Genomic DNA, 57671 nt, shown 5'->3' with positions numbered 1-57671 from the left:
GTACGGTGCCGGCGTATCCGTCTGCGCGCGTCCACCGCGGGCTGATGATCAGCGGCGACCGTTTTGTCTGCGGTGCGCAGGAAGCCGACGGTATCCGTGCAGCGCTGATTGCAGCAGGCCACACGCCGCTGGCGGTCGAGATGGAGGGCGCCGCCGTGGCGCAGGTCTGCCATGACTACGGCGTGGCGTTTGCGTCGGTGAGAACGATTTCCGACCGCGCCGACGACACCGCGCACGTGGACTTTCCGGCATTTGTGGCGGAAGTGGCCAGCGTCTACGCGCGCGCCATTGTTGAAAAGTTGCTGCCGACGATTTCCGCCTGAGCGATTGCTATCTATTTAATAGCTGCTCGCGCTCGTCTTTATTGGGTTACAGGCCGATTTGATGCAAAATTCAGCGCCCAAAACGATCCAGAACGCGGCAGCCGACCTTATTGCAGCCAACCACGCTTCCTGAAGTACCACATGGGCACCACCGCGCTGGCAATCATCAGTCCCAGTGCATATGGGTAGCCATATGCCCATTCCAGTTCGGGGAAGTAGCCCTTGAAGTTCATGCCGTACACGCTGGCGATCAGCGTGGGCGGCAGCAGGGCGACGCTGGCCACCGAGAAGATCTTGATGATCTTGTTCTGGTTGATGTTGATAAAGCCGACCGTGGCGTCCATCAGGAAGTTGATCTTGTCAAAGAGAAACGCGGTGTGCGAATCAAGCGAGTCGATGTCGCGCAGAATCTGCCGCGCTTCCTCGAACTGCTCGGCATTGAGCATCTTGCTGCGCATCATGAAGCTGACGGCGCGGCGTGTGTCCATCATGTTGCGGCGGATGCGGCCGTTCAGGTCTTCGTGGCGGGCAATGGCGCCCAGCACTTCACCGGCCAGGGCATCGGTCACGTCGCCCGACAACACCTGCGCGCTGACTTTTTCGAGTTCGACATAAACGCCTTCCAGGGTGTCGGCGGAATATTCGGCGTCGGCATCAAACAGCTTGAGCAGCACCTCCTTGGCATCCTCGATCAGCCCCGGGGCGCGGCGCGCGCGCATCCGCAGCAGGCGAAACACCGGCACGTCCTCGTCGTGGATGGAAAACAGCACACCCTTGCTCTTGAGGTCGTCGTTGACCAGATTCAGGATGAATGCCACCCGCACGGTGCGCGGCTCTTCGTCGTCGGCAATCAGGAAGTCGGAGCGGATGTGCAGCTCGCCGTTGTCTTCCTCGTAGAAGCGCGCGGACTCTTCAATGTCCTCGTCCATCGCGTCTTCCGGAATGGACAACCCGTAGTACTGCTTGATCCAGCGTTTTTCTTCGAGGGTGGGAGACTCCAGATCCACCCAGATGGGCTGGAATTTGGAGAGTTCTTCCAGGGATTCGATTTCTTCCTGGAAAAGCCGGCCGTTGGCCAGCGTGAAAATATTGAGCATGACTGACTGCCTATCGGTTCAGGGGCCGGCACAAGGCGAACGCTCAGGCCTTGCGCGAAAGCGCGGTAAAAGGGCGGTGGGATATGGCATCGCTTTCAACCCCCTTTTCAACGTGAGCCTTTGCAAGCCTGGCGTCAGTCTGCGGTGTTGAAAGCTAGCAACTAGGGCTGCTTTCCAAGGATTTCTCCGTAATGAATAAGCGGCGATTATGGCATTTCACACCTGGTTTATCCACCGCTTGCGCTACATAAAAAACTCGATGAGCTCGTTCTTCCGCGCGTAAGCGTCCTGTTCGCCCAGCGCCATCAGCGCCTTGACAAACCCCGGCTCGAAAAGCAGGTAGCTGGCCAGTGCTGCGCCTCCCGGACTGCCTTTGGCGCCCAGCGCACCCAGGCCGGCCAGCGCGTTGTAGGTCCCCCGCGGTAATTCGCCGGCGTGGGCTTGCGCCAGCGCGTCGAGCGACTGCGACGGAGCAATCGCCAGCACGTCAACGGGCCGGTAGGGCATGACAGCCGCGATTTCGCGCGGCATCTGCCGCACGGTTTTGCTCACGCGCTGAGCCTGCTCCACGTCGGCCTGCAGCGTGTCCTGAAACACACTGGCCATGGCATGGCCGGCAATGGCGCCCAGCGTGGGCCGGCCGCTCACGTTCGGCCCGTTGCTGCCGACGAAACCGGCGCGTTCGGGTTGCCCCACGCCGATCACCAGCACCTTGCTGGCCCCAAGGTGCAGGGCGGGTGAGAGCGGGGAGCTCTGGCGCATGGAACCATCGCCAAAGAACTCGCGGTGGCCGTCCACCCAGAGCGGCGTGGAGGGAAACAGGAAGGGGATGGCGCTGGAAGCCATCAGGTGTTCGATGGTGACGGGCTGGAAGTCTGCACGCCGCCCTGGCCGGCTCCAGAGATCGGCGTGGCGGCTGGCGGCCATCTGGCAAAACGTCCAGTGCACGCCGCTGCTGTAGCTGGAGGCCGTGATGGCCAGCGCGTGAAGGGTTTTATCCTGCAGCGCCTGCTCGATATGGCCCAGCGAAATGGCATGGTGCAAGGTGTCGACCAGCGGTGTGTTGTCCAGCAGGGATTGTTGCGCCCGCACCTGCTGCGACAAAAACAGCGCCGCCGCAATGCGGCTTGAGCGGATCCACGCGGGAACCTTGAGCTGGTAAACCTGCGATGAGCGCAATGTGGTCCAGAAATTGGCCAATCGGCCGAACGCCTGCAAGCCTTCACCCGCATGGCTTGCCAGGAAGGCCGCGTTCAACGCACCGGCTGACGTGCCCACCAGGATTTTGAACGGGAATTTCGGGTCGGCCGCACCGCCCTGCACGCTGAGCATGGTTGACAGGGCGTGAAGCACTCCCGCCTGGTAGGCCGTGCGTGCGCCGCCGCCCATGAGGACAAGGGCATTTTGCGCCTCGTCAGGGCGGGTTAACGCAGAAGAAATGATGGTCTCAAGCGACATGGCCGGGCCGGGTATGCGGCGGACGTGGTGAAAGCGGGCGGGGCATGAGCTTGATCGGCTGGTGTTATGGTTTTTTCGCCATGGGGTGCTGTTTCAGTCTTTGCCATTGCCTCATTGATGGGCCGGGCCGGCTGCGGGCAATTGTGTCAGCATGATGCCGCCGCGAAAGACTTCCTGCAAGTCCGCTGGCTTGGTCGCTACACGGCTTGACTTGGTAAAAAGCCAGAAAAATCAAAGGCCTTCAGGCGCTGCCAGGGCGGCACGCCAGCACGCAGCGCATGCAGTGAAATGGGGTCAAGGGGTTTTTCATAAGGTTTCATTATTTATTGCGGCGCAAGGTTGCAATTGCGGGGCATCGGGCGCATAGTGAATCCAAGAGAGTGTCCCCGTCCGCTGCCCCGCCCGCCAGGGCCCGGCAGTGTTTTCAACCCAGCTCCAACCTTGGAAAAAGGAGTCTCTTTATGAACTTGACGATCAGCGGCCACCATCTTGAAGTTACCCCCGCGCTACGCGGTTATGTGACAAGCAAGCTGGATCGGATTACCCGGCATTTCGACCAGGTAGTAGACGTAAAAGTCCTGTTGACAGTGGACAACATGAAAGAAAAGGAAAGACGCCAGCGGGCCGAATGCAATGTGCATGTCAAGGGCCGCGACCTGTTTGCCGAGAGCTCCCACGCTGATCTTTACGCCGCAGTTGATGAATTGACAGACAAGCTGGACCGTCAGGTTGGGCGTTACAAAACCAGAACCCAGGATCACCACCACGTTGCTGCCAAGCGCCAGGCCTGAGGGTCTTTTCGGGCTGTCCCTTTTTAGAGTGCGCGGCTTCTCCTCGAAGGGCCGCATTCACCGGTGGCGTGCAGACGGAAAAACCTGCATTGCACGTTTTCTGTCGCGGCGAATTTGCAGGGCATCTGCAGGCGCGCCAAACCAGACGCCGAAGCCGCTTGTGGCGCCAAGCGGCTTTTTAATGCCTTTTTTGCGGTCAACCCGCTGCAAAGTGCATAATTCGGCGACTAAAAGATTGTTATGAACCGTCTTTCGCAAATTTTGCCCCCCTCCCAGGTTCTGGTCAGCGTTGAAGCAACCAGCAAGAAACGCGCTTTCGAGGAAGCCGGTCTGCTGTTTGAGAACCAACATGGCCTGAACCGCGCATTGATCACGGACAGCCTGTTCGCCCGCGAACGCCTGGGCTCCACCGGGCTTGGCCATGGCGTGGCGATTCCGCACGGCCGGATCAAGGGCCTCAAGGCCCCCATGGCGGCCGTTTTTCTGTTGCAGGCGCCTATTGGCTTCGATGCGCCGGACGAACAGGCCGTGGCACTGCTGATTTTTCTGCTGGTTCCTGAGGCAGCCACTCAAAAGCACCTCGAAATTCTTTCGGAAATTGCCGAATTGCTCAGCGACAGCTCCCTGCGCGAGCAACTCAAGACCAGCACCGATGCCGCTGCGCTGCACAACCTGATTGCTTCCTGGCACTCCGTCCACGAAGTCAGTTCCTAGATGTGGTGTTGCACGGTTGCACGCTGTCCGGCCCGGCAGGGTCTTGAACAGGAAAAGTACAAGGCCGCATGAAGCCCACCGTTGTCAGCGCTGACGTTTTATTTGAAGACCACCGCGCCGCCCTGAAATGGGAATGGGTTGCCGGCCTCGGGGCCTCCGAGCGGCGTTTTGACGAAGTTGCCGTGCGGGCTGCACGCTCCGGTGCTGACCTGGTCGGCTACCTCAACTACATTCATCCCTACCGCGTGCAGATCCTGGGCGAACGCGAGGTTGCTTACCTCACGAATGCCAGCCCTGAGGACTGCGCCCGGCGCATTTCCCGCATCATCACGCTGGAGCCGCCGGTGCTGATCGTCGCCGACGGCCAGACTGCGCCGGACACGCTGCTGTCCATGTGCGAACGCGCCCAGTTGCCGATGTTCGCCACACCCGAATCGGCGGCTTTCGTGATTGACGTGCTCAGGGCCTATCTGTCCAAGCATTTTGCCGACCGTACTTCCATGCATGGCGTGTTCATGGACATCCTGGGCCTGGGGGTCATGATCACCGGTGAATCCGGCCTGGGCAAAAGCGAACTGGGGCTGGAACTGATTTCGCGCGGACACGGCCTGGTGGCCGACGATGCGGTAGACCTGTACCGGATCAACCAGACCACGATTGAAGGACGCTGCCCGGAACTGCTGCAGAACCTGCTGGAAGTACGCGGCATCGGCCTGCTCGACATCAAGGCCATTTTTGGCGAGACGGCGGTGCGCCGCAAGATGCGCCTGAAAATGATCGTGCACCTGGTGCGCCGCGAGACGCTGGAGCGCGATTACGAACGCATTCCGTACGAACCGCTGACGCAGGACGTGCTGGGCATCCCGGTGCGCAAGGTCATCATCCAGGTGGAAGCCGGCCGCAATATCGCCGTGCTGGTCGAGGCCGCCGTGCGCAATGCGATCCTGCAGCTGCGCGGCATCAATACCTACCAGGATTTCGTGGAGCGGCACCGCCGCGCCATGGAACAGGACGACTAGAAGGCGCGAATAAACCTACTGCGCAACCCGATCTTGCACCTGCGGTCCTCGCCGTACGCAAGTACGGCTCCGGTCCTCGATGCAACCTCGGGCTGCTCGCTACGGTTTCTTCACACCTTCTACGCCGCAGTTTTTATTTGCTATCGAATCAATAGCTGCTTGCGCGCGTCAATAAAGGGCTGTGGGCCTTTTTGATTTGAATTCAGGCGTGATGATGCCGTACCGGCGCGCCGTTGCGGTTGGGGCACTTGTCCTTGGTGCAGTTGGCGTAGATCGACAGTGAATGATCGGCAATGGTGAAGCCCTTGGCTTTGGCGACGGCATTCTGGCGTTTTTCGATCTCGGCGTCGTAGAACTCCTCGACCTTGCCGCAATCGAGGCAGACCAGGTGGTCGTGGTGCTGGCCTTCGTTGATCTCATAGACCGCTTTGCCCGATTCGAAATTGCTGCGGTTCAGCAGTCCGGCCTGCTCGAACTGGGTCAGTACCCGGTAGACCGTGGCCAGGCCAATGTCCGAGCGGTCTTCCAGCAGCACCCGGAACACATCTTCGGCTGTCATGTGGCGCTGTTTACCCGCCTGGAAGATCTCCAGGATTTTCAGGCGTGGCAGGGTTGCCTTGAGGCCGGTGTTTTTCAGTTCGTCGATGTTGCTCATGGGAAAACTCTCTGGGTGAAACCGCTGTGTAAAGCGGTGGTGCGACCCTTCTGGGCAGGTGCCGGCCGGGGGCCCCCAGCCGCTACAATGAACGATCATATCGCTACACCCCCTCACTATGTCAGCCATGCCTGCAAATCATCGTTACAGCGCCAAAACCGCTTTCCTGCTCCTGGCCTGCACGGTGCTGGCGTCCTGCAGCAGCCTGAGCAATATGAGCAGCAGTTCGATCAACCCGGTCAACTGGGTCACGCCCTACAAGGTGGACGTCATTCAGGGCAATTTTGTTTCCAGGGAGCAAGTTGAGCTGCTTCGCCCCGGAATGACGCGTGAACAGGTCAAGGCCATCATGGGAACGCCCCTGATGGCCAGCCTGTTTCATGGCGACCGCTGGGACTACGTCTTTACGCTGAAGCGCCAGGGCGTGGAGCCCCAGTCGTACAAATACACCGTGTTTTTCAAGGGTGACCAGCTGGAGCGCTTTGAAGGCGACGCCATGCCGAGCGAAACCGAATTCATTGCCAAACTGGGCAACCGACGCAAACTGGGCGATGTGCCCGTGCTGGAAGCCACCGAAGAGCAGCTCACCAAGGCTTCCACAAAGGTCAAAGCCATTCCGGCAGCGGCCACTTCGGCGCCCACCAGTGCACCGGCGGGCTCTCCGTCTGCCTCCTATCCGCCGCTCGAAAGCCCGAAACAGTGAGCGGGGCCGGCTCAATCCAGGCGACCCAGGCCAGACGGCACCGGGTCGCGGTAGCGGGCGCCAGCGGCCGCATGGGCCAGATGCTGATTGAGGCCGTCGGCGCCAGTGCCGACTGCCAGCTGACCGGTGCGCTCGATGTGGCTTCCAGTCCCGCCATCGGCAGCGATGCCGCCGCGTTTTCGGGACGCATGAGCGGCGTCCTGATCAATGCCGATCTTCGGCAGGGCCTGAAAGATTCCGGCGTACTGATCGATTTCACGCGTCCCGAAGGCACGCTGGCCCATCTGGCGGCTTGCCGCGAGCTGGGCGTCAAGCTGGTCATCGGTACCACCGGATTTTCCGACGCGCAGAAAGCCGAGATAGCTGCTGCGGCCAAAGACATCGCCATCGTCATGGCTCCGAACATGAGCGTAGGCGTCAACGTCACGCTCAAGCTGCTCGAGATGGCGGCTCAGGCCCTGTCTACCGGCTATGACATCGAAATCGTCGAGGCGCATCACCGCCACAAGGTAGATGCGCCGTCCGGCACCGCACTCAAGATGGGTGAAGTGATTGCCGGTGCGCTGGGCCGCGATCTCAGGGATTGCGCCGTGTATGCCCGCGAAGGCGTGACGGGCGAGCGCGACCCGTCGACCATCGGTTTTGCGGCCGTGCGCGGCGGCGACGTGGTGGGTGATCACACCGTGATGTTTTTGGGCACCGGCGAGCGTATCGAAATTTCCCACAAGTCATCCAGCAGGGCCAACTATGCCCAGGGCAGCTTGCGTGCCGCGCGCTTCCTCGATTCGCACGCCAGCGGTCTTTTTGACATGTTTGACGTGCTGGGCCTGAAAAAATGAATGCGGTGCCGGCCACGGCAGTTTCGGAGGCTTTAACCTGATGGACTTCTTCAGCCTGATGACCCAGGGCGGCATCGTCAGCCAGCTGGTGGCGGCCTTGCTGTTGGCCATGTCGGTCGCGAGTTGGGTCGTGATCCTGTGGAAGGCCTGGCTGCTTCAGCGTGCCGCCAAAGACGTGGCACGCAGCACCGCTGCTTTCTGGCAGTCGACCTCTGTAGAACAAGCCCGGGAGAAAGTTGCCGCCTTCGACCGCGAGGCGCTGGTGTTGCCTCTCATTGTTGCCACGGACATCCAGGCCGGCGGTACGCTGGCGTCGGCGGGCGACAAGTCCCAGCAACTCACCCGCGTGTTGCGCGACGCCCTTCATGACATCCTGGACAAGCTGCAGTTCGGCCAGGTGCTGCTGGCTACCGTCGGTTCTACCGCACCCTTTGTGGGGCTGCTGGGTACGGTCTGGGGCATTTATCACGCGCTTGTCGGCATCGCTTCAGCCGGCCAGATCACCATCGACAAAGTCTCCGGCCCCGTCGGCGAAGCGCTCATCATGACGGCGGCAGGCCTGGCGGTAGCGATTCCGGCCGTGCTGGCGTACAACATTTTCGGCCGTCGCGTCGGCCGTATCGAGGCCGACCTCGAAGGCTTTGCACGCGATTTGCGCGAGTTACTCGCACATAAGGGCTAGCTAATGGCTTTCGGCCGCCTCGAACGTACCCAGGGCCCGCAGCCCATGAGTGACATCAACGTCACGCCGCTGGTCGACGTGATGCTGGTGCTGGTGGTCATTTTCATCATTACAGCTCCGCTGCTGGCCAGCACCATCCGGCTCGATTTGCCGAAAACCGAGGCGGCCAAGCCGGCAGATGTGCCGAAATTCGTCACCCTGGTGGTCGACAGGGCCGGCCAGGCTTTCCTGAATGACAAGCCCCTGGGCCTGGATGAGCTGGCCCGCCGGTTGGCGGAAACTGCCGGCCAGAATCCCGACACCGAAGTGCAGTTGCGCGCCGATGAAGCCGTGCCTTACGGGAAAGTCGTGGAAGTCATGGGCGTGGCGCAAAAAGCCGGGCTCAACCGCATCGGCTTTGTGGCAGCCCCGCATGGCGGGGCCACGCGCCTTTCACGGCCTCCATTTTGTTATCCCGTTTTCGCCTTCCCGGTTCTCCATGCAAGACAAATACAACCACCTCGACGTTGAGCGCGACGCTCAAGCCCACTGGACCGCTGCCGACGCTTACCGCGTGACGGAAGACGCCAGCCGCAAGAAATACTACGCCTGCTCCATGCTGCCCTACCCCAGCGGCAAGCTGCACATGGGCCATGTGCGCAACTACACCATCAACGACATGCTCACGCGCCACCTGCGCATGAAGGGCTACAACGTGTTGATGCCCATGGGCTGGGACGCCTTCGGCTTGCCGGCCGAAAATGCCGCCATGAAAAACGGCGTGCCGCCGGCGAAGTGGACCTACGACAACATCGCCTACATGAAAAAGCAGATGCAGGCGATGGGGCTGGCCATCGACTGGAGCCGCGAAGTGGCCACCTGCGATGCGAGCTACTACAAGTGGAACCAGTGGCTCTTTTTGAAGATGCTCGAAAAAGGCATTGCCTACCGCAAGACCCAGGTCGTGAACTGGGACCCGGTCGACCAGACTGTGCTGGCCAATGAGCAGGTGATTGACGGCAAGGGCTGGCGCACCGGCGCCGTGGTGGAAAAGCGCGAGATCCCCGGCTACTACCTCAAGATCACCCAATACGCTGACGAACTGCTTGATAGCGTCAGCCACAAGCTGCCCGGCTGGCCCGAGCGCGTCAAGCTGATGCAGGAAAACTGGATCGGCAAGAGCGAAGGCGTGCGCTTTGCCTTTACGCACGACATCCAGGATGCCGCCGGCAAGCTGATCGGCGATGGAAAGATGTACGTCTTCACCACGCGTGCCGACACCATCATGGGCGTGACCTTCTGCGCCGTGGCGCCTGAGCATCCGCTGGCGCAGCACGCCGCCGCAGCCAATCCCAAAATTGCCGCTTTCATTGAAGAATGCAAGGCCGGCGGCACGACCGAAGCCGAGCTCGCCACGCAGGAGAAAAAAGGCGTGCCCACGGCCCTCTTCGTCACCCATCCGCTCACCGGCGACAAGGTCGAAGTCTGGGTCGGCAACTACGTGCTCATGAGCTACGGTGACGGCGCCGTGATGGGCGTGCCCGCGCATGACGAACGCGATTTTGAGTTCGCCAAAAAATACAAGCTGCCGATCAAGCAAGTGGTCGACGTCAAGGGCCAGACCTACAGCCTGGATGCCTGGGCCGACTGGTACGGCGACAAGCAGCAGGGGGTCACCATCAATTCGGGCAAATACGACGGCCTGGGCTGCAAGGCCGCAGTCGATGCCGTGGCCGCCGATCTGGCGGCCAAGGGACTGGGCGAGAAAAAAACCACCTGGCGCCTGCGCGATTGGGGCGTGAGCCGCCAGCGCTATTGGGGCACCCCCATCCCCATCATCCATTGCGAGGAGCACGGCGCGGTGCCGGTGCCTGAAAAAGACCTGCCCGTGGTGCTGCCGCAAGACTGCGTGCCCGACGGATCAGGCAACCCGCTGCACAAGCACGCGGGCTTTCATGCCGGTGTGGTCTGCCCTGTCTGCGGCAAACCCGGCCGCCGCGAGACCGACACCATGGACACCTTTGTCGATTCGTCCTGGTACTTCATGCGCTACTGCGACCCGAAGAACGGCGACAAGATGGTGGCCGAAGGCGCCAACTACTGGATGCCGATGGACCAGTACATCGGCGGCATCGAGCACGCCATCCTGCATTTGCTTTACGCCCGCTTCTGGACCAAGGTGATGCGTGACCTGGGCCTGGTGAAGGTCGACGAGCCTTTCACCAAGCTGCTCACGCAAGGCATGGTGCTCAACGAGGCCTTCTCGCGCGTGACCACCGGCAAGCAGTATTTCTGGGCGCATGAGCTCGATATCGTGCGCGACGAGCACGCCAGGGTGATCTCCGCCACTTCCAAGGCCGACGGCTTGCCCGTGCCTTACGAGGGCTGGACCACGATGTCCAAGTCCAAGAACAACGGCGTCGACCCGCAGGACCTGATCGAAAAGTACGGCGCGGACACCGCCCGGCTCTACACCATGTTCACTGCGCCGCCCGACACCACGCTGGAGTGGAACGATGCGGCGCTCGAGGGCTCCTACCGCTTCCTGCGCCGTGTCTGGAATTTCGGTGTCAAGCTTCATGCTATGAATTCAGGAGCTGGTGGCGCACAGTCATCGGGCGCTACAGCCTCATTTGACAAGGAAACCAAGGCGCTTCGCCTGGAGATCCACACCGTACTGAAGCAGATCGACTACGACTACCAGCGCATGCAATACAACACCGTGGTGTCGGGCAACATGAAATTGCTCAACGCGATGGAAGACTTTAAGGGCGCCTCGTCGGCCGGTGCCACTGCGGCGCTGCACGAAGGCTTTGGCATCCTGCTGCGCTGCCTGTACCCGGCCACGCCGCACCTGGCGCATGCGCTCTGGTCGCAGTTGGGCTACGCTGCGCAGCACGGCGGGCTGCTCGACGCCCCATGGCCTGAAGTGGACGCCAGCGCCCTGCAGCAGGATGAGATCGAGCTGGTGCTCCAGGTCAACGGCAAGCTGCGCGGCTCCGTCACTGTTCCCGCCGGCGCCGACAAGGCCACCATCGAGGCCGCCGCGCTGGCGTCGGAGGCTTTCACCAAACAGGCTGCGGGTGCGCCCGCCAAGAAGGTGATCGTGGTGCCAGGCCGGCTGGTCAACATCGTCATTTAGGTCATTGAGACCGCTTCAAAAAAACACACAGAAAGCAAGCCATGCAGCGTCGCGCATTCCTCACACTGTCGGCCTCAGCCGCCGCACTGACCTTGAGCGGATGCGGCTTCGCACTGCGCAAGGCGCCCACCTTTGCCTTCACTACGCTTTATTCGGGCTTGGCCGAGACTTCGCCGCTGGGGGTGGAACTCAGGCGCTCACTGCAGGCGACGCGCAAAGTGGAGGTGATCACCGAGGCCCGCAGGATCAATGAGGCGCAAGTCATCCTCGATGCACTGGGCGATCAGCGCGAAAAAGTTATCCTGAGCCGCAATGCCTCGGGCCAGGTGCGCGAGTTTCAGCTGCGCCTGCGCTTTCGCTTCAAGCTGCGTACCCTGGCGGGCAAGGAACTCATCCCCGACACTGAAATCATGCAGCAGCGCGACATCAGCTTCAATGAGTCGGCGGTATTGGCAAAGGAGGCCGAAGAAGCCCTGCTGTACCGCGATATGCAAAGCGATGTCGTCCAGCAGATCATGCGCCGCCTGGCGGCGGTGACGGAACTCTGAAGCCCCTAGCCCATCAGGCCCGCATCAGTGTGCTTTTGCCGAACAGGCTCTCGATGAGGTCCACGGCCACCTCGGCCGTGCCGTTGCGCACGTCCAGTGCCGGGTTCAGCTCCATCACATCAAGCGAGCCGAGCAAACCGGTGTCGGCAATCATCTCCATGCACAGCTGCGCCTCCCGGTAAGTAGGGCCGCCCTTGATGGCGGTGTCTACACCCGGTGCGATCGACGGGTCGAGGAAGTCCACGTCAAAGCTCACATGCAGGTGGGTGTTGGCGTCCATGCCCGAGAGCGCTTTTTCCATGGCGTGTCGCATGCCCATCTCGTCGATGTAGCGCATGTCGAACACCTCCAGGCCCTCTTGCCGCACAAAGCGCTTTTCGCCCTCGTCCACGCTGCGGATGCCGATTTGCCGAATCGCCTTGGGGCTCATGGCGGGCACCGTGCCGCCGATGCTGGTGAGCTCGGCCGGGCCGTGGCCGCACAGCACAGCCACGGGCATGCCGTGCACATTGCCGGTGGGCGTGAGGGTGTTGGTGTTGAAGTCGGTGTGGGCGTCCAGCCAGAGCACGCGCAGCGTTTTGCCGGTGTTACGGCAGTGGCGCGCCACGGCGCTGATCGAGCCAATCCCAAGGCAGTGGTCGCCGCCCAGAAGAATAGGAAGGTGGCCGGCTGCCAGGCTCTGGTACATCGCCTCATGCACCGACTTGTTCCAGGCGACCACCTCGTCCAGATGCCGGTAGCCCTCGTCGGGCGGCAGCCAGGGGTTGGTGGGGCCGGCGAGGTTGCCGGTGTCGACCACCTCCAGGCCCCGGCCGTGTAGCGCTTCGCGGATGCCCGCCACGCGCAAGGCTTCAGGGCCCATGGACGCGCCGCGGCTGCCCGCGCCGATGTCGGTGGGAGCGCCAATCAGTGCTACGGAAGTGGTCATCAACGGGCCATTTCAGGAATAGAGGAATTACGCGGCGCCTTGGCGGCCGGCGCTGCAGCCGGAGCGAGCAGGCCAAACAGGTCTTTGGGATTGTCCAGGTGCGGCACCAGGTCGATCTGGCGGCGATTGGCTTCGTCTGCCAGTTGCAGCTTGTGCAGATAGCGCAGCGCCGAATAGTCTTCCAGCGCGAAACCGACCGAATCAAAAATCGTGACTTCTGCGGGCGATGCACGCCCTTTGGCCGTGCCCTTGAGCACGTCGGCAAATTCCGCCACCTTGAAGTCTTCCGGCATTTGCTGGATCTCGCCTTCGATGCGCGACTGCGGCTCGAACTCAACCACCACGCGCGCGTCCTTGCGCAGCAGGATGTCGGCATGCAGCTCGGTCTTGCCGGGGCAGTCGCCGCCCACGGCATTCAGGTGCATGCCGGGTTGGATCATCCCGGGCGTCAGGATGACGGCGTTGCGTTTGTCGGCGGTGATGGTGGTCACGATGTCGGCTCCTTGCACGGCGTGGTCCGCAGACTGGCAAATCGTCACGCTGAGACCCTGCAGCCCCATCGCATGCAGGTTACGGGCCAGTTTATCGCTGGCTGCCGCGTCAATGTCAAACAGGCGCATCTCGCGTATGCCCAGCATGTGGTGAAAGGCGATCGCCTGGAATTCGCTTTGTGCGCCGTTGCCGATGATGGCCATGACGCGGCTGTCAGGGCGGGCCATCCACTTGGCGGCCAGCGCCGACATAGCCGCCGTGCGCAGCGCGGTGGTGATGGTGAGCTCTGACAGCAGCAGCGGGTAGCCGGTGTCCACATCGGCCAGCACGCCGAAGGCGGTTACCGTCAGCAAACCCAGCTCGGTGTTTTTCGGGTGGCCGTTGACGTACTTGAAGGAGTACTGGTGGCCGTCGCTGGTGGGCATGAGTTCGATCACGCCGTCGGGCGAGTGGATGGCGTGGCGCGCCGACTTGTCAAAGTCGTTCCAGCGCCGGTAGTCATGCTCGATCTCGCCGGCCAGGCCCTCGATAAAGGCTGCAGCGCCGCGCTGGCGGACGATTTTCTGAATGCTTTCAATGCCAATGTAGTCAACCATGTGGGGCTCCCGGTCTTATGTTGATTTCCATTGTCCGCAGCCGCTGCGCCAAAGAAAAGTCAGTAAGTTGATCAAATTAATGACTTGTTTGAGCAAATAGCCAACTTTAGTTGGCGTTTCGACAATAAAATCGCTTGATGGACGACACCGACCGCCAATTGCTTTCCCTGCTGCGCGACGACGCCCGGGCTTCGGTGGCCTCTATCGCTAAGGTTTTGCGCGTCTCGCGCGGCACGGTGCAAAACCGCCTGGCCCGGCTGGAGGCCGACGGCACCATCACCGGCTACACCGTGCGCCTGAAGCCCCAGGCCGAGGGCCACCGCATACGCGCCTTCATGACAGTGGCGGTCGAAGGCAACCGCACGGACGCGGTGCTGGCCGCCCTGCGCGGCGACCCGGCCGTGAGCGCACTGCACACCACCAACGGTCGCTGGGACATGGTGGCCGAGCTGCAGGCCGACACCCTGGAAGCCTTTGACCGTGTGCTGAGCCGCATCCGCCTGCTCGAAGGCATTGCCAACACCGAGACCAGCCTGCTACTGTCGACCACCAAGCTTTAAACTCCCCTCATGAATCTGGCCCCCGCCCAACTCCAGGAACACCTCAAGCGCGGTTTGAAAAGCCTGTACACCCTGCACGGCGACGAGCCGCTGCTGGTGCAGGAGTTTGCCGACGCGCTGCGCGGTGCGGCGCGCGAACAGGGCTATACCGAGCGCACGGTGCACACCGTGGCCGGCGCGCATTTCGACTGGAGCGAGGTGCTGGCCAGCGGCGGTTCGCTCAGCCTTTTCGCCGACAAGCAGATCGTCGAGATCCGCATCCCCAGCGGCAAGCCTGGAAAAGACGGCTCCGTCGCGTTGCAGCAAATCGCCGAACGCGCACAGGGCGACGACTCCACCCTCACCCTGGTCATGCTGCCGCGGCTGGACAGCATGACGGCCAAGGGCGCGTGGTTCGGCGCGCTCGAAAGCTTCGGCGTCACCGTCAAATTCGATCCGATAGACCGGCGCAGCCTGCCGCAGTGGATTGCCCAGCGCCTGCAACAGCAGGGCCAGCGCGTGGCCGCCGGTGAAGAAGGGCAGCGCACGCTGCAGTTCTTTGCCGATCGGGTGGAAGGCAACCTGCTGGCCGCGCACCAGGAAATCCAGAAGCTGGGACTGCTGTACCCGGCCCAATCCGGCGGCAGCGACGGCGTTCTCACTTTCGATCAGGTTGAAAACGCCGTGCTCAACGTGGCGCGCTACGACGTCTTCAAACTTTCTGAAGCCGTGCTGGGCGGCCAGTCGGTGCGCGTGGCACGCATGCTCGACGGCCTGCAGTCCGAAGGCGAGTCCGAGGTACTGGTGCACTGGGCGCTGGCCGAAGACATCCGCAGCATGAAACGCGTGAAAGATGCGATTAGCGCCGGCCGCCCCATGCCCATGGCGCTGCGCGAAAACCGCGTCTGGGGCATCAAGGAAAAGTTGTTTGAACGCGTGCTGCCACAGATCGGTGACACCACTTTGTCCAATCTGTTGCACGCCGCGCACAAGGTTGACGGCATCGTTAAAGGCCTCAAGCAGCCCGACTGGCCGGCCGACGGCTGGCAGGCGTTGCACCGGCTGGCCGGTATGGTGTGTGAGCAATGCGCCATGCAGGGGCAGGGCCGTCCCAGGCAGGCATAGTCCCCCGCGCACCGGGCCCGCGTCAGAGGCCTAAAATGGTGTGATGAACGCGCCTGACTCCCACAAAGCCCTTTCTTCGTCCAGCGACCTCGCCAGCGATGTCCCTCGACTGATGGAAGCGCTTGGGTCCAAGGCAAAAGTGGCTTCAGCCCAGATGGCACGGGCGCAAGCAGCTATCAAAAACAGAGCGCTTGTGAATCTGGCCGCCTTGCTGCGCCAGAATGTGGCTGCGCTGGAAACCGCCAACCAGCGTGATATTGAGCGCGCCACGGCTTCAGGTCTGGCCGGGCCCATGCTGGACCGACTCAAACTCAGCCCCAAAATCATCGAGACCGTAGCCGTTGGCTGCGAGCAGCTCGCCGTGATGCCCGACGTCATTGGCGACATCATTGGGATGAAAGAGCAGCCCAGCGGCATCCGCGTGGGGCAGATGCGCGTGCCCATCGGCGTGTTCGGCATGATTTACGAGAGCCGGCCCAACGTGACGATTGAAGCCGCGTCGCTGGCGATCAAGAGTGGCAATGCCTGCATCCTGCGCGGCGGCTCGGAAGCGATTGAATCGAACAAGGCACTGGCTGCGCTGGTGCAGCAGGCGCTGACCGACGCCAGCCTGCCTGCTGACGCGGTGCAACTGGTGCCCACCACCGACCGCGAAGCCGTGGGCCATTTGATCGCCATGCCGCAGTATGTGGACGTGATCATCCCGCGCGGCGGCAAAGGTTTGATCGAGCGCATCAGCCGCGACGCCAAGGTGCCGGTCATCAAGCACCTGGACGGCAACTGCCATGTGTATGTCGACGACCCTTGCGACATCGACATGGCGGTGAAAGTGGCCGACAACGCCAAAACCCAAAAATACAGCCCCTGCAATGCCAGCGAAGGTTTGCTGGTCGCGCGCGGCGTGGCGGCGCAGTTTCTGCCCAAAATCGGCGCCATCTACGCCGCCAAAGGCGTTGAAATGCGCTGCGATGCCGAATCGCAGGCCATTCTGGCTAGCGTTAAAGGCGCCAACCTCAAGGCTGCCACCGAGCAGGACTGGTACGAGGAGTACCTCGCGCCCATCATCAGCATCAAGGTGGTGGCGGGCATTGATGAAGCAATCGCCCACATCAACCAGTACTCCAGCCACCACACCGACGCCATTCTCACGCGCGACCACATCAATGCCCAGCGCTTTCTGCGCGAGGTGGATTCAGCCAGCGTCATGGTGAATGCGAGCACCCGCTTCGCCGATGGATTCGAGTTTGGGCTGGGCGCCGAAATCGGCATCAGCACCGACAAGTTCCACGCGCGTGGACCGGTCGGGATTGAGGGGCTGACGTCCCTCAAATATGTGGTGCTGGGCCAGGGCGAAGTCCGTACCTGAAGCCATGCCGGGCTGAGAAGTCGGCCCACGGATTTTTGGATGGCTTGCGTTGGCGTTACCCCTTGTAACCCCCGTAGTTTGTCCCAATCTCCCTAAAATTCGGTCAGATATAACCGAAGCAAATAACAGATTCCCTCATCGAAAGTGGCCGCATGGTTCCGCACCTCATCACCGCCCTGAACGGCCCTATCAACGAACTCGAACAACGCGTCCTGGACTCCACGCCGGCGATTGAGCGCTGGTTTCGGCTGGAGTGGATGGAGCACACGCCGCCGTTTTACAGCTCGGTCGATATCCGCAACGCCGGCTTCAAGCTCGCCCCGGTCGACACCAACCTCTACCCCGGTGGCTGGAACAACCTGACGCCCGAAATGCTGCCGCTGGCGGTGCAGGCCGCCATGGCCGCGATCGAAAAGATCTGTCCCGAGGCGCGCAACCTGCTGGTTGTGCCCGAGAACCACACGCGCAACAGTTTTTACCTGTCCAACGTGCTGCAGCTCAAGCGCATCTTTCACCAGGCGGGCCTCAATGTGCGCTTCGGCTCGCTGAGCTCCGACATCAAGGAGCCCACCACGCTGAACCTGCCGACCGGAGAGACCATCACGATCGAGCCGTTGATCCGGACCGACCGCCGCTTGGGCCTGAAAGACTTCGACCCCTGCACCATTTTGCTGAACAACGACCTGTCGGCCGGCATCCCCGGCATCCTCGAAGACCTCAACGAGCAGTACCTGTTGCCGCCACTGCATGCCGGCTGGTCGGTGCGCCGCAAGTCGCGGCATTTCAAGGCCTACGAAGAAGTTTCCAAGCGTTTCGGCAAGCTGCTGGGCATAGACCCGTGGCTTATCAACCCCATGTACGCCCAGTGCGGTGAAGTCAACTTTGCCGAAGAAACCGGCATGGACTGCCTGACCACCAACGTCGATGCGCTGCTCACCAAGATCAAACGCAAGTACAAGGAATACGGCATCAACGAAAAGCCTTTTGTCGTCGTCAAGGCGGACAACGGCACCTACGGCATGGGCATCATGACGGTGCGCGACGTGAAAGACCTGGACGCGCTGAACCGCAAGACGAAAAACAAGATGAGCACGACGAAAGACGGCCAGCCGCTGTCCGAAGTGATCATCCAGGAAGGCGTGCTGACCAACGAGCGTGTCAACGACGCCGTGGCCGAGCCCGTGGTCTACATGATGGACCGCTACGTGGTGGGCGGCTTTTACCGCGTGCATGCGGAGCGCGGTGTGGACGAAAACCTCAATGCGCCCGGCGCCAGCTTTGTGCCGCTGGCCTTTGCCGACAGCGGCCGCCTGCCGCAGCCCGGCGAGAAGCCCGGCTCCAGCAGCCCCAACCGCTTCTATATGTATGGCGTGATCGCCCGACTGGCGATGCTTGCTGCGAGCTATGAACTCGAAGCCACCGACCCGGACGCCGAGGTTTACGACTAACACCCCTATCGTTCTCACTTCGCTACGCTTCGTGTAGTGCCGTTTCCCCTTGCAGGGGACGCCGCAAGGCATCCGGCAAAGCCGGCCTGCCTGCGGCTGCTTGGAAAGTCGGGGAACTGATGCACCCGCGACGGTCCGAACTGTGAGTCTTTTAGGCCTCTAGCCCAAACAGGCCGTGCGCAAGCAGCTATTAAAAAAGTAGCGCCAAAAACTCGCCTGTTGGCGCTGGCTTACCCAGCGCCTGCCGGCCCGTTTTGTTACAAGTTGTTGCGGTGCAACAAAATCGGGATTAGTTGGATTTAGGGGTGTCCGCCGACTTGCAAGCCGGGTACCTGGGCGCAAAATAGCGTTCCCAAAGGTAACCATTCCCGCCGCTTTGGACCCGCTTGAACGGGCCGAGCGCAAAGACGGGAAGTTTTTGTGTCCAGTAAAAAATCATCACTCGCGGCGCTCACCCTGGGCGCCATTGGTGTCGTCTACGGCGACATCGGAACCAGCGTCCTGTATGCCGTCAAGGAAGTTTTCGGTTCCGGGCATGTTCCCTTTACCCCAGACAACGTCTACGGCATCCTGTCCATCTTCTTCTGGACGCTGACCGTCATTGTCTCGATCAAGTATGTGGCGCTGGTGCTGCGCGCCGACAACAACGGTGAAGGCGGCCTGATCGCCATGTTGGCGCTGGCCTCCACCGCAGTGAAAGACAAGCCCCAGCTGCGCAAGACCTTGCTGATCGTTGGCATCTTCGGCACATCCCTGTTCTATGGCGATGGCGTCATCACCCCGGCCATCTCGGTGCTGTCGGCCGTCGAAGGTCTGGAAGTCGTCTCGCCTGCCTTCAAGCAGGGCGTGATCCCGATCACCCTGGTTATTTTGTTTGCCCTTTTCGCGGTGCAAAAGCACGGCACGGCGGGCATTGGCAAATTTTTCGGCCCCATCACGCTGATCTGGTTTGCCGTGCTGGCGTTGCTGGGCATTTCGCAGATCGTGACCCATCCCGAAATCCTGGTGGCAGTCAGCCCGCACTACGCGGTGATGTTCATGTGGGCCAACCCCGGTACCACCTTCATCATTCTGGGCGCCGTCGTGCTGTGCGTAACCGGCGCCGAGGCGCTATACGCCGACCTTGGCCACTTCGGCAAAAAACCGATTCGCCTGGCCTGGTTCTCGGTGGTCATGCCTTCGCTGGTGCTCAATTACTTCGGCCAGGGCGCGCTGCTCATCGGCAACCCTGCCGCGGTGAAGAACCCGTTTTTCCTGATGGCACCCGAGTGGGCGCTGCTCCCGCTGGTGGGCCTGGCCACCATGGCCACCGTCATTGCCTCGCAGGCGCTGATCACCGGCGCCTTCAGCGTGACCAAGCAGGCCATCCAGATGGGCTACCTGCCGCGCCTCAATATCCAGCACACCAGCGTGCGCGACACCGGCCAGATCTACATGCCCTTCGTCAACTGGGGCCTCTTCATAACGATCGTGCTCGCGGTGGTGATGTTCCGCTCGTCCAGCAACCTGGCGGCCGCTTACGGCATCGCGGTATGCACCGACATGCTGATCACCACCATCCTGACTTTCTACGTGATCCGTTACGGCTGGAAGTATCCGCTGAGCCTGTGCATCGCGGCCACCGGCGTTTTCTTTGTCGTTGACTTTGCGTTCTTCGCTTCCAACCTCATGAAGCTGTTTGCCGGCGGCTGGTTCCCGCTGGTGATTGGGGGTGCGGTCTTTACGCTGATGATCACCTGGAAAGAAGGGCGGCACCTGCTCAATGAAAAGCTGCGGGCCGATGCGATCGATTTACCCAGCTTCCTGGACGCCGTCTTCGTCAGCCCGCCGGCCCGTGTCGAAGGCACGGCCGTATTCCTGACGGCCGAGCCCGGCAGTGTGCCCAACGCGCTGCTCCACAACCTCAAGCACAACAAGGTGCTGCATGAGCAAAACCTGTTCGTGACGGTGCGCAACCATGAGATCCCCTGGATCGGCATGAACAAGCGTCTCGAAATTGAATCATTGGGCCACGACTGCTGGCAGGTCAATGTGCACTACGGCTTCAAGAACGACCTGGACCTGCCCAAGGCCCTGCAGCAAATCAAGGGCCGGGGCTGCGAGCTGGAGTCGATGACGACCAGCTATTTCCTCTCGCGCGACACGGTGATCCCGACCATCGGCAGCGGCATGGCACCCTGGCGCGAGAAGCTGTTTGCGCAGATGCACCACAACGCCAGCGGTGCAGCGGACTTCCTGAATCTGCCCAACAATTCCGTGGTGGAGCTGGGCAGCAAGATTGAAATCTGAGCATTTACTCAAGAATTAGGCCTTGAGGCCAATAGTGACGGGCGCAACCAGCTATTGAATTGATAGCGATTGTGCTTCTTCCGTGGCTCGGGCAGCTTTCCCGGGTCTCTGCCCTGGCCTGCTGCCAATCCGGCGCCCGGATAGCAGAAAATACTGTCATGACTCTCAACGCTGCCAACCCCACACGCTTCTGGTCCGACTTGAAGAGTCCTGACTTTGCCGGCATGGATTTGACCCGCTGCATTGCCGTACTGCCCGTGGCGGCTATCGAACAGCACGGCCCTCACCTGCCGCTCAATGTGGATGCGACGTTGGTGGAGGGCGTAATTTCCGCTGCCCTGCCGCATTTGCCGCAAACGCAGCCGGTGCTGTTCTTGCCCACCCAATCCGTGGGCTTTAGCCCCGAGCACACCCGCTTCGCCGGAACGCTCACGCTGAAAGCCGAGACCGTGATCCGGCTCTGGACCGAGCTGGCCGAATCCGTTGCGCAAACGGGTGTCAGGAAATTGGTGCTGCTCAATTCGCACGGCGGCCAGGTTGGCTTGCTGGATGTGGTGGCGCGCGACCTGCGGGCCCGGCTGGGCATGCTGGTCTACAGCGTGAACTGGTTCAACCTGCCGCTCACAGGTGAGGATGGCAAGTCCGTGAATGATTTGTTCAGTGCCGAAGAGCACCGCTTCGGCATCCACGCCGGCGAGATCGAAACCTCCATGATGCTGGCGCTCAAGCCGGATCAGGTCGACATGGCCAAGGCGCAGAACTTTCATTCCACTTCGCAGGACAGGGCGGCGAAGTTCCGCACCCTGGGTGACGGCCGCAGCGCCAAGCTGGCCTGGCAGATGCAGGACTACAACCCGCAAGGCGCGGTGGGTAACGCCGCCGCTGCCACCGCCGACAAAGGCCGTGCCTTGCTGGGTGCCGCGGGCAGCAGCCTGGCGCGGCTGCTGGTGGAGATCGACCAGTTGCCGGCCGATACGCTGAGCGATAAAACCGCGTTCTAGGCTTTTGCAAGCAGGCATTTAGCGCAGGATCACGGTCTGGCGCTTCCACGCGGCGTCTTGCGAGCGTGCGAAGGCCGCCAGCGTTCCCGGGTCACCGGCCTGCTTCTCGGCCGTCAAGCTGTCCATGCGCGCCACCTCGAAACTGCGGCGCAGGCGACCGGCAATGCGGGTCTCGCGGGCCAGCAGCATCTGCGGCGCGCCGCGCACCCAGCCGGCAAATTCCACATAGCCCAACTCGGGGCCGTTACTGGCGGGCGGCAGCACCTCAATCGTCCATTGCCCGGATTTCTTGCGAAACACCCACAGCTCGCGCCAGGCGTCCAGCGGCTGCACCGCGAGCGCCAGGGCCTGACCGTCGGGATGCGCATTGGCGGACGCGGCCCACACAATGCCGTAGGTGCAGCGCCTGGCCACGGCGTCCTTGCCGGGTTTGCCGTCGGCCTTGTTTTCATACAGCGCCACGCAGGTTTCGCCGGCCTGGCCCGTCTCGGTGGCTACCGTCAGTTTGGCGAAGCGGGGAAGCGCGGTTTCAGCACCCCATCGTGAGGCGCCCACGCGAATCGCTGCGTCGTTGTAGTCCTGCCTGTCGTTGTCTGTCAGCTCCAGCTTGTTCACCGCCGCGAGTTCCGCCCGGGCGCGCTGTGCGGCTGCCGTGGGCGCTTCAGCCCGGCGCGCCTGCTCAAATGCCAGGCTGGCGTGCACGCCGGCACGGCGCAGGCGCAAACGGTTTTTGCTGACTTCAGACAACTGGGCGAACTGAGCGGCGCTGACTTTGTCCAGCACTTCGGCGCGCCACTGGTCTTGCACCAGGCGTTCCTGCGGGTGCAGGTCGGGGCTCATGCAGTCAGGGCGGGTCACAGCCAGCGCGGCACGTGCGCGCTGCTCGGCGTCGGATGGCAGAGCCAACACGCGGCGAAAGGCTTCGCCGTTGTAGCAAAGCTGCATGCTTCCGTTCTGCTCATAACCCTTGAAGTTCACGCCATAAAAGGAGGCCACTTCCATGTGCGCAGAGATTATGTCGCTGGTGGCCTTGCCGTGCTTCATGGAGGCGCGACGCGCCAGGCGTTCGGCCATGGTGCCCAACGCATCAAAGGCTTCCGCGCCTATGGCGTCTGCCTGCGCGGCCTTGAGGTAAGCGGCCGTGTACGCAATGCCCAGGGCTTCAGCGCCCGGGCTTTCGCGCAGGAAGCGCACCACCGAGAGGAGCTGCGGCGCGTCCTCGGGCTGCAGCGAGACCGTGCGCACCTGGCTGATGTGGATAAAGCCCGCACGTTCGCGCCTGTGGTCGTAGACCTGCAGGTAATCCATGCGCTGGCCGCGGATCTCGAGCGCGTCGCCTTGCCACAGGGCCGCCTGTTGTGCGGCCGAATCACGCGGCGCGGCGCGCAGGGTGGCCTGGTCCTGCGTCACGATGGCTAAAGTCAAAAGTGCGGTGGTGATCATTATTCGGCCTCTTCTTTGTCGTCGTTGTCTTGCGTGCCGGCGGCGCGCGGCGCTTGCGCCACGGTGCGGCCGGCCTTGGGCGCGCCGCCCAACAAACCCGCACCCACAAAGCCGCCGCTGGTGGAGGGCGGGGCGATGATCACGGTGATCTTGTCGCTGAGCTTGTCGGCCATGGTCTTCTGGATCAGCAGCGGGTGCCGGGTGATCAGCACGCCTTCACGCGCCATCTGCTCGCTGTTGATCTTGCCCACGCGGTCCAGCCGGTAGGCTTCAGCGTCCGCCAGTTTCTGGCGCGAATCGGCCTCGCCAGAGGCTTCAATACGCCGGGCCTGCGCGCTGCCCTCGGCCGTGCGGATGCGCGACTGCTTGTCGGCTTCGGCTTCCAGCTGGCGCTGCTCGATCTGCTTTTGCTTGAAGGGCAGGACATGCTTCATGGCTTCTTCCTGCGCCTTGGCTGCAATCACCTGTTCGCTGGCAGCGGCCTGCGCATTGGTTTCACGGCGTATTTTTTCGGCCATCGCGTCCAGCTCGGTTTCTTTCACGCGCTTTTCCTTCAGGGCCAGGGTGTAGCGCATCTTCTCCGTCGCAAGCTCTTCGGCCAGCAGCTTGTCCATGCCCTGGCGGTAATCTGCGGGCAAGTCGACCTTGCCCATTTGCACCGTACGCAGCAGGATGCCGTCGGCCGCGAGCTTGGGTTTGAGTTCAGCTTCGATGAGCTGCTGGATCTCGGCACGCTTGCTTGAGAAGATCTCCCGCACGGTGTAGCGGGTGAAGGTCTTGTAGATCACGCCTTGCACAGCGGGCTGCACGATCTGGCCCGCGATGTCGTCGGGCAGGTTTTTCGACAGCGCGTTGACCCTGGCTGGGTCCAGCGCATAGCGCACCGTGAGGTCCACGCCCAGCGACATGCCTTCGATCGACTGGAAGGGTGAGGGGCCGTCGGCCCGGCTGCTGCCTTCGGGGCGATAGACCTGATCGCGCAGCGAGAAGGTGCGCACTTCGTGCAAGCCGGGCAGCAGCAGCAGGGAACCTTCGCGGAATTCGTCGACGCCGCCGGTCAACTGGTTGGTGCGAATCGCCACGTCGCCGCGCGCCACCGACTCCATGGGAGGGTGCACCCACAGCAGGTAGCCGACCGCGCCCGCCGCGGCGGTGGCGATCATCAGGCCGCTGGCGCTGGCGGCGCGTTGCACCCCACTGGAAGCGATACGGTGGGTGCTGCGCACCCCTCTGGAAAAGATGGCGCGGATGCGCAGGGAAATACGGCTAAGGCGTGGGTTCATGATGGGCTCCTCCGGTTGGTTTGGCGAGAGGCGCGGATTGCGCTTTCTCTGGCCTCCATTGTTCGAATCGGGCCCGGAGCATTCAATGCGCCTGCGCGGTGTCTTTGCGCGGTTTGGCGGCGGCAACCCTCCGCCAACGGAAGAAACACTCACACGGCCTGGCGCAGGCCACACCCATAATGGCGGCACCCCATCCTCTTGAGGCCTCATGACCAAAATTGCCGTAATCGAAGACGACCTGCCCATGAGCAACCAGCTCAAGGGCTGGATTGAATCGGCCCGTCCGGGCATCCAGGTCGACCAGTGGTTCAACCGCGACGATGCCGAGGCCGCCGTTGCCCGCGAAGGTTATGACGCCGTGGTGCTGGACATCGAACTGGGGCGCGAACGCCATGCCGGCGTGGCCATCATCAACGCCATCAACAAGCAGCGGCAGGGTACGCCCGTGCTGGTGGTGTCCGCCATGCCGGCCGCCATCTACCGCAGCATCATGAAAGCCCTGGAAGCCTGGGACTACCTGCAAAAAACCACGTTTGAGGAGGCTGACTTCATCGAAACCTTCCTGGACATCCTGCGGACCGCCAAGGCCAAACCCGCAGGCAGGGCGCCAGCCGGCGACAGCCAGGAGCTGCAGCTGGACCCGCTGCGCCAGAACACCGCCATCTGGCGCGGTCAGCGCGTGAACCTGCCGCTGACGGCGCAACGCATCCTGGCGGCGCTGCACGCGCGCCGCGGCGAGGTCGTGAGTTACGACGACCTCTACCAGGTGGTCAAGAGCGGCCGCAACCGCGACAACATCCGCAAGCACGTCAGCACGATTCGCGACGCGTTCAAGGAAATCGATGCGGCCTTTGACGGCATTGAAAACATCCCGATGCGAGGCTTTCGCTGGGCCGAGGCGCCGGAGCCCCCGCGCGGCAGAGGCAAGGCGTGAAGCTGCCCACCCGCCAGGACGTCGAGCGCCTGCTGCCGGCGCGCGTGCCCTTCGGCCTGCGCGTATTTTTTCGCGGCGCTTTTTTTCTGCTGGCGATGGCCACCGTCGCCTTGGCCATCGCCGTGTTGCAGGACGAAAAGGAGCGCAGCTACCGAAATTACCAGGACGGCTTTCGCAAGAACCAGGCGCAGATCGCCGCCAAGCTGCGCCATCCCACGGGCCAGCTGGTGCTGCTCAACCCCACGGCTTACGAGCATGAGGTGACGCCGCTGCGCCCGTTGGTACTGCCTTTTTCGGCCCTTGATTTCGACGATCGCAACAAGGCCCAGCAGGCAGTGGAGATGGCGGGCTGCCTGGTGCAATACCCCGATGCGGCGTCGATGTGCGTGGCCGTCGGCAACAACCCCTTTGCCGGCGGTTTTCTCTATGCCGTCGGCAGCTTCAACAGCGGGCCCCTGGTGTCGCACACCTCCGGAACGCTGGATTTAAGCCAGGCGCATCGCGCCCGCATCACGGTCGACATGCGCGGGCAGCGCTACCGCTGGATCGCGCCTTTCCAGGCCATGCAGGCCATGGACGAGGGCCGCAACGCCTCGCCTTTTGCCAATGCCAGGGGCCGGCTGGTGGGCTTTGCCGATGAGGGCCCGATCACACCGGCCAGCCGGCCCGTGCGCGACTTCCGCGGCTGGCTTTGGCAAGACAGCCGCTGCGTGGACGGCACGCTGGCGGCAGACCCTGATTGTGCCCGGCGTGCCTTTGTCAGCGTGCGCCTGCCGGTTGAGCTGTTTCGAGAAGCACTGTTTGCCAAAGGGCCTGCGGGCATCGTCTGGCCGCCGGCTGACCTGGACCAGATCAAGGTGCAGGTGGAAATGCTGGCCCCCGGCGAGGGAAAGCCCCTGTTCGACAGCAATGCCGGGGGCGCCACCGCGCCTTTTTCATGGTCTGAGCTGACCCCTTTGCTGCTGCCCGGCGAGAAGCTGCGCATCCGCAGGATGGGCAGCGCGGGTGTCAGCTCGGACGTCGTGTCGCTGTCCGGCGCGGAGACGACGGAGCGGTCCTCGCCCCTGATTGCGTGGTTGATACGCCGGCTGCAAGTGGATGGTTATGACGCACCCGTCACGAGCGCCGACATCATCAGCACGCCGCTCGGGCGTTATGAGCTCACGCTGACCGGTGACATTCGCAGCGTCAACAAGGCCCTCACGGCCGTGGCCACCCGCGTGTCCTGGTTTGTGGGCGGCATGCTGCTGGCCATCTTTGTGACCTGGCTGGCCATTGAGCTGCGCATCATCCGCCGCATCACCGAACTCACCCGCCGCGCCGCCACCGTGTCCAAGGGCGTGCGCGCCAGCGACAACCTGGCGACGGTCGACCTCACCGACCTGCGTGGCGGCGACGAGCTGGGTGTGCTCGCCGGCGGCCTGCAAGACCTGCTGCAGCGCGTAAATGAAGACGTGCGCCGCGAGCAGATTAGGGTCGCCCAGGAAAAAGACACTTGGCACGCCGTAGGTCATGAAATCATGTCGCCGCTGCAATCGCTGATGGTGCTGCACGGTAGCGTCGACGACCCGGCGCACCGCTACATCAGCCGCATGCAGCAGGCCGTGCGCGTGCTGTATGGCAGCGCGTCGCCCAGCGAAGCTTTTGAATCCACCGCGCTCAATGTGCAGACCCTGGACGCCAATGAGTTTCTGAGCCATGTGGCGCGCAACGCCGCGGCCGCGGGCATTCCCGGTGTGGCCTTTGATCCGCTGGCCCAGCCGGTCAGAGTGCGCGCCGACGAGTATTCGCTGGAAGATGTCGTGTCGCATGTGCTGCGCAACGCTGATCGCTACCGTTTGCCCGGCAGCCTGATCCGCATCACGCTGTCACAGCAGGCGCAGGAAGGCACTGCGCCTGAGGCCGTGATCACCATCAGCAACCTCGGCCCGCAGATCGAGGTCGGCTTGCTGGACAAGATTTTCGAGTACGGGGTGTCCGACCAGCCCGACACGGGCGCAACAGGTCAGCGTGGGCAGGGCCTGTTTGTCGCCAAAACCTATATGGCCAAGATGGGGGGCACCATCACCGCGCACAACCTGGACAGCGGCGTTTGCCTGGAGTTGCGCCTGCAGTGCGCTGTCGGCTGATCCCTGATCCATTGCCAATTCGCTGCGAGAGTAGGCGCGCCGCCGCAGACAGTGCTTAGGGCCTGCCAATGCCATTTATGCAGATGCGTTGCGAATCAAAAAGGCCTTGAGCAAGGCGCAAAACGCAGGCAGGGTAGACCCCGTCAAGGCTTTGCAACGCCGCGCAAGGCCTTTTTGATCGCAACCCGGAGGGAATGGGGTGAAAACGGCGCCACTCGGCGTTGCGCTTCTAGCCAGACAAAAGTCTGGGCGTCGTCGCGCGCCTTGATTGGCACCGTTTTCACCCCATTCGCATTTGCATAAATGGCATTGGCAGGCCCTGGCACGGCAAGGCGGCGTAACGACCTATCGCAGCGAATTAGCAATGGAATAAAAATCAAAGCCCCCAGTGAGCGGTAACTCGCTGGAGGCCTTGTCTTGCCAGACGGACCGGTAAGCCCGCTGCCATGGAAGAAAGTATCTCCCGGGAGTGGCCGAATAATTTGCCTGATTTGCTGCTGAATTTTCCATAAACAGATAAAAAATCTGTGAAATTGGAAATTTCAGATAAATTAGCCGAATGGATACTTTAGACCGGAAAATCCTTCAGGTTTTGCAGGCCGACGCGCGTACCAGTCTGCAAGACATCGGCCAGGCCGTGGGCCTGAGCCCTTCGCCCTGCTGGGGCCGCATCAAGAAGATGGAGGAGGCCGGGGTGATTGAGGGCTATACCGTGCGGCTCAATGCGCAGGCGCTGGGCCTGGGCGACACGGTGATGGTGCAGGTCACGCTCGACAGCCACTCCGACAACACGCTGGAAAAGTTCGGTGAAACGCTGGCGGCGATTCCCGAAGTGATCGAGGCTTATCTGGTGTCCGGTGAATACGACTACCTGCTGCGCATTGCCGTGCACGATACCAAGGACTACGAGCGCCTGCTGCGCGAGCGGCTCTACAAGATCAAAGGCATACGCCACAGCAAATCCAGCTTTGTACTGCGCACCCTCAAGAAGGCCGATTTGCCTCTATTGCCAGGCTGAGCCAGACGAAGGTCAGCGCTGACAGCGGTCGGTGGGGCCGGCTGACAGCTGCGCGGACCTCACCCGCCCACACTGACGAATGCCCCGCACCCTGCAGGGGCGCCGGCGTTGCCGCCATTTCTTCAAGGGGTTTTATGCGATCGATTGCCTGTCAACGCGTCTGGCATGTTCTGGTGCTGTGCGCGGCATTCGCCTGTACGCTGGCCGCGTGCGGCGACACCGCCCTGTTGCCGCCGGAGGCCGGGATGGGTGCCAATCCAACCCTGCCCAAACCCAACAAAACCCTGTTTCCTACGGTGAACATCGCGCCGGCCAAGGGCTGGCCCGAGGGGGCTATGCCCACGCCCATGGCGGGCCTGGGCGTGACGGCCCTGGCCAGCGGCCTGGAGCATCCGCGCTGGGTTTACGTGCTGCCCAACGGTGACGTGCTGGTGGCTGAAAGCAATGCGCCGCCCAAGCCGGAAGACGAGAAATCGGCTCAAGGCCTCCGCGGCTGGTTCATGAAAAAAGTGATGGGCCGGGCCGGCGCCGGGGCGCCCACGGCTAACCGCATCACTTTGCTGCGCGATGCCGACGGCGACGGCAAGGCCGAAAGCCGCAGCGTGTTTCTGGAAAACCTCAACTCGCCTTTCGGCATGGTGCTGGTGGGCAATGATTTTTACGTGGCCAACACCGATGCCGTTGTGCGTTTCCCTTACCAACCGGGCCAGACCCGCATCACGGCGGGGCCCGTCAAGGTGGTAGACCTGCCGGCCGGCCCTATCAACCACCACTGGACAAAAAACATCATCGCCAGCCCGGACGGCAGCAAGCTGTATGTCACCGTCGGCTCCAACAGCAATGTGGGCGAACGCGGCATGGAAGCCGAAACCGGCCGCGCCGCCATCTGGGAGGTCGACGCCAAAACCGGCAGCCACCGCGTGTTTGCCTCGGGCCTGCGCAATCCCAACGGCATGGGTTGGGCACCCGGCAGCGGCGCACTCTGGACGGTGGTGAACGAGCGCGACGAGATCGGCAGCGACCTCGTGCCCGACTACCTGACTTCGGTGCGTGATGGTGTGTTTTACGGCTGGCCCTACAGCTATTACGGCCAGAACGTGGACGACCGCGTCAAGCCGCCGCGTCCGGACCTGGTGGCGCAAGCGGTTTCACCCGACTACGCACTGGGCTCCCATGTCGCGCCATTGGGCATGGTGTTTTCAGAAGGCAATGCGCTGCCGCCATCACTGGCCACGGGAGTTTTTATTGGTGAACACGGTTCCTGGAACCGTGTGCCACACAGCGGCTACAAAGTGGTGTTCGTTCCGTTCCAGAAGGGACTGCCGGCCGGTTTGCCGGTGGATGTTCTCACGGGTTTCCTGAGCCCCGAAGGCCATGCCTACGGTCGGCCGGTGGGCGTGGCGATGGACAAGCGCGGCGCGCTGCTGGTGGCCGACGATGTGGGCAATGTGGTCTGGCGGGTGAGCGGTAGCCAGCTGAAATAGAAGGTTTGGATTTCTTAAGGGAAAAATACCTGAAACCCTTATGTGATGAGCGCGAGCAGCTATTAATTTAATAGCGATTATGCTGCCTGAATCGCATCAGGCTGTCGGCAACACCATGTCGGCGGTGCCGGGGCAGACCCAGCGGGGGTGTTCCCGCGAGGTGTCTATGCACCCGCCCGATGCATACACGCCCTTGGGTTCACGCATGCGCAGCATCAGTTCCAGGATTCGCGCCGTCTCGGCCGGGTCGGCGCTGGAGGCCTTGACGCCGGCTTCCACAATGCTTTCATTGATACGCAACTCGCCGGCTTCGTCGGTGTAGGTGGCATGCCGCCAGTGAAACAGCTCCAGGCATTTGGCCGTCAGCGTGTAGGGCTGCTCGCGCTTCCAGAAGTTGGTGAACTGCCCGTTGCCGATGTAGAACACCCAGGAGCCTTCATAACCCGAAACGTCCGAGGAGTGTTCATCGGGGTTTCGGAACCATAGCCGGTCGCCGGGCACGTAATACTTGGGCGGCAGGGGTTGCTCCATCGTGCCGTATTCGCGCAGGAACACGTCATGGAATTTGCCCGACATGATGGCGCGGCGCTCCCAGCGCTGCTGCAGCGCGGCCAGCAACGGCGGGTTGCAGGTTTCGAGTTCCTGCGCGATGGCCAGCAGGATCACGTATTCGGTCGCGCGGTAGCAGGAGAAGGAATACAGCTTGCCCGAGGCCTCGGGTTGGGTGGCTTTTTCCAGGGCGGGAATCAGCGCGTGACCGGGCTTGACGGTAAAGCCAGCGTCTTCCGAGTAGACCCAGCAATCCTCCGGCCGGTTGACTTCGGTGGTGTGGAATTCCAGTGCAGTCTTGCGTGCGGCCAGCACGATGTTGCGGCGTATGCGCACTGCCGATGCCAGCTCCGCATGGCTGGGAAACTCAAAGGCGACCGGGCTGAGCAGCATGGCCAGAAGAATCTCCCGTTCCAGGTCTTCGCTGTCATTCAGCGTATCCAGCTGCAGCCGTTCCGCCAGGCCCAGGGTGTCCAGGCCGGGCGCCCATTGTGCGGCGAGGCCGTCCGGCAGGCAAAAGCTTCTTGCAGCGGCGGCCCCCGGGAAAATCTCTGTGGTTTCCACGGCGTCCTGCAGCCCGAGCTTTTCAAGCTGCACCAGGAAACTGTATGTGGAAGCCGCCAGCGCGCCGGTTGTTTCACCGTGAAGGTGAATTCCGACAGGACGAAGGCTGGGCATCAGGGCGGCGGTCATGTTGCCGCAAAGTATCTTTGCTTGTGGTCGATTCGGCAATGGCGGAAAAACCACGAAGCCGGCTGCTCGCAGGCGCGTTCAGGCGTAGGTAATCCAGCTTGCGTGTTCGGGCGCGTCCAGGTGCGGCAAGGTGTTGTAGGTCACCAGCATGTGCCGCTTGGGCGTAAAGGCAAACTCGGTAAGTGAGCAGTTGCGTATGCGCAGGTTCAGTTCTATCGTGGTTTCAGGGCTGGTGCCCAGCACATGGCCCACTGCGGTCGAGATGGGCCCGCCGCTGGAAACCAGCAGCACATTTCCGGTGTAATTGGCACGAATGTGGTCCAGGACAGAAGTTACACCCTCAACAAACCCGGTGTAGCTTGGCATGCCCTGGGGGGTGACGACGCCGGCCATCCACTGTGCCAGCCCGTCACGCAGCAGCCGGAAGTGGCCGCGGTATTCCTCAGGTGTGGCGGGTTTTTCGAGCTTATGCGGGTGGATGGCGCCGATGACGGCGTGGCTGTCATATTCATTAAGCCCGGGGCGCTGTGCGGCTTGCATGGTGATACCCATGCCTTCACAGATCCCGGCAAAGGTATTGATCTGCCGCTGCAGCGTGCCGGTGAAGGCGGCGTCAAAGGTGATGCCCTTGTACTTGAAGTACTCGCCCAGACGCACGCTTTGCTGGCGCCCCATGGGGCTGAGCACGTCGTAGTCGTCTTCGCCAAATGAGGCCTGGCCATGGCGCACGAGGTAGAGGGTTCCCATGGGCAAATTGTGGCGCGCTGCCCCCCTGCGTTTAGTCTCGCGCGCGACTGGGTGTTCGAGTGTCGAGGCCTCAGCCAAAAAACGCAGCCCCGCCAGCAGGGGCCGTGGAACCGGCTTTGCCGGGCCGCAGGCGCAGCGCCCCCTCGGGGAGCAGCGCACTACGCGAAGCGAGAAGCGTGGGGGCCGGCAGCTAGCACCTTGGCGACAGTCGCCGTGTCCACATTCCCGCCGCACAAGGTGGTGCCCACCACCAGACCTTTGAGCTGGCCGCGCTCCTGCATGGCCGCAGCAAAACTGGCCGCACCCGCGCCTTCGGCCACGTTGTGTGTGTCGGCATAAAGGTCGCGCATGGCCTGGGCTACTTCGTCGTCCGTCACCTTCACGACGCGTTCCAGATGCGGCAGCAAAATATCAAGTGCTGCCTGGTCGGCGACGCGGCAGGCCATGCCGTCGGCCAGGTAGGTGGTCACCGGTGCTTCAATCACGCGCCCCGCGGCCAGCGAGTCGGCGTAGGTGGTGGCGTGCGCGCTGACCACGCCCACGATGCGCAGCTTGCGGCCCAGCGCCAGCTTGGCGGCAACGGCCGAACACGCGCCCGAGCCCTGGCCTATCGGCACATACACCACGTCGAGTTGCGGCACCGCCAGCATGAATTCCCACCAGTAGGTGCTGACGCCGCGCAGTAAATCCGCATGAAAACTCGGCACCATGTGGGCGCCGCGTTCGGCAGCCAGCCTCTTCGCAAACTCGCGGCTTTCCTGGAAGTCATTGCCGTGCTCGATCAGTGTGACGCCCAGTGCGCGCATGGCGGCGTTTTTCTCGACCGAATTGCCGTGCGGAACCACGATGGTGCAAGGCACGCCGTGGGCGCGCGCCGCCCAGCCTATGCTCTGGCCGTGGTTGCCGCGTGTGGCGCTGATGGCTTCTCGCGGCAGTTCGCCGCGTTGCCTGAGTGCCTCAAAGTAGGTGAGTCCGCCGCGCAGCTTGAACGCACCGACCGGTGTGTGGTTCTCGTGCTTGATCCAGCAGTCGGTGCCCAGCCGCTGGCTTGAGAGGCCCCAGCGGTACTGCGGCGTGGCCTGGAATTCGCGGTAGACGACTCGCGCCGCGTCTTCAATCTCCTGCAGCGAAGGCAACATGCTGTTCCCCAGCTCCGGCGCGTGGTCGAGTACGGCGCTCATTGGATGGCCTCCGCTCTGCGAGCTGCGGCATTCGCCCTGGGAACGGCCCGGCGGCTCATGCGGCCACCCGCTTTTCAGTCAGCAGGCGCAGCGCCAGCAAGCCCAGCACGGTACCCATCACATAGCGCTGCACGCGCATCCAGCTGATGTTGCGGTTGAGGAAACCGGCAATCGCCGCGGCGAAGCAGATCAGCACCGTGTTCACACCCGTGCTGACGCTGATCTGCACGGCGCCCAGCGTCAGGCTTTGCAGCAGCAGGTCGCCGCGTTCGGGGTGCAAAAACTGCGGAAAGAAGGAGAGATAAAACATGGCGACCTTGGGGTTGAGCAGGTTGGTCATAAAACCCATGAGGAAGAGCGTGCGCGGCGGGTCGTGCGGCAGCTCGCGCGTTTCAAAAGGCGCCAGGCCTCCGGGCTTGACGGCTTGCCAGGCCATCCAGAGCAAATAGGCCGCGCCCGCCACCTTGATGGCATCAAAGGCCAGCGGCACGGCCAGCAGCAGTGCGGTTAGCCCGAACGACGCGGCCAGCAGGTGCACCACAAAACCCAGCGCCACGCCGCTCAGCGAGACCAGCCCGGCGCGGGGGCCCTGGCACAGCGTGCGAGAGATGCAATAAATCATGTTGGGCCCGGGAGTGAGCACCAGCACCAGGGCGGCAAGGGCGAACCATGCAAGTTCTGTCGTGGTAAACATTTCAGGCTCCTTTCGATTCAAGCGTGACCAGGCCGCGTGGCGTTTGCAGCGTGGCAATGAGATTGGGCGGGCCCTGCGAGAGGCCTACACCCGAAAGACCGATAACCTCGTAACCACCGCGCAGCGCGTCGGGGCGCGGGTGGCTGGCGTGCAGCGATTGCAGCGTGACGCCCGACGGCGCCATGTCATCGGCCGGGTGCGCATCGCCCCACTGGATCAGCGTGGGTAGCGCGCCGTAGAACAGCCGCTGGCCGTCTTCGCGCACGGTGATCTTCCAGCTCAGCAGGCCTTGCGGTGTCATGCGCGAGACGTCCAGCGCCTCACCGCGATCCAGCCCCAGGCGGGAAAGCGCCCGCACCGCCGCGGTCACACGGGGCGTCGAGGCGACAAAGTGCGCGAGCTGCGGGCCGGTCTTGCTCAGCCGCAGCTGCAACTCATGATCATCCAGGTCAAACCAGCGTCTGGCCGGTGCCACACGTGGGGTTTGCTTGTCCGGATTGATTGCAATGATTTCGAAATAGGCGCGTGGAAAGGCCGGCGACGCCACTGTGAAAAGCCGGTTGTGCGTGCCCATCAGCGGATGCTCGCCGCCCGGCCCTGGCGTGATGCCCAGCACGCGTTCGCACCACAGCACGCCTTCGGCCAGGTTGGCCGCCACGACCACGAGGTGATCGACCTGCGAGGCCAGTGGTGGAGATGCGGTGGTGGTTTCCATGATGAGCCTTTAGATCGTCACGCTTCCGTCGATGCAGGTGACCGATTCGCCGCCCACCCAGACCTGGCCAGCCGCATCGCGCTCGATATGCACCTGACCGGCGCGGCCCAGGTAGACACCTTGCGAGGCGGTATAGCGCTCGGGCGCGTGGCCTTCGGCAATCAGCCACTGGGCCAGGCTGGCATTGAGGCTGCCGGTGACGGGGTCTTCGTCGACACCGATGGGAGAGGCGAATGCCCGAACTTCGAAATCAGGGGTCGTTTCAGGTGCGGAGGCTGCGAACGCCTTGGCTTCGCGGTTGGCGCGTGCAATCAGCGGCGCGGTTTCCTCACGTGGGTAGCGCGCCACCACGCCGACTTTGGTGCCCAGCTTGGCCAGCGCCTTGTGATCGGGCGCCAGTTGCAGCACGGTCTCCGGGCTGTCTAGCAGCAAGCCCAGCCACATCGGGCCGTTGTCCAGGCACTGGGCGGCGAGGATGCTTGTCGCTTTTAATCCCAGCGCGCCGGCTACCTGCGCCAGCAACGCGGGGCTGGGGGCAGAGCGCTTCAGGGCCGGCGCGGCAAATGCGAGGCGCCTTGTGCCCGTCTCGCGGCGAATCTTCACCAGGCCTGCTTTGCACTCCTGCACGATAAAGTCTTTGCTGTGCGGTTGCCCACCGGCTTCCAGCCAGCTGTGGCAACTGCCCAGCGTGGGGTGGCCGGCAAAAGGCAGTTCGCCGCCGGGCGTGAAGATGCGTACGCTGTAATCAGCCGTGGCGTCTGTGGGTGGCAACAGGAAAGTGGTTTCCGAGAGGTTGGTCCACTTGGCAAAGCGCTGCATTGCGGCGTCATCCAGGCCGCTGCCGTCCATCACCACGGCCAGGGGGTTGCCGAAGTAAGGGGTGGGTGTGAACACGTCGACTTGCTTGAATGCGCGCTGCTTCATGGGGTTTCTCGGTTTTCCAGGGTAGGTTTGAAGATTTATGACAAAGGCAGGTCCAGCACGCCGCGCGTGGCGGGCCGTGCCAGGAGGTTTTGGTACCAGCGGTCCAGGTGGGGCCGAATGGGCCGCGGCTGCGGCAAGCCGAACCACCGGTGCATTTCGCAGCCCAGCGGGATGTCGGCCATGCTGAACTGGTCGCCGCCCATGAACGCATGGTCAGCCAGATGTGCGTCGAGCAGTGTTAGCAGCGCTTCGGTGGCGGCTACGGACTGCGCAATCAGTTCTGTATTGCGCTGCTCCGCAGGCGTGCGGATCCATTGCACGAAAGCCGTGCGTCCGGCCGGGTTGAAGGTGGTCTGCTGCCAGTCCATCCATTGCTCGGCTGCAAAGCGTTGCGGCAGCGCTGTGGGATAAAAATTGCCTGGCGAGTGCTTGGCGCACAGGTAGCGCACGATGACGTTGGATTCCCAGATGAGCTCCTCACCGTCTTCCATCAGCGGCACCAGCGCATTCGGGTTCTTGCGCCGGTAATCGGCCTCCTTGACGATACCGAACTGGCCCCCGGCGTCGGTTCGCTGCATCGTGAGGCCCAGCTCCTGCGCGGCCCACACGACTTTTCGCACGTTGATGGAGCTGATGCGCCCCCAAAGATGAAGCATGTCAGCCCCTTTCGCGTTCATCATGCTGCCGCGCGCAGTTGAGGCACGCCGGCAGGTAGTTGCTCGCGTATGGCCGCAGCCAGCGCGGCGATGCCGATGTTGATCTGCTCGACGCTGGACGTGACGAACGAGAGGCGCAGCGTGCGGGCGTCGGCATGGTCGGCGTAGAAGGCCCAGCCGGGCACAAAGGCCACGTTGCGTTCCACGGCCTTGGGCAGCAGGTCGATGGCGTTCATGCCTTCAGGCAGGCGCACCCACAAAAACATGCCGCCGGCCGGTGTGTTCCAGCTCACACCTTCGGGCATGCCCTGCTTCATCGCGGCCAGCATCGCGTCGCGCTGCGATTTGTAGAGCGCGCGTATGGTGGGCACGTGGCGGTCCAGGAAATTGTCTTTCATGGTCTCGACCACCATGCGCTGGTTGAAGCCTGGCGTGTGCAGGTCGGCGGCCTGCTTGGCCTGCAACAGCTTGGGGTAGAGCGACTTGGGCGCAACCATGAAACCCAGGCGCAAGCCGGGGGCCAGAATTTTTGAGAACGAGCCCATGTAGACGCAGCCTTCGGGGTTGCGCGCGGTGAGCGGCAGCGGTGGTGGGGTGTCAAACCACAGGTCGCCGTAAGGGTTGTCCTCAACGATGGGCAGGCCCAGGCGTGCGGCTTCGGCGCTCAGCGCGGCGCGCCTCGCCTCGCTCATGGTGCGACCGGTCGGGTTCTGGAAATTGGGCAGCACGTAGAAGAAACGCGCGCCGGCGGCTTTGCTGGCCAGGTCAGTGATGTCCACGCCTTCGTCATCGCTGGCCACGCCGACGATTTCGGGCTCCATCGGTGTGAAGGCTTGCAGCGCACCCAGGTAGGTGGGTGTTTCCACCAGCACGCGGCTGCCGGCGTCGATCAGTATCTTGGCGATTAAATCCAGGCCCTGTTGCGAGCCGGTGGTGATCAGCACCTGCGCCGGGTCGACTTCCCAGGGCAGCACTGCGGCCACCATCTCGCGCAGCGGCGCATAGCCTTCGCTGGCCGCATACTGCAGCGCCGCATGGCCGTCTTCGCGCAGCACCTTGTCACAGGCTTCGCGAAAGGCGGCGACCGGAAAGGTCTTGGGCGAGGGCAGGCCACCGGCAAAGCTGATGATGCCGGGCTTCTCGGTGACCTTGAGGATCTCGCGGATCACCGAGGGGTTCATTTTTTTGGCGCGCTGCGCTTGGGTCCATTCCATTTCACTCTCCTCCTGATGGGCTGTCAAAGACAAGCCTGTTCACAAAAACCTTCTGCAAGGCATTTAGCTAAATGCGCTTCCGACGGCAGCCGGCGGCAGGATGAATCAATGCGTTCATTCTGCACCTCTCCCTCGCGCCTGCATGGCATGAATCAGGCTCACGGCCTGCGGCGCCACGCTTCCTGGAATTCCCCAGTAATCAAAGACGCCGCCGTCGGCCGCATGGTGCCCGCAGACGACAAACACCCCCGTTCCCAGCTGCTGCTTGAACTCGCTGGCGAGCCAGCCTACAAAGCCGCTGTTGGGAATATCACGCGCGAAATGCAGGCACACCACGGCGTAGCGGTCCTCGGCTTTTGCTGATGCAGATGCGGGCAGCAGAGCGCTCCAGACTGCATGGTCACGTACCAAAGCGAGCGCTTCGCTGGCAGGGTTTGCCACCAGATGTACGGGAAACTGCGTCAGAGGAAATTCGGCGAAGGTGTAGTCGCCCGGCAGCATATCCACGCGCGCGTGCGCCATCACGCGCAAAAGCCGTTTGCGTGTTTGTTCGGGTGTTTCCGGCGTCACGTCCATCAGCTTGGTCCCGCTGTCGTCACGACGACGCGCCGGAGGTCTCCGGCATCATTTGCTGCTCCTGCATATTCGCTTTCAGGTGCGCAAGTCCCCGTGCGACGTATTCTTCCTTTTCACCGACCGGGGCAAAGTAGTGCAGCACCTCACGGGCTTCGTCAATGCCCTTCAGCCGGGCAATCAGCCATGCGGAAATGTATTGCGCGGACATGCAGCCGCCCGCGGTTGCCAGATTGCCCTTCGCAAAGAAGGCCTGGTTCAGAATGCTCACCCCGGCTGCCTGAACCCAGGGCTTGCTGGTCAAGTCCGTGCACGCCGGCATTTGGCCGACAAGCCCCAGCTTGGCGAGCAAAAATGTTCCGGAACACTGCGCTGCGATGAGTTGCCTTTCCGGATCAAGCTGCAGCCGGCCGAGGATGGAGGCGTCGTTGGCAACCTCACGCGTTTTCATTCCGCTGCCGATTAATACGGCATCGGCCTGGTTGGCTTCCTTCAGGCCGATGTGCGCATCGATGGTGAGGCCGTTCATGGACGTCACCCGATCGGTAGGACTGGCAATGCTGACCCTCCAGTCAGCATCACCCCGCAGCGAAATGCGGCTCAGCATTCCGTAGGCAATCAAGGAATCCAGTTCGTTGAATCCGTCGAAGGTAAGGATGGCGATGTGCATGAAAGCTTTCCTGGTGTGGGCTGGAGAACTATTTCACTGACAGAAAAAGTTGGCGGTGTGGCGGTGGCTTGTGCTGGGTCAGTCCACGATAAACAGTTTGGCACCCGAAGGCGAGGTCGACCGGTGGGCTTCGGCGCCGTCTGCCACCTGGTAGCTCATGCCGGGCAACAGCACGTGCACACTGCCGTTGTCCAGTTCCGTATGCAACTCGCCTTCCAGGCAAAGCAGGATGTGGCCTTTGCTGCACCAGTGGTCGGAAACATAGCCGGGCGTGTACTCCACCATACGCACGCGCACGTCGCCAAACTTGCGAGTGCGCCAGAAGGCCTTGCCTTCCAGGGCGGAATGTTCGGTGCGCTCCACGTTGGACCAGTCGGTGGTGCCGAAGGGAATTTCGTTCATTTGCATGCTGCTTACTCCGTGACCGACACGATGGCTTCGATTTCCACCGCAAAGCCGCGCGGCAGTGAGCCCACGCCGACCGCCGAGCGCGCATGGCGGCCGGCCTCGCCGAATACCTGTACCAGCAAATCAGAACAACCGTTGATGACTTCGGTATGGCCCATGAAGTCGGGCGTTGCGTTGACCATGCCCAGCAGCTTGACCACACGGCGCACGCGCGAAAGCTCACCCAGGGCGGCCTTCATGGTCGCAATCAGGTTCAGCCCGACTTCATGGGCATGGTTGCGGGCTTCCTCCGCGTTGACCTCGCGCCCGACCTTGGGGACCACAGCCAGGTCCTGCCTCAGCGGCGAGCCTTTGCCCGACAGGTACAGCATGGAGCCGTCGAGCACCCAGGCATCGAAGTTACCGCGAGGGGTCACGACGGGCGGCAGGATCAGGCCGAGTTGCTGCAGGCGTTGTTCGGGGGTCATCGATGGCTCCTTGTTGTAGGGGATATCCTGGAAAACAGTGCAAAAGCGGCGGGCTGCCTCAAGCCCGCTTCATGCCCGCTTCCGCTGGTTGGGTGTGATGTGCGCAATGGTGCCGTCACCGTAAGAACGCAACACCTGGGAGATGACGATGTGAAAACCTTTGTACCACTGGGTGTACTGGCGTTTGGCTTCCAGGTGCTTGGGATGTGCTGAAAAAACGCGCAGCGATTCTTCTGTTTCCCAGAAGTAAGTGGCATTGGTCAGCACGCCGTCCGGCGAGCGCCAGGACTCCGAGCCCAGGTAGCCCGGCGTGGCGTGGGCGGCTTCTTCGATCAACGCGTCCAGCGTGTGGAACCGTTCGTCGTAGGTGCCGGGTTCAAAGATAAAGGCGGCTGAGTACATCACAACTTTCTGGTGTTGAGCAAAGGGCCCGATTTGGCGGCTTGCACGCGGGTGCCTGACTGCACCGGCATTTTTTTACCGATGAAAACGGTGGCAATCACGGCCAGCCCAAAGCCAACGGTGACCGCGTCCAGGTGCTCGCCAAGCAGCGGCACGGAAAACAGCATGGATAAGAACGGCTGCACCAACTGCACCTGGCTGACACGCACCGTGCCACCCAGCGCCAGGCCGCGGTACCAGGCGAAAAATCCCAACCAGGCCGAGAACACCGCCACGTAGGCAAAGCCGGCCCAGGCGCTGACCTTGAGGGGTGCCTCGGGCCAACTGAGAAGAGACAGCGGCAAGGTCAGAGGCAGCGAGAGCACCAAGGCCCAGCAGATCACGTGCTCGGCCCGCATGTGCTGGGACAGCCGCGCACCGTAGCCGTAACCGACGGCCGCGCACAAACAGGCGGCCAGCAACAAAAGGTCAGCAAAATGGATGGACATGCCGCCCGCGCTGTTTGAACGCAGCATGGCAAACAAAACCACCAGCGCGCTGCCCAGCGCTGCGCACAGCCAGAAGCCGGCAGACGGACGCTGGCGGTGCAGCAGCGCGCCCACCGCCGCGGTGGCCAGGGGCAGCACGCCGAGGATGACGCTTGCATGCACGGCTTCCACGTAACGCATGGCAATCGAGGTGAAGAGCGGAAAACCAAACACCACGCCGCCTGCGGTGATGGCCAGCGGCAGCCAGTCCTTTCGCTGCGGCAGCGGCGCGCGGGTGGCCAGCAAAAACGCCGCCGACAACACGGCCGCCACCGTGGCCCGCCCGAGCGCGATGAAAACGCCGGACATCTGCGGTGCATCCGGCGTGCCCACGGCCAGGCGTGTCATGGGCAGCGTGACGGCAAAAATCACGATGCCCAGCAAGCCGAGCCATAGCCCTTTGTTTGTGTCGGCAGATGTGGACTTCATATAAAAAGCATCCAGATGGCGGTGGCCACGAGTACCAGCGCCATGGCGCGGTTGAACCACCGGAGCCGTCGTCCGCTGCCGGAAGGGCCGGTCAGCCACTCGCGCAGTAATGACCCTGCGAGCGCGTAAGTGAGGTTGCTGACAAAAGCGTACGCCAGCATCACAGGCAATACGATGGCCAGCCGCGCGGCCGGGGCCTCGCGGCCGGCAATCCAGCCGCTGACGATGGCCAGCGCCAGCATCCACGCCTTGATGTTGACAAACTGCAGTGCGGCGCCTTGCCAGAAAGTGACGTTCAGGCGCGCCGCGTCCGCCTCGCTCAACTGGCGCGACTGCGAAATCTTCCAGGCCAGCCACAGCAGGTACGCCACGCCGATGATCTTCACGGCCCAGCTCAGCAAGGGCACGGCGAGAACCAGTGCGCCCAGCCCCAGGGCACACACCAGCAGCAGCACGCCCCAGCCGACCGGCACCGCGCAGACAAAAGGCAGTGCGCGTTTCAACCCATGGTTGGCTCCCAGTGCGGTTGACAGCGTCGTGTTGGGTCCCGGCGAAAAGCTCATCGCCGTTGCCAGCACCAGTAAGGCCGTAAATTCTTGCCAGTTCATGTTTTCAACTTTATAGTTGAAAGCAATACACCACCAGTACAGTTGTTGGTACAAATTCCCAAACTGTATTGGCCAAATTGTCAGCACACATGCCGCCTGCAGGGCGTGCCAAGGCCACACCATGTTGATGAAAACCGCTTCTCAGTCCCTGACCGAACAGCTGTCGGCGCGCTTTGCCGAGCGCATCCGTAGCCGCCTGTTGGCTCCCGGTGCGCGCTTGCCTTCTGTGCGTCTGTGTGCCGAGCAGCAGGGTGTGAGTGCCTCCACCGTGGTGGCGGCCTACGACCAGTTGCTGGCGCAAGGCCTGGTGGTGGCGCGCAAGAACCGCGGTTTTTTTGTCCGTGATACTTCGCTTAATGCGGTGCTGGGGCAGGCTCCCAAAGCGCCGGCAGCTATAAAAAATATAGCAGATGCAAAAACTGGTACGACCGCGGGCCACGCCCCCCTGGGCGCCTGGAGCACTGCGACCTGGATGGCCACGCGCCAGGCGCCGGTGGATGCGACGGCGCTGATCCGCGGTATGTTCCACAAGGTCAGCAACAAGCCGCAACCCGGCATGGGCGTGTTTCCACCAGACTGGCTCGAAACCACCTTCATGCCGGCCGCCGTCCGCAAAGTCACCAGCGTCAGCGCGCTGCGGGACTTTTCGCTGCAGTACGGCGAACCCATGGGCGACAGCGGCCTGCGCCGTGCGCTTTCGCAAAAGCTCAGCGCGCTCAATGTGCACGCCGCGCCCGAGCAGATCATCACCACCGTCGGCGCCACCCATGCGCTCGACATTGTCAGCCGCACGCTGCTGCGTGCCGGGGACTGTGTGATGGTGGAGGAGCCCGGCTGGGCGGTGGAGTTCGCCCGGCTGGACGCTTTAGGCATGCGCATCCTGCCGGTACCGCGCCGCGCCGACGGCCCGGACCTGGCGGTGATGGCCCAATACTGCGAAATCCACCAGCCCAAGCTGTTTGTCAGTGTCAGCGTATTCCACAACCCGACGGGCTACTGCCTCACGCCCGGCAGCGCCCACCGCGTGCTGCAGTTGGCGATGCAACACAACTTCCACATTGTTGAAGACGACACCTACAGCCACCTGGCGCCTGAGCATGCCACGCGGCTATGCGCCCTCGATGGGCTGCAGCGCACGATTTATGTCAGCGGCTTCGCCAAGATTCTGGCACCCGGCTGGCGCGTCGGCTTCATGGCCGCACCCCCCGACCTCATCGAGCGCCTGCTGGACACCAAACTGCTGGCCACGCTAACCACGCCAGCCCTGCTGGAGAAGGCGCTGGCCTGGTGCATAGATCAGGGGCAGTTACGCCGGCATGCCGAGCGTATTCGCACCCGGCTTGACGGCGCGCGTGCACGCAGCGTCAAATTGGCCCTGGCTCACGGCTGCACATTTGCTGCGGAGCCCGCCGGCCTGTTCGGCTGGGTCGACACGGGCGTCGATACCGATGCGTTGTCCCAGCGCATGCTGGACGAGGGCTACCTGATTGCGCCTGGCGGCTTGTTTCACGCGGCGCGCAAACCCAGCACATTGATGCGCATCAACTTTGCAACCACGCAGGAGGCTGCGTTTTGGAAGGTGTTTGCGCGCTTGCGTGATGCCGTGAGGTAACTTTCCTCCTTCTTTCGCGGCTTGCCCTGGCAGCGCAGGGCCGCCCACGAAGAAGCGAGCTTGGCGCCGGGTTCGGGCCGCTTGTCTTCGCCACGCTGCCCGCCGGGAGCGGCCGCGACTACGCGGTTATGTCTTCCCCCCGCCATGCTCCGCGTTGGAGTTCACCTGGCTTGTTGCGCCTGGGGAGTTGCTCTTCACTCCCTTTTCTCCTTGTTTTCCTCATCCTCCGGCTTCCCATTGGCGCTGCCCGGCTACCCATCCCCTTTCCAAAATGACACTCGGCTTGACCGCTAATCTGATAGTCGTTTCCGTTGGTTACGAATTAACTCTAATTGATCGGCTACAGACCCGGTTTTAGTTAATTTTCATTAATTTTTTCGAGGCTTCGGGGAGATTTTCAATGTTTTAAGATGTAACTTTCTGTTTTAATTACTATGATTAAAGGTTGAAATTCAACTAAATACGGACATTTATGCGATTTTTCTCACGAAATTTTTGTTTTTATTCACATCTATTGCATCTGTGTGAAGTAATCGAGGCTCTAAAAGTTGATAAGTAACATAAAGTTACGTCTCAAACACATATCGATGCGCATATGTTGCCGGCCCTACATGGATCTGCCTCCGAGCCAGCCATTTGCCGAGAGTCACGAAAGGACTTTACCCATGAAATCTGCCCTGAAACTTTGTATTTTTGCCGTCGGGCTGGTGTTTGGCCAGGCCGTGCTGGCCCAAGCCTCGCCGGTGTCTTCCCAGCTCCTGGCGCAGCGCGTGGAGATGGTGGGCGGCAAGCCCGTGCTCAAGCCTGCCGGCGATGGCAAACCGGGGGATGTCCTGCAGTACAGCGCAACTTACCGCAATACCAGCGCCGCTGCAGCCGGCAAGCTTCTGGCAACCATACCGGTGCCTCCGGGCACCACCTTTATCGCGGCAAGTGCCGAACCTGCACAGGCTCTGGCCTCAACGGACGGAAGCATCTTTGCACCCATGCCGCTGACGCGCATGGTCAAGCAGGCCGACGGCAGCGTGCGCAAAGAGCCCGTTCCCCTGGCTGACTATCGCGCCTTGCGCTGGGAAACCGGCACCTTGGCCGCAGGCGCCAGCACCGTGGTCAGTCTGCGTGTGCGCATCGATTCACCTGCAGCCGCACCGACTGCGAAACCGTGATGACGGCCAGCTTCCCTCGCAGCTGCGCCTCCCGCCATGCGGGCGGCGCATTTCGCCTTTCCGTTCCCCGTTAATTGTTTGTTGATTCACCGTTGTTAAGTAGCCAGGAGAAAAAGCCATGTATGCCAATCCTTCGAGTCCGCAGCCTTTAGGGTTGCAGCACTTCTTCACCCACTGGATTGTGGGATTGTTTGTCGCGCTTGCGCTGGCTCTGGCCGGCCTGGCGGCCCATGCCGCGCCGCCGCCCGCGGGCACGTCCATCAGCAACCAGGCCTCGGCCACGTACTCGGATGCCTCCGGCATTACGCGCACGGTCACGTCGAACGTGGTGCAGACCACGGTGCAGCAGATTGCGAGCTTGACCCTGGCGGCCAACGGCGCGCAGAACGCGACACCCGGCAGCGTGGTGTACTACCCGCACACCCTGACCAACACGGGTAACGGCACGGACACGTTCAACCTGACCACCAGCAATACCGGTGGCTTCTCGATGGCCAGCGTCCAGATTTTTGCCGACAACGGCAGCGGCACACCAACGGGCCCGGCGATCACTTCGACGGGCGCACTGGCCGCAGGCGGCCTCTTCAAGTACATCGTGGTCGCCACCTTGCCGGGCACGGCTACGGCGGCACAGACCAACACCATCACGGTGACCGGCACCAGCGTATTTGACCCGACGAAAACCCAGTCGAACACCGACGTGACCACGGCCACGACCAACGCAGTCGTCACGCTGACCAAGTCGGCCAGCGTATCCAGCGGCTCCGCCGGCACGGCCATCACCTACACCCTGACCTACACGAACACCGGTAACAGCACGGCCACCGCCGTGGCGATCACCGACGTTCTGCCGGCAGGCCTGACCTATACCGCGGGCTCTGCACGCTGGAGCGTGACGGGCGCCACGGCGCTGAGCGACTCTGGTGCCTCCAGTGGTTCTGCACCCAACACCCTGACTTCGGGCTACACCCTGGGCACCAAGACCCTGCTGGTCACGCTCAACCAGGTAACGGCTGGCCAATCTGGCACCATCAGCTTCGGCGTGACCGTGGCCGGGGGAACTGCACCCGGTGTGCTGAACAACACCGCCACGACGTCCTACAACAACGGCGCTACCACGGTAACGGGCGGCTCCAATACGGTGCCGTTCACGGTGCTGCAGACCGCCGCCGTGACGCTGACCGGCACCACGGTGCCTGGCCCGGCCGCGCCCGGCTCGACGGTAAGCTTCACCAACACGGTGACCAATACCGGCAACGGCTCCGACACCTTCAACATGACGCTGAGCACGGGCAACTTCCCGGCCGGCACGACCTTCCAGCTGTACAAGAGCGACGGCGTCACGCCGTTGGTCGATACGAATAGCGACGGCACGGTTGACACCGGCCCGCTGGCCGCAGGCGCCACCTACAACGTGATCCTCAAGGCCACGCTGCCGCCGAACGCGACCAACACCGGTGCGCCTTTCATCATTACCAAGACGGCCACCTCGGTGTTTGACCCGACCAAGACGGCCACCACCAACGACCAGTTGACCGCCGTGACTGCCGCGGCAGTTGATGCGACCAACAATCTGCCGACCGCCGTGGGTGTGCCCGGCGTGGGTGTGTTTGCCAACGGTGAAGGTGCCGCGCAGGTCACCAACACGCTGAACCCGGGCGCTTCGACGGTCTTCACCATCGTGGCCAACAACACCGGCCCGTCGCCGGACAGCTACAACCTGGGCGCCAGCACGGTGAACACCTTCGCCAGTGTGACGCTGCCCGCTGGCTGGACGGTCAGCTTCCGCGCCGACGGCGGCGTTGGCAACTGCTCGACCACCGGCGCGACCATCACCAACACCGGCTCCGTGGCCGCCGGCGGCAACGTAGTCGTCTGCGCGGTGGTGGGTGTGCCGGCCGGCTTTGCGGCAGGCACCACGCAGCTGTATTTCCGCACGCTGTCGCCCACGTCGAACGCTTCAGACACGCTGCATGACGCGGTGATCGTGAGCGCCGTGCGCTCGGTCACGCTGACGCCCAATGGCGCCGGCCAGACCTACCCAGGCGGCTCCTACGTCTACAGCCACACCTTGACCAATACCGGCAACGTGCTGGAAGGCAACGGCACGGTCAGTACGCTGACCCTGGCCGGCGCCGACAACCAGGCCGGCTGGACTTCCGCGCTGTACTACGATGCCAACGCCAACGGCGTACTCGACGCGACCGACCCTCAGATCAGCAGCACGCTGCATGCCGCGGGCGTCCTGCCTGCGGGTCTGGCTCCCGGTGCATCGATCACGGTGTTCAACAAGGTGATCGCTCCTAGCGGCGCAACCCCCGGTGCAGTGGACGCCACGACCATCACGGTCACGACCACCAATGGCAGCTACGCGACGACGGTTCCTGCCGTGGCTACTGCGGTTGACAGTACGACCGTGATCGCCGGCAACCTGACGCTGACCAAGGCGCAATCCCTGGACACGGCTTGCGCTGGCGCCAACGGTGGCACGGTCTACGCGGCAGCTACCCTGAGCGCCCGTCCCAACCAGTGCGTGCTGTACCAGATCACCGTAACCAACGTCGGATCCGCGAACGCGACCTCCGTTGTGGTGTCCGACGCGACACCTAGTTACACCACCCTGAGCAGCGCTGCGGCAAGCACGGTAGGTACCGTGACCGGCCCTTCCGCAGGCGCAGCGGGCACCGTCACCGCGACGATCGGCACCCTGACCCCTGGTCAGTCGGCTGTCGTGACTTTCGGTGTACGCATCAACCCCTAACCCGGGACTGACCTCAAGCGCGGGAAGCGAAAGCTTCCCCGCTTTTCAAAGGGCACGGCCGCGTGCCCTTTGGAAAGCGACGCCCTGTCGAAAACCGAACAACAAGCCCATCAACCATGCTTCCTCGCCCGCTGCGCAAGCTGCTGATCTCCTGCATGTTGCTGCTCTTCTGGGCAGCAGCACAGGCAGCGCCGACCCCGGCGGGGACGGTGATCAGCAACACGGCGACGGCGACTTTTGTGGACGCGGCGACGGGTCTGACGGTTCACCTCAACTCCAACACCGTGAACACCACGGTGGCGACGCTTGAGGCGCTCACGCTGGCATCCAGCCAGAACCTGTTGATCGGCGTAGGTTCGTCATTCACGATCAACCATAACCTTGCCAACACCGGCAACAGCACGACGAACTACCTGATCACGGCCAGCGTTTCCGGCGGCAGCGCCTTCACACCGCTCAATGTCCAGGTGGTGCTGGACGTCAATGGCAACGGTCTGGTGGATGCGGGTGAACCCGTGGTTCCTGCCGGAAGTCCCGTGATGGTTGCCGTTGGCGCCAATGCCGGATTGCTGATCACGGGTCAGATCCCGCCGGGCGCGACGCCTGGCCAGACGGCCCAGATTACCCTGAGTGCGTTGAGCCAGGTCCAGGGGGCCAGCGCGACCAACACCGATACGATCAATCTCACCAATGGTGCGGCAATCCAGGTCAGCTATTCAGCCTCGTCGGCCACCGCTACTCAGGGTGGTGCTCTCAGCTTTACCGCAAGGGCCATCAACAACGGAAACATGGCGGCCAGCCCGGCGAATGTGCTTGTCAATGGCGCACCGGTGGCGCTTTTCATCCTGCGCGCCCCGGTGCCGGTCAACACGGCCTTTGTCTCGGCCCTGCCGTCTACCAGTCCCGGTGCCCAGACGCTGTATCACCTGCTGGGCGGAGCGACCAACAGCTATGTCACGGCAATACCCGGTGGTGCCACGGTGGACGCCGTTGCCTGGGGCATTGCCGCGTTGCCTCAGGGCGGATTGTTCCAGGGAACATTTAATGTCAGCGTGAACGCCAACGCGTCTGGCAATGTGTCGGGCACGGCCTATGCGGACTGGACTGATGCCGCTGCACCGTTGACCACCACCAGCAATATGGTGGTGCTGCCGTTGCCGGCATACGCGGCAGACATCCTTTTCTACAGCAACGCTTCTTATGCCAACCGGACTGCCCTCGGTACGCCGGGCCATCCACTGTTTGTGCAGGCCAATGCCGCTGTGTGCAACGCTGACTCCACGACAGTGGGTACGGTGCCGATCACGCTGGTGAGCCGGCTTACGGGAGATTCAGAGACCTTTACGGCTGTGGAAACCGGCCCCAACACCGGCATCTTCCGCATCATGCCGAACGTTCCCACAGCCAATGCGGCGACGCACATCGTGGCTTCCGGCGACGGCATACTGGAAGTGCTGCGAAACGACACGGTGACGGCCACGATTTCCTCCTGCGGCGGCATCACCGTCTCGGCGACGACCACGCTGCTGGTGGATCCTTCCGGCATCGTGTTCAACTCATCCACCAACCAGCCTGTTGCCGGCGCCACGGTAGCGCTGATCGACGTCACCGGTGCCGGCAATGGCGGGGTTCCCGGTGGGCCAGCCGTCGTGTTCCAGATAGATGGGGTAACGCCGGCTCCCAGCGTTGTCGTGACAGCTGCCGACGGGTTTTATGAATTTCCGCTGGTGGCCAACAGCACATACCGGCTGGTAATCACCCAACCGGCGGGCTTCACCTTTCCATCGCTGCTTCCTGCCGGGGTACAGCCTGCGGGTCGGCTGATCGATACACCGGGCTCTTACGGAGGCAATTTCGTCGTGGCGGGTGCGCCTGTGCATTTCGACGTACCCCTGGATCCTGGTGCGAATGCGGGTGGCCTGTTTATCCAGAAAACAGCCAACAAGAAGACAGCAGAAATCGGGGACTTTGTCGACTATTCGATCAAGCTCAATAACGTCAGTGCGGGGGCGCTCCCCGGTGTTGTGGTCAGCGACAGCCTGCCAGCCGGCTTTGCCTATGTGCGCGGCACGGCACGGCTCAACGGCGTGCCCCTTGCAGACCCTTCAGGCGGTGCGGGTCCCAGCCTTCAGTTTGCGGTGGGTGCCATTGCCTCCGGCTCACAGCCGACGCTGACCTACCGTGTGCGCGTCGGCGTGGGCAGCCAGGGCGGCGACGGTATCAATACGGCGCAGGCCGCCAGCGGAGTGGTGCGGTCCAACCGGTCCAGCGTTCGCGTCCAGGTCGTTGGTGGTGTGTTTTCCAACAAGGCCTATGTGATCGGCAAGGTGTTTGCCGATTGCAGCCGTAATGGTGTGCAGGACGCTGGCGAACCGGGTATTCCGGGCGTTCGGATTTATCTGGAAGACGGCACCTATGCCGTGACGGACGAGGAAGGCAAATACAGTTTCTACGGCCTCGAGCCACGCACCCATATCGCCAAGATCGACAGCATCACATTGCCTGCAGGTGCTTCGCTCCAGGTGCTCAACAACCGGAATGCCCTGGATGCAGCCAGCCGTTTTGTGGACTTGATCAATGGCGAACTCCACAAGGCCGACTTTGCCATCGCCGAATGCACGCCTGCCATTCAGGAGCAGATCGCGCTTCGCCGAAAGGCCTTGGGCAATCCGTCGGAGATCGCCCAGGCTGCAGGCCAGTTGCTGCAGTCCAGCCGTGCAGCCTCGGTGGACAGCCGGACGCTTCCCTCCAGTGGCGTGCTCGGTCTGCCCGGAGCACAGAAAAACAATACTCCCGCAGGTTCGGTGGCACCGCTGCCGGGCACCCTGGGCGCAGTGGGCGATCCGGGCGGACCATACGCGCCTAACGCCCAGGGGTTGCCCAAACCTATTTACACGCCTTTGGAGGTCGCGTCGGAGTCTGTGCCACCTTCCGCGGTTTCCGCTGCCGAATCACTACAGGCAGTCGTTCCACTGGAAGATCTCCTGCCGGAGCTCAATGGTGAAACGGGTTTTGTCGGGCTGGTCAACGAGCAGGTGTTGCCTTCAGCCCAGACCCGCGTCCGGGTGAAAGGCCCGCTAGGCGCCACGTTGGAAGTCACCCTCAATGGGCAACTGGTACCCGCCACGCAGGTAGGCAAGAAGAGCAGTCTTGAGAAGAACCGCGTCGTCGCCTGGGAATACATCGGTGTTGACCTCCGCCCCGGCCGCAACACGCTGGGCGTGCGCGCTGTTGACGGTTTTGGCAATGCGCGTGGAACCGCACAAGTCACGGTTCTGGCTCCGGGAACTTTGGCAAGAATCGAAATCGATGCGCCGAAACAGCTGATTGCTGACGGCGCGACTGCCGTTCCCGTCACCATCTCCCTGCGCGATGCGCAAGGGCTGCCGGTGGTTGTGCGTACCCAGGTGACGCTGCAGGCAAGCCTTGGCCAGTGGCAGACTCCCGACCTGGATGCACGCCAGCCCGGCACGCAGGTCTTTGTTGAAGGTGGTGAGGGCCGCTTTTTGCTGTTGCCACCAGCCCAGCCCGGAAAGGCGGAGCTTGGTATTGCCAGTGGCACCGTCAAGTCTGTGGCGGCCATCGAGTTCATGCCCAACCTGCGGCCCATGATTGCGGCCGGTATTGTGGAGGGCACCCTCAACCTGCGCAGCCTCAATCCTTCCGCATTGCAACCTGCGCAGAGCGGCGATGTTTTTGAACGGCAGATCCGGAGCACGTCGCGCAGCTTTGCGGGCGGCAAGGGCGAAGCGGCTGCGCGGACTGCGCTGTTCCTCAAAGGCAAGGTGCTCGGTTCTTCACTGCTGACGCTGGCCTACGATTCCGACAAGCCTTCCAATACGGCGCTGTTCCGCGATATCCAGCCCAACCAGTTTTACCCGGTGTATGGCGATTCGTCGGCGCGTGGCTTTGACGCCCAGTCCACCGGCAAGCTCTACGTGATGCTGCAAAACGGCACCAACTACGCACTGCTGGGCGACTATTCAACCCAGAGCGACAACGCCGCACGTCAGCTCACGCAATACGCGCGCGCCCTGAACGGTGTCAAGGGCCGTTACCAGGAAGGCGCAGTGACCGTGGAAGGCTTTGCAAGCCGCACGGCGACGACGCAGCTGGTGCAGGAATTCCGCGCCAATGGCACTTCCGGGCCGTTCCGGCTCAACATCAACGGTGTGGTCAATAGCCAGCAGGTCGACATTCTCACGCGCAGCCGCAGCCAGGCGTCGGTCATCGTCAATGACACACCGCTGGCGCAGTTCACCGACTACGAAATCGAACCTTTCAGCGGTCAGCTCCTGCTCAAGACCCCGGTTCCGAGCGTGGACGCCGACCTGAATCCGATCTTCGTGCGGGTTAGCTATTCGGTGGACTCGGGCGGCCCCAAACATACGGTCGCCGGCGCCGATGCGCGCCTGGAAGTCCTTCCGGGTATATCGCTCGGCGCGACGGCGGTGCAGGACACCGACCCCGCCAATCGCCAGAATCTCAGCGGACTGAACGTAACGGCGAAGCTGGGCGAAAAGACCGTGGCCACCGGCGAAATCGCCCGCAGCAGTACAGACCTGCAGGGCAACGGCTCAGGCCAGCGCGTGGAAGTCCGCCATGACGACCAGGCGCTGCAGGCGCGTGTCTGGGGTGCGCGCACCAGTGCGGGTTTTTACAACCCCAACAGCGTGCAGTCGGCCGGCCAGTCTGAATACGGCGCAAAAATCGGTTATGCAGTGGATGACAAGAACAGGCTTGTCGCTGAAGCGCTGCGCACTGCCAACAGCGTGACAGGCGCGGCACAAACCGGCGCGGACCTGAAGCTCGAACACAGCCTGCCCGGAAATGTGAAGGTGGAAGTTGGCGTGCGCTATAGCAGCGCCAACACCGCCGCTGCGCTTTCCGGTCCGGCCTTGCCTGGCAGTAGCGTTCCGGTGACGCCTTCCGCCACGGCGCTGGCTTCAGGCTCGTCCGAGGAGGTGGGTTACACCACGGCGCGGGTCAAGGTGACGGTGCCGGTTCCGGATGTGCCCCAAGCCGACGTCTACGGCCTGGCCGAATACGCGATCGACGGCAGCGGCGGCCGGGAGGTCGGCGTCGGCGGCAACTATGCCATCAATTCCACAACGCGCCTGTATGCGCGCCACGACTTCATCAATAGCCTCAAGAGCATTTACACGCTCAATGCGTCGACTTCGCAATACACCACCGTTGCCGGCCTCAACACAGAACTGCCGGACAGCACGCAGCTGTTCAATGAATACCGCATGGGTGACAGCATCAACGGCCGCAGCAGTGAAGCAGCCGTTGGCCTGCGCAGGCTCTGGCGCCTGGACAACGGCGTCGGCCTGACAGCCAGCTTGCAGCGTATCAAGCCGTTGTCGGGTGTGACTATCGACGACTCCAGCGCCGTTACCATCGGAGCCGACTACACGGCCGCGGCCACCTGGAAAGCGTCCGGCCAGGTGCAGTGGCAGACATCGGCCACTTCGAGCAGCTGGCTGCTGACGGGCGCGCTGGCCAACAAGCTGGACGAAAGCTGGACCCTGCTCAATCGCGGCCTCTACAGCGAGCTGACCAACCTCGGCGCCACGGGCGGCAAGCGTGAATTGATTACAGCCCAGTCCGGCGTGGCCTATCGCCCGGTGAGCACTGACGTGTGGAATGCGCTGGGGCGTATCGAATACAAAAAGGACTCGGACAGCACCCTGGGCCCGGGTGTCAGCCGCGATGAGTCCGGGCTGATTCTTTCCACCCACCTCAATATCCAGCCCAGCCGCAGCTGGGTGACGAGCGCACGCTATGCCGCCAAATGGGGCCGCGACAAGTCCAACGGCATTAGCAGCCGCTCCTTTACACAGTTGATCGGCGGCCGCTCCACCTGGGACCTTACCGAGCGCTGGGACGTCAGCCTGCAGGCCTACCGCATGTGGGGTAACGGTGCTGCGGAGACCGCGGTGGGCGTGGAAGTCGGCTACCTGGCGTGGAAAAACATGTGGGTGTCACTGGGCTACAACATCAAGGGTTTCAGGGCCGCTGACCTGGCGGGCGAAGCCTACACCCAGCGCGGTGTCTACCTGCGTGTACGCTTCAAGTTTGACGAGAATGTGTTCGAACCGGCTGGCACGGCCACTGCCTCACCTTCCAACACGGCGGGTCCCAAATCATGATGTTCTTTCAGCGTCCAGGCGTTTCCTCTTTTGCCCGTGACTTGCGTCCGCAGTCGTGCACGGCGGGCCGCATGGCATGGGCCGCCGTCATCATGCTGGTGGCTGCGCCGTGGGCAATGGCGCAGACGACCTTTAACTACACAGGCGCGTTGCAAACCTATACCGTGCCGGCGGGTGCTGGCGGCGTGATCATCCAGGCCAACGGCGCTGGCGGCGGCAGCGGCGGCAATGACTTGAACGGCGACGGCGGCGCCGGCGCCGCGGGTGCACGGGCCACCGGCACTTACTACATCGCTCCCGGCACCGTGCTCAATGTGGCCGTCGGACAGGGTGGCCGGCCCGGCAACACATCGCAAGGTGCTTTTACCTGCGCCAACGCGGCGGGCGCGGGCGGCCTTGCGGGCGGTGCTCCGGGCTGGGCCGGCGGCTCCGGTGGCCAGGCCGGCTGCAGCGGCTGGTCCGGCGGCGGTGCCGGCGGCGGTGCCGCCAGCGTGGTGGCCACGGCCGCCAATGCCAGGCTGATCATCGCCGGCGGCGGTGGCGGCGGGCAGGGCGGCGCGCTCGACGTGCCGGGCCGCGCCGGCCTGCCGGCAGCGATAACGATCGGCACCTTGCAAGGCGGGGCCGGCACCGCCGGCACGACGCGTATCGGCGACGGTTCCGGCGGCGGCGGTGGTGGCGGCGGTTGTGCGGCCGGTGTGGGTGGCGCGGAACTGGTGGACAGCAGCGGTGCCAACGCCACCCGCCAGGCCACGGGAGGCGGCTCCTGCCGCGACACGGTGCTGATTTCAGCCTTCACCGCGAGCGCCTCGGCGGGCGGCGCGGGCGGCGCTTCCGTCACCGGCACAGCGCCGGGTACCGGCAATCCCGGTGGCGACGGCTCCGTGACCATCACGCCCATCTACCCCACGCTGACCGTCACCAAGTCGCAGCCCAGCCCTGCGTTGCAGGTGGGCATCAACAGTGTCTACACCCTCACTGTGGCGACCACCACCACGACACCGGCCTTTGTCGCGCGGGTGGTGGACCAGCTCCCTGTCAACATGACCTACGTCAGCAGCAGCGGCACCGGCTGGACCTGCTCGACCGCGGCCAATGCCGGCGGCACGCTGGTGACCTGCAATTTCGTTGGCACCATCACAGCCAGCGGCGGCACCTCGACGCTGCAGATCACGGCAAGACCGACGAGCAACATCACGGTCACCAACTACACCGCCGTAGACCCGGCCGGCGGCACCAGCCCACCGACCCCGACCACTTGCACGGCTGCCAACACGCCGAGCGCCGGCTGTGCTGCGCCCGTGGTCAGCGCAGTGGCCCTGGGTTTCGGCGGCAACGTTTACAGCGACCCCAACCACAACAGCAATCTGGACGCAGGCGAGGCCGGCATAGGCGGAGCCAGCGCACTGTGGGTCAAGCTTGCGCCACGCACGGGCGGCACCTGCACGGGGCCGGCCACCGTGGCTGCCTCGGTCAACCTGACCACCGGCGCTTACAGCTTCACCAACATACAGCAGGGCAACTATTGCCTGATCGTGGATGGCAATAACACCCTGAGCGACATCGCGGCTGCGTATCCGGCCGGCTTGATCGGTACGCAGAACCCCACCGGCGTGATTCAGTTCAGCATCGTGGGCGCGCCGCCCCCACCGCAGAATTTCGGCCTGTACAACGGCAGCACGCTGAGCGGCAACGTGTTCGCCGACAACGGCGCGGGCGGCGGCACCGCCAACAACGGCGTGAAGGCCGGGACGGAGCCCGGCCTGGCCGGCATTACCGTCAATGCCATGCAGGGTGCGACGACGGTGGACACCGAACCCACGGCCAGCGATGGCAGCTTCATTCTGTGGATTCCCGGTGCCACCAGCGGTACCGTGGTCCTCACGCCCGTGCTGCCGTCCGGCTATACCGCCACCGGCGGCTCGGCGGGCACCACGGGCGGCACTTACACCCGCCCCAGCGTGAGCTACACCGCCGGCTCCGGCCTGACCCGGACCGGCATCAGTTTCGGCATGGTGGCACCCAACACCTTGGGTCCCAACGGCGCACAAACCGCCCAGCCCGGCACGGTCGTGTTTTACGCCCACACCTACACCGCCGGCACCGGCGGGCAAGTCACCTTCTCGATGGCCAACACCGCCACGCCGGCCAGCCCTGCGTGGAGCCAGGTGCTGTATCAGGACAGCAATTGCAACGCGGCGCTGGAGGCCAGCGAGGCGCAGGTCACCACAGCTCTCACCGTCACCGCCGGGCAGACCGTCTGCCTCATCGTCAAGCAGTTCGTACCCGCAGGCGCCGGGCAGGGGGCGCAGAACAGCGTAACCCTGAGCGCCGCTTTCAGCTACACCAATGCCAGCCCGGCGCTCAGCGTCAGCACCCTGCTTGTCACCGATATCACCACCGTCGGCCAGGCTGGCGACCTGTCGCTGGCCAAGCTGGTGAGCAACGTCACCCAGGCCATTGCAGCGGCCACCAGCGTGAACGCCAGCCCTGGCGACACCCTTCAGTACACGCTGACGGCCACCAACAACGGCACGCAGGCGCTGTCCACGCTGTTTGTGAGCGACTCGACACCGGCGTTCACCGGCTTCGTCTCAACCGCCTGCCCGGGCGTGCTGCCGACGGGTATTACGGGCTGCGTTGTGACCACGCAACCGGCCGTGAACGCGCAGGGCGCGCTGAAGTGGACTTTTACCGGTTCGCTGGCCTCCGGGGCCCAGATCGTTGTCACTTATCGCGTCAAGGTCGACCAGTAAGCTTGTTGATGAGGAAGAAGGCTGCTGCCCTGGGACAATTGGTTGATGGTCTTCTCGTTCCGGCCAATAAGGACGGGCGCAAGCAGCTATCAAATTAATAGCTGCTTGCGCCCGTCCTTATTGGCCCCGGAGCCGGATTCTTCATCAATATTCCCGCTGATCGGACACGCTTGTCAGGCGGCTTTGGGCTGTGACCGGGCATTCCGGTCAGGCACTCTTGCCGCGCATGATGGCAGCCGATACATCCGCGGTTGTTTCGGCATAGCGCTTGAACTCCATGGTGTAGGTCGCACGGCCCTGCGTGAGCGAGCGCAAGGTGGTGGAATAGCCGAACATCTCCGACAGTGGCACTTCCGCGCGTACCAGCTTGCCGCCGCCGCCCGCGATGTCTTCCATGCCCTGCACCATGCCGCGGCGTGATGAGAGGTCGCCCATCACGTTGCCCATGAAGTCCTCGGGCATTTCGACCTCGACCGCCATCACGGGCTCCAGCAGCACCGGCTTGGCGCGGCGCATGGCTTCCTTGAAAGCCAGGGAGCCGGCCATGCGGAAAGCGTTTTCGTTGGAGTCGACGTCATGGTAGGAGCCGAACACCAGCGTGGCTTTCACATCGACCACCGGGTAGCCCGCCAGCACGCCGGCCTTGAGCGTTTCGACAATGCCTTTGTTCACGGCCGGAATGTATTCGCGCGGGATCACGCCGCCCTTGATGGCGTCGACGAACTCATAGCCCTTGCCAGAAGGCTGCGGCTCCAGGTTGATCACTGCGTGGCCGTACTGCCCGCGCCCGCCCGACTGCTTGATGAACTTGCCTTCGACATCGTTCACCGCCTGCCGGATCGTTTCACGGTAGGCCACCTGCGGCTTGCCCACATTGGCCTCGACGCTGAACTCGCGCTTCATGCGGTCGACCAGAATTTCCAGGTGCAACTCGCCCATGCCCGAGATGATGGTTTGGCCCGACTCCTCGTCGGTGTGCACGCGAAATGACGGGTCCTCCTGCGCCAGGCGGTGCAACGCGATTCCCATCTTTTCCTGGTCGGCCTGGGTCTTCGGCTCCACGGCTTGTGAGATGACGGGTTCAGGGAACACCATCTTCTCCAGAATGATGACGTGGGCCGGGTCGCATAGCGTGTCGCCGGTGGTCGCCTCTTTCAGGCCCACGGCGGCGGCGATGTCGCCGGCGTACACCTCCTTGACCTCGTTGCGTTCATTGGCGTGCATTTGCAGGATGCGGCCCAGGCGCTCGCGCTTGCCCTTGACGGGGTTGTAGACCGTGTCGCCGGCCTTGACCACGCCCGAGTAAACGCGAAAGAAAATCAGTTGACCGACATAGGGGTCAGTCATGATCTTGAAGGCCAGCGCGGAGAAGGGCTCGTCGTCTTTCGGATGGCGCTCGGCCTCACCGTCGTCTTCGGTATGGCCCAGTATGGCAGGCACGTCTACAGGCGAAGGCAGGTAGTCGATCACCGCGTCCAGCATCGCCTGCACGCCCTTGTTCTTGAAGGCGCTGCCGCACAGCATGGGCACGATCTCGTTGGCGACCGTGCGCTGGCGCAGGCCCTGCTTGATCTCGTCTTCGGTCAGCGGCTCGCCTGCCAGGTATTTGTTGAGCAGCTCGTCGTTGGCTTCGGCGGCCGCCTCGATCATTTTGGTGCGCCACTCGTTAGCGGTCTCCACCAGGTCTGCCGGGATCTCACCGTACTCGAAATGCAGGCCCTGGCTGGTGTCGTCCCAGA

50 protein-coding genes (2 of these 50 running past the window's edge) are annotated in these 57671 nt (G+C 62.9%); 25 read left to right on the top strand and 25 right to left on the bottom strand.

Annotation, left to right across the window (positions count from 1 at the left end):
• Window positions 1-323, top strand: partial view of a 5'-methylthioadenosine/adenosylhomocysteine nucleosidase gene (locus AC1D1J_RS19005; RefSeq protein WP_477695554.1) — the final stretch only. 436 nt of this gene lie to the left of the window's left edge; the window shows 323 of its 759 coding nt (coding positions 437-759); its start codon lies off the left edge, out of view; it ends in the stop codon at window positions 321-323.
• A 107-nt stretch (window positions 324-430) separates the two neighbouring features.
• On the opposite strand, the gene corA is transcribed toward AC1D1J_RS19005, so the two are convergent.
• The 3 genes from corA to AC1D1J_RS18990 all read right to left on the bottom strand — a co-directional run bounded on the left by corA (window position 431) and on the right by AC1D1J_RS18990 (window position 3198).
• Window positions 431-1420 carry a magnesium/cobalt transporter CorA gene (gene corA / locus AC1D1J_RS19000; protein WP_457281498.1) on the bottom strand — a complete coding sequence of 330 codons (990 nt, stop codon included), beginning with the start codon at window positions 1418-1420 and terminating at the stop codon, window positions 431-433.
• Window positions 1421-1663: 243 nt separating this feature from the next.
• Entirely contained in the window at window positions 1664-2878 is a 1215-nt protein-coding gene (locus AC1D1J_RS18995; protein WP_477687044.1) for a patatin-like phospholipase family protein, read from the bottom strand.
• A gap of 197 nt (window positions 2879-3075) precedes the next feature.
• Window positions 3076-3198, bottom strand: coding sequence for a hypothetical protein (locus AC1D1J_RS18990; RefSeq protein WP_477687045.1), 123 nt, complete (start codon window positions 3196-3198; stop codon window positions 3076-3078).
• Between the two features lie 141 nt (window positions 3199-3339).
• Between AC1D1J_RS18990 and hpf the strand changes: the two genes are divergently transcribed.
• Window positions 3340-3669, top strand: a complete 330-nt coding sequence (hpf, locus tag AC1D1J_RS18985; RefSeq protein WP_007872838.1) for a ribosome hibernation-promoting factor, HPF/YfiA family — start codon at window positions 3340-3342, stop codon at window positions 3667-3669.
• A 57-nt stretch (window positions 3670-3726) separates the two neighbouring features.
• On the opposite strand, the gene AC1D1J_RS18980 is transcribed toward hpf, so the two are convergent.
• The gene (locus AC1D1J_RS18980; protein ID WP_477687168.1) at window positions 3727-4020 is read right to left on the bottom strand and encodes a hypothetical protein; all 294 of its coding nucleotides are present in this window, start codon (window positions 4018-4020) and stop codon (window positions 3727-3729) included.
• Here AC1D1J_RS18980 and AC1D1J_RS18975 point away from each other — a divergent pair.
• On the top strand, window positions 3910-4383 hold the full coding sequence (locus AC1D1J_RS18975; RefSeq protein ID WP_457281496.1) for a PTS sugar transporter subunit IIA: 474 nt from the start codon (window positions 3910-3912) through the stop codon (window positions 4381-4383). The two genes, AC1D1J_RS18980 and AC1D1J_RS18975, sit on opposite strands and share 111 nt — an antisense overlap.
• Before the next feature lie 68 nt (window positions 4384-4451).
• Entirely contained in the window at window positions 4452-5402 is a 951-nt protein-coding gene (gene hprK, locus AC1D1J_RS18970) for an HPr(Ser) kinase/phosphatase (protein WP_457281495.1), read from the top strand.
• A 202-nt stretch (window positions 5403-5604) separates the two neighbouring features.
• Here the strand turns inward: hprK and fur are convergent, their stop codons facing one another.
• Window positions 5605-6057 carry a ferric iron uptake transcriptional regulator gene (gene fur / locus AC1D1J_RS18965; RefSeq protein WP_457281494.1) on the bottom strand — a complete coding sequence of 151 codons (453 nt, stop codon included), beginning with the start codon at window positions 6055-6057 and terminating at the stop codon, window positions 5605-5607.
• 127 nt (window positions 6058-6184) lie between these two features.
• On the opposite strand from fur, the gene AC1D1J_RS18960 reads away from it, so the two are divergent.
• The 6 genes from AC1D1J_RS18960 to AC1D1J_RS18935 are packed head-to-tail and all read left to right on the top strand — an operon-like array spanning window position 6185 to window position 11950.
• A complete protein-coding gene (locus tag AC1D1J_RS18960; protein ID WP_477695634.1) occupies window positions 6185-6760 on the top strand; it encodes an outer membrane protein assembly factor BamE in 576 nt (191 codons plus the stop codon).
• Entirely contained in the window at window positions 6757-7599 is an 843-nt protein-coding gene (gene dapB, locus AC1D1J_RS18955) for a 4-hydroxy-tetrahydrodipicolinate reductase (protein WP_477695553.1), read from the top strand. Before AC1D1J_RS18960 ends, dapB begins: the two co-directional genes overlap by 4 nt.
• A gap of 40 nt (window positions 7600-7639) precedes the next feature.
• Window positions 7640-8281 (top strand): MotA/TolQ/ExbB proton channel family protein, encoded by a 642-nt coding sequence (locus AC1D1J_RS18950; RefSeq protein WP_477668775.1) that lies wholly within the window; start codon window positions 7640-7642, stop codon window positions 8279-8281.
• A gap of 3 nt (window positions 8282-8284) precedes the next feature.
• Window positions 8285-8791, top strand: coding sequence for an ExbD/TolR family protein (locus AC1D1J_RS18945; protein ID WP_477695552.1), 507 nt, complete (start codon window positions 8285-8287; stop codon window positions 8789-8791).
• Window positions 8760-11402, top strand: coding sequence for a leucine--tRNA ligase (leuS, locus tag AC1D1J_RS18940; RefSeq protein WP_477695551.1), 2643 nt, complete (start codon window positions 8760-8762; stop codon window positions 11400-11402). The genes AC1D1J_RS18945 and leuS overlap by 32 nt, the downstream gene beginning before the upstream one ends.
• A 41-nt stretch (window positions 11403-11443) precedes the next feature.
• The gene (locus AC1D1J_RS18935; RefSeq protein ID WP_477687050.1) at window positions 11444-11950 is read left to right on the top strand and encodes an LPS-assembly lipoprotein LptE; all 507 of its coding nucleotides are present in this window, start codon (window positions 11444-11446) and stop codon (window positions 11948-11950) included.
• A gap of 13 nt (window positions 11951-11963) precedes the next feature.
• Here the strand turns inward: AC1D1J_RS18935 and rocF are convergent, their stop codons facing one another.
• On the bottom strand, window positions 11964-12878 hold the full coding sequence (gene rocF / locus AC1D1J_RS18930; RefSeq protein ID WP_477687051.1) for an arginase: 915 nt from the start codon (window positions 12876-12878) through the stop codon (window positions 11964-11966).
• Complete coding sequence (locus AC1D1J_RS18925; RefSeq protein ID WP_477687052.1) at window positions 12878-13966, bottom strand: ornithine cyclodeaminase; 1089 nt, start codon at window positions 13964-13966, stop codon at window positions 12878-12880. Before AC1D1J_RS18925 ends, rocF begins: the two co-directional genes overlap by 1 nt.
• A gap of 137 nt (window positions 13967-14103) precedes the next feature.
• On the opposite strand from AC1D1J_RS18925, the gene AC1D1J_RS18920 reads away from it, so the two are divergent.
• The 6 genes from AC1D1J_RS18920 (at window position 14104) to AC1D1J_RS18895 (ending at window position 21734) form a co-directional block, all read left to right on the top strand.
• Window positions 14104-14526, top strand: a complete 423-nt coding sequence (locus tag AC1D1J_RS18920; RefSeq protein WP_477695550.1) for an Lrp/AsnC family transcriptional regulator — start codon at window positions 14104-14106, stop codon at window positions 14524-14526.
• 9 nt (window positions 14527-14535) lie between these two features.
• Window positions 14536-15630: a DNA polymerase III subunit delta gene (holA, locus tag AC1D1J_RS18915; protein WP_477687053.1), complete on the top strand. Its 1095-nt coding sequence runs from the start codon at window positions 14536-14538 to the stop codon at window positions 15628-15630.
• A 43-nt stretch (window positions 15631-15673) separates the two neighbouring features.
• Window positions 15674-16996, top strand: a complete 1323-nt coding sequence (locus AC1D1J_RS18910; RefSeq protein WP_477695549.1) for a glutamate-5-semialdehyde dehydrogenase — start codon at window positions 15674-15676, stop codon at window positions 16994-16996.
• A 152-nt stretch (window positions 16997-17148) separates the two neighbouring features.
• Window positions 17149-18444, top strand: a complete 1296-nt coding sequence (gene gshA, locus AC1D1J_RS18905) for a glutamate--cysteine ligase (RefSeq protein WP_457281482.1) — start codon at window positions 17149-17151, stop codon at window positions 18442-18444.
• Window positions 18445-18864: 420 nt separating this feature from the next.
• Window positions 18865-20733, top strand: a complete 1869-nt coding sequence (locus tag AC1D1J_RS18900; protein WP_457281481.1) for a potassium transporter Kup — start codon at window positions 18865-18867, stop codon at window positions 20731-20733.
• Between the two features lie 158 nt (window positions 20734-20891).
• Window positions 20892-21734: a creatininase family protein gene (locus AC1D1J_RS18895; protein WP_477695548.1), complete on the top strand. Its 843-nt coding sequence runs from the start codon at window positions 20892-20894 to the stop codon at window positions 21732-21734.
• Between the two features lie 18 nt (window positions 21735-21752).
• On the opposite strand, the gene AC1D1J_RS18890 is transcribed toward AC1D1J_RS18895, so the two are convergent.
• Both AC1D1J_RS18890 and AC1D1J_RS18885 read right to left on the bottom strand, forming a co-directional pair.
• Window positions 21753-23177: an SH3 domain-containing protein gene (locus tag AC1D1J_RS18890; protein WP_477695547.1), complete on the bottom strand. Its 1425-nt coding sequence runs from the start codon at window positions 23175-23177 to the stop codon at window positions 21753-21755.
• Window positions 23177-24460, bottom strand: coding sequence for an SPFH domain-containing protein (locus AC1D1J_RS18885; protein WP_477695546.1), 1284 nt, complete (start codon window positions 24458-24460; stop codon window positions 23177-23179). The genes AC1D1J_RS18890 and AC1D1J_RS18885 overlap by 1 nt, the downstream gene beginning before the upstream one ends.
• A 208-nt stretch (window positions 24461-24668) precedes the next feature.
• Here AC1D1J_RS18885 and AC1D1J_RS18880 point away from each other — a divergent pair, with 208 nt between their 5' ends.
• From AC1D1J_RS18880 to AC1D1J_RS18865, 4 genes are all read left to right on the top strand, one after another.
• Window positions 24669-25394: a response regulator transcription factor gene (locus AC1D1J_RS18880; RefSeq protein WP_477695545.1), complete on the top strand. Its 726-nt coding sequence runs from the start codon at window positions 24669-24671 to the stop codon at window positions 25392-25394.
• The gene (locus AC1D1J_RS18875; protein ID WP_477695544.1) at window positions 25391-27523 is read left to right on the top strand and encodes a sensor histidine kinase; all 2133 of its coding nucleotides are present in this window, start codon (window positions 25391-25393) and stop codon (window positions 27521-27523) included. The genes AC1D1J_RS18880 and AC1D1J_RS18875 overlap by 4 nt, the downstream gene beginning before the upstream one ends.
• Window positions 27524-28082: 559 nt before the next feature.
• Window positions 28083-28541 (top strand): Lrp/AsnC family transcriptional regulator, encoded by a 459-nt coding sequence (locus AC1D1J_RS18870; RefSeq protein WP_092132085.1) that lies wholly within the window; start codon window positions 28083-28085, stop codon window positions 28539-28541.
• A gap of 134 nt (window positions 28542-28675) precedes the next feature.
• On the top strand, window positions 28676-30025 hold the full coding sequence (locus tag AC1D1J_RS18865; RefSeq protein ID WP_477695543.1) for a PQQ-dependent sugar dehydrogenase: 1350 nt from the start codon (window positions 28676-28678) through the stop codon (window positions 30023-30025).
• 96 nt (window positions 30026-30121) lie between these two features.
• On the opposite strand, the gene AC1D1J_RS18860 is transcribed toward AC1D1J_RS18865, so the two are convergent.
• The 15 genes from AC1D1J_RS18860 to AC1D1J_RS18790 form a co-directional block, all read right to left on the bottom strand.
• Complete coding sequence (locus AC1D1J_RS18860; protein ID WP_477687163.1) at window positions 30122-31252, bottom strand: hypothetical protein; 1131 nt, start codon at window positions 31250-31252, stop codon at window positions 30122-30124.
• A 93-nt stretch (window positions 31253-31345) separates the two neighbouring features.
• Window positions 31346-32014: a histidine phosphatase family protein gene (locus tag AC1D1J_RS18855; protein WP_477687062.1), complete on the bottom strand. Its 669-nt coding sequence runs from the start codon at window positions 32012-32014 to the stop codon at window positions 31346-31348.
• A 158-nt stretch (window positions 32015-32172) separates the two neighbouring features.
• On the bottom strand, window positions 32173-33195 hold the full coding sequence (locus AC1D1J_RS18850; protein WP_477695542.1) for a threonine dehydratase: 1023 nt from the start codon (window positions 33193-33195) through the stop codon (window positions 32173-32175).
• A gap of 55 nt (window positions 33196-33250) precedes the next feature.
• Complete coding sequence (locus AC1D1J_RS18845) at window positions 33251-33889, bottom strand: LysE family translocator (RefSeq protein WP_477687064.1); 639 nt, start codon at window positions 33887-33889, stop codon at window positions 33251-33253.
• 1 nt (window position 33890) lies between these two features.
• Window positions 33891-34604 carry a VOC family protein gene (locus AC1D1J_RS18840; protein WP_477687065.1) on the bottom strand — a complete coding sequence of 238 codons (714 nt, stop codon included), beginning with the start codon at window positions 34602-34604 and terminating at the stop codon, window positions 33891-33893.
• 9 nt (window positions 34605-34613) lie between these two features.
• Complete coding sequence (locus tag AC1D1J_RS18835; protein ID WP_477687066.1) at window positions 34614-35528, bottom strand: PhzF family phenazine biosynthesis protein; 915 nt, start codon at window positions 35526-35528, stop codon at window positions 34614-34616.
• Window positions 35529-35563: 35 nt separating this feature from the next.
• Window positions 35564-36184 carry a glutathione S-transferase family protein gene (locus AC1D1J_RS18830; RefSeq protein ID WP_477695541.1) on the bottom strand — a complete coding sequence of 207 codons (621 nt, stop codon included), beginning with the start codon at window positions 36182-36184 and terminating at the stop codon, window positions 35564-35566.
• A 20-nt stretch (window positions 36185-36204) separates the two neighbouring features.
• The gene (locus AC1D1J_RS18825) at window positions 36205-37398 is read right to left on the bottom strand and encodes an aminotransferase-like domain-containing protein (RefSeq protein WP_477695540.1); all 1194 of its coding nucleotides are present in this window, start codon (window positions 37396-37398) and stop codon (window positions 36205-36207) included.
• 114 nt (window positions 37399-37512) lie between these two features.
• Window positions 37513-37974, bottom strand: a complete 462-nt coding sequence (locus tag AC1D1J_RS18820) for a DUF6196 family protein (RefSeq protein WP_477695539.1) — start codon at window positions 37972-37974, stop codon at window positions 37513-37515.
• 19 nt (window positions 37975-37993) lie between these two features.
• On the bottom strand, window positions 37994-38641 hold the full coding sequence (locus AC1D1J_RS18815) for a DJ-1/PfpI family protein (RefSeq protein WP_477695538.1): 648 nt from the start codon (window positions 38639-38641) through the stop codon (window positions 37994-37996).
• A 78-nt stretch (window positions 38642-38719) separates the two neighbouring features.
• On the bottom strand, window positions 38720-39049 hold the full coding sequence (locus tag AC1D1J_RS18810; RefSeq protein ID WP_477687071.1) for a DHCW motif cupin fold protein: 330 nt from the start codon (window positions 39047-39049) through the stop codon (window positions 38720-38722).
• Window positions 39050-39054: 5 nt separating this feature from the next.
• Complete coding sequence (locus AC1D1J_RS18805; RefSeq protein WP_477695537.1) at window positions 39055-39516, bottom strand: RidA family protein; 462 nt, start codon at window positions 39514-39516, stop codon at window positions 39055-39057.
• A 69-nt stretch (window positions 39517-39585) separates the two neighbouring features.
• Entirely contained in the window at window positions 39586-39918 is a 333-nt protein-coding gene (locus tag AC1D1J_RS18800; RefSeq protein ID WP_477687073.1) for an antibiotic biosynthesis monooxygenase family protein, read from the bottom strand.
• Window positions 39918-40874: a DMT family transporter gene (locus tag AC1D1J_RS18795; RefSeq protein WP_477695536.1), complete on the bottom strand. Its 957-nt coding sequence runs from the start codon at window positions 40872-40874 to the stop codon at window positions 39918-39920. The genes AC1D1J_RS18800 and AC1D1J_RS18795 overlap by 1 nt, the downstream gene beginning before the upstream one ends.
• The gene (locus tag AC1D1J_RS18790) at window positions 40871-41482 is read right to left on the bottom strand and encodes a LysE family translocator (RefSeq protein WP_477695535.1); all 612 of its coding nucleotides are present in this window, start codon (window positions 41480-41482) and stop codon (window positions 40871-40873) included. Before AC1D1J_RS18790 ends, AC1D1J_RS18795 begins: the two co-directional genes overlap by 4 nt.
• A 121-nt stretch (window positions 41483-41603) precedes the next feature.
• Here AC1D1J_RS18790 and AC1D1J_RS18785 point away from each other — a divergent pair, with 121 nt between their 5' ends.
• The 5 genes from AC1D1J_RS18785 to AC1D1J_RS18765 all read left to right on the top strand — a co-directional run bounded on the left by AC1D1J_RS18785 (window position 41604) and on the right by AC1D1J_RS18765 (window position 55932).
• A complete protein-coding gene (locus AC1D1J_RS18785; protein WP_477687076.1) occupies window positions 41604-43094 on the top strand; it encodes an aminotransferase-like domain-containing protein in 1491 nt (496 codons plus the stop codon).
• 665 nt (window positions 43095-43759) lie between these two features.
• Window positions 43760-44260, top strand: a complete 501-nt coding sequence (locus tag AC1D1J_RS18780; RefSeq protein WP_477695534.1) for a hypothetical protein — start codon at window positions 43760-43762, stop codon at window positions 44258-44260.
• Window positions 44261-44378: 118 nt separating this feature from the next.
• Window positions 44379-47021, top strand: coding sequence for a beta strand repeat-containing protein (locus AC1D1J_RS18775; RefSeq protein WP_477687078.1), 2643 nt, complete (start codon window positions 44379-44381; stop codon window positions 47019-47021).
• Window positions 47022-47137: 116 nt separating this feature from the next.
• Entirely contained in the window at window positions 47138-53176 is a 6039-nt protein-coding gene (locus AC1D1J_RS18770; protein ID WP_477695533.1) for an SdrD B-like domain-containing protein, read from the top strand.
• A gap of 71 nt (window positions 53177-53247) precedes the next feature.
• A complete protein-coding gene (locus AC1D1J_RS18765) occupies window positions 53248-55932 on the top strand; it encodes a hypothetical protein (RefSeq protein ID WP_477695532.1) in 2685 nt (894 codons plus the stop codon).
• A gap of 207 nt (window positions 55933-56139) precedes the next feature.
• On the opposite strand, the gene fusA is transcribed toward AC1D1J_RS18765, so the two are convergent.
• Window positions 56140-57671, bottom strand: partial view of an elongation factor G gene (gene fusA / locus AC1D1J_RS18760; protein WP_477695531.1) — the 3' portion only. 574 nt of this gene lie beyond the right edge of the window; only the last 1532 of its 2106 coding nucleotides appear in the window; its start codon lies off the right edge, out of view — the gene reads right to left on this strand; the stop codon is at window positions 56140-56142.

The sequence above is a fragment of the Polaromonas sp. P1_F8 genome, assembly GCF_056405635.1.
Note: the sequence above shows the minus strand (reverse complement) of the source record. Positions and strands in the feature narration are given on the sequence as shown.

Bases quoted from the DNA above. Each gene is read 5' to 3' on its own strand.
- corA (WP_457281498.1), bottom strand. From the start codon at position 1,420: ATGCTCAATATTTTCACGCTGGCCAACGGCCGGCTTTTCCAGGAAGAA.
- AC1D1J_RS18995 (WP_477687044.1), bottom strand. From the start codon at position 2,878: ATGTCGCTTGAGACCATCATTTCTTCTGCGTTAACCCGCCCTGACGAG.
- AC1D1J_RS18990 (WP_477687045.1), bottom strand. From the start codon at position 3,198: ATGAAACCTTATGAAAAACCCCTTGACCCCATTTCACTGCATGCGCTG.
- hpf (WP_007872838.1), top strand. From the start codon at position 3,340: ATGAACTTGACGATCAGCGGCCACCATCTTGAAGTTACCCCCGCGCTA.
- AC1D1J_RS18975 (WP_457281496.1), top strand. From the start codon at position 3,910: ATGAACCGTCTTTCGCAAATTTTGCCCCCCTCCCAGGTTCTGGTCAGC.
- AC1D1J_RS18980 (WP_477687168.1), bottom strand. From the start codon at position 4,020: ATGTTGGTTCTCAAACAGCAGACCGGCTTCCTCGAAAGCGCGTTTCTT.
- hprK (WP_457281495.1), top strand. From the start codon at position 4,452: ATGAAGCCCACCGTTGTCAGCGCTGACGTTTTATTTGAAGACCACCGC.
- fur (WP_457281494.1), bottom strand. From the start codon at position 6,057: ATGAGCAACATCGACGAACTGAAAAACACCGGCCTCAAGGCAACCCTG.
- AC1D1J_RS18960 (WP_477695634.1), top strand. From the start codon at position 6,185: ATGCCTGCAAATCATCGTTACAGCGCCAAAACCGCTTTCCTGCTCCTG.
- AC1D1J_RS18950 (WP_477668775.1), top strand. From the start codon at position 7,640: ATGGACTTCTTCAGCCTGATGACCCAGGGCGGCATCGTCAGCCAGCTG.
- AC1D1J_RS18945 (WP_477695552.1), top strand. From the start codon at position 8,285: ATGGCTTTCGGCCGCCTCGAACGTACCCAGGGCCCGCAGCCCATGAGT.
- leuS (WP_477695551.1), top strand. From the start codon at position 8,760: ATGCAAGACAAATACAACCACCTCGACGTTGAGCGCGACGCTCAAGCC.
- AC1D1J_RS18935 (WP_477687050.1), top strand. From the start codon at position 11,444: ATGCAGCGTCGCGCATTCCTCACACTGTCGGCCTCAGCCGCCGCACTG.
- rocF (WP_477687051.1), bottom strand. From the start codon at position 12,878: ATGACCACTTCCGTAGCACTGATTGGCGCTCCCACCGACATCGGCGCG.
- AC1D1J_RS18925 (WP_477687052.1), bottom strand. From the start codon at position 13,966: ATGGTTGACTACATTGGCATTGAAAGCATTCAGAAAATCGTCCGCCAG.
- AC1D1J_RS18920 (WP_477695550.1), top strand. From the start codon at position 14,104: ATGGACGACACCGACCGCCAATTGCTTTCCCTGCTGCGCGACGACGCC.
- holA (WP_477687053.1), top strand. From the start codon at position 14,536: ATGAATCTGGCCCCCGCCCAACTCCAGGAACACCTCAAGCGCGGTTTG.
- AC1D1J_RS18910 (WP_477695549.1), top strand. From the start codon at position 15,674: ATGAACGCGCCTGACTCCCACAAAGCCCTTTCTTCGTCCAGCGACCTC.
- gshA (WP_457281482.1), top strand. From the start codon at position 17,149: ATGGTTCCGCACCTCATCACCGCCCTGAACGGCCCTATCAACGAACTC.
- AC1D1J_RS18895 (WP_477695548.1), top strand. From the start codon at position 20,892: ATGACTCTCAACGCTGCCAACCCCACACGCTTCTGGTCCGACTTGAAG.
- AC1D1J_RS18890 (WP_477695547.1), bottom strand. From the start codon at position 23,177: ATGATCACCACCGCACTTTTGACTTTAGCCATCGTGACGCAGGACCAG.
- AC1D1J_RS18885 (WP_477695546.1), bottom strand. From the start codon at position 24,460: ATGAACCCACGCCTTAGCCGTATTTCCCTGCGCATCCGCGCCATCTTT.
- AC1D1J_RS18880 (WP_477695545.1), top strand. From the start codon at position 24,669: ATGACCAAAATTGCCGTAATCGAAGACGACCTGCCCATGAGCAACCAG.
- AC1D1J_RS18870 (WP_092132085.1), top strand. From the start codon at position 28,083: ATGGATACTTTAGACCGGAAAATCCTTCAGGTTTTGCAGGCCGACGCG.
- AC1D1J_RS18865 (WP_477695543.1), top strand. From the start codon at position 28,676: ATGCGATCGATTGCCTGTCAACGCGTCTGGCATGTTCTGGTGCTGTGC.
- AC1D1J_RS18860 (WP_477687163.1), bottom strand. From the start codon at position 31,252: ATGCCCAGCCTTCGTCCTGTCGGAATTCACCTTCACGGTGAAACAACC.
- AC1D1J_RS18855 (WP_477687062.1), bottom strand. From the start codon at position 32,014: ATGGGAACCCTCTACCTCGTGCGCCATGGCCAGGCCTCATTTGGCGAA.
- AC1D1J_RS18850 (WP_477695542.1), bottom strand. From the start codon at position 33,195: ATGAGCGCCGTACTCGACCACGCGCCGGAGCTGGGGAACAGCATGTTG.
- AC1D1J_RS18845 (WP_477687064.1), bottom strand. From the start codon at position 33,889: ATGTTTACCACGACAGAACTTGCATGGTTCGCCCTTGCCGCCCTGGTG.
- AC1D1J_RS18840 (WP_477687065.1), bottom strand. From the start codon at position 34,604: ATGGAAACCACCACCGCATCTCCACCACTGGCCTCGCAGGTCGATCAC.
- AC1D1J_RS18835 (WP_477687066.1), bottom strand. From the start codon at position 35,528: ATGAAGCAGCGCGCATTCAAGCAAGTCGACGTGTTCACACCCACCCCT.
- AC1D1J_RS18830 (WP_477695541.1), bottom strand. From the start codon at position 36,184: ATGCTTCATCTTTGGGGGCGCATCAGCTCCATCAACGTGCGAAAAGTC.
- AC1D1J_RS18825 (WP_477695540.1), bottom strand. From the start codon at position 37,398: ATGGAATGGACCCAAGCGCAGCGCGCCAAAAAAATGAACCCCTCGGTG.
- AC1D1J_RS18820 (WP_477695539.1), bottom strand. From the start codon at position 37,974: ATGGACGTGACGCCGGAAACACCCGAACAAACACGCAAACGGCTTTTG.
- AC1D1J_RS18815 (WP_477695538.1), bottom strand. From the start codon at position 38,641: ATGCACATCGCCATCCTTACCTTCGACGGATTCAACGAACTGGATTCC.
- AC1D1J_RS18810 (WP_477687071.1), bottom strand. From the start codon at position 39,049: ATGCAAATGAACGAAATTCCCTTCGGCACCACCGACTGGTCCAACGTG.
- AC1D1J_RS18805 (WP_477695537.1), bottom strand. From the start codon at position 39,516: ATGACCCCCGAACAACGCCTGCAGCAACTCGGCCTGATCCTGCCGCCC.
- AC1D1J_RS18800 (WP_477687073.1), bottom strand. From the start codon at position 39,918: ATGTACTCAGCCGCCTTTATCTTTGAACCCGGCACCTACGACGAACGG.
- AC1D1J_RS18795 (WP_477695536.1), bottom strand. From the start codon at position 40,874: ATGAAGTCCACATCTGCCGACACAAACAAAGGGCTATGGCTCGGCTTG.
- AC1D1J_RS18790 (WP_477695535.1), bottom strand. From the start codon at position 41,482: ATGAACTGGCAAGAATTTACGGCCTTACTGGTGCTGGCAACGGCGATG.
- AC1D1J_RS18785 (WP_477687076.1), top strand. From the start codon at position 41,604: ATGTTGATGAAAACCGCTTCTCAGTCCCTGACCGAACAGCTGTCGGCG.
- AC1D1J_RS18780 (WP_477695534.1), top strand. From the start codon at position 43,760: ATGAAATCTGCCCTGAAACTTTGTATTTTTGCCGTCGGGCTGGTGTTT.
- AC1D1J_RS18775 (WP_477687078.1), top strand. From the start codon at position 44,379: ATGTATGCCAATCCTTCGAGTCCGCAGCCTTTAGGGTTGCAGCACTTC.
- AC1D1J_RS18770 (WP_477695533.1), top strand. From the start codon at position 47,138: ATGCTTCCTCGCCCGCTGCGCAAGCTGCTGATCTCCTGCATGTTGCTG.
- AC1D1J_RS18765 (WP_477695532.1), top strand. From the start codon at position 53,248: ATGGCATGGGCCGCCGTCATCATGCTGGTGGCTGCGCCGTGGGCAATG.